Origin of the sequence: Paenibacillus sp. FSL H3-0333 (genome assembly GCF_038002805.1) — a bacterium.
In the GTDB taxonomy this organism is placed as follows: Bacteria; Bacillota; Bacilli; order Paenibacillales; family Paenibacillaceae; genus Paenibacillus_AQ; species Paenibacillus_AQ silagei.
The window spans coordinates 5696550-5754220 of record NZ_JBBODG010000001.1; the positions used below are offsets into that span (position 1 = coordinate 5696550).

General features: G+C 53.3%; 41 protein-coding genes and 1 tRNA gene (2 of these 42 cut by a window edge). 4 read left to right on the forward strand and 38 right to left on the reverse strand.

The window, feature by feature from the left end:
* From MHH78_RS25280 to MHH78_RS25360, 17 genes are all read right to left on the reverse strand, one after another.
* Nucleotides 1-1207, reverse strand: the 5' portion of a protein-coding gene (locus MHH78_RS25280; protein ID WP_341169204.1) for a discoidin domain-containing protein. It extends 284 nt beyond the left edge of the window; the window shows 1207 of its 1491 coding nt (coding positions 1-1207); its start codon is at nucleotides 1205-1207; its stop codon lies beyond the left edge, outside the window.
* Entirely contained in the window at nucleotides 1201-1455 is a 255-nt protein-coding gene (locus MHH78_RS25285; protein ID WP_341169205.1) for an acyl carrier protein, read from the reverse strand. The genes MHH78_RS25280 and MHH78_RS25285 overlap by 7 nt, the downstream gene beginning before the upstream one ends.
* Nucleotides 1445-2503, reverse strand: coding sequence for a Gfo/Idh/MocA family protein (locus tag MHH78_RS25290; RefSeq protein WP_341169206.1), 1059 nt, complete (start codon nucleotides 2501-2503; stop codon nucleotides 1445-1447). The genes MHH78_RS25285 and MHH78_RS25290 overlap by 11 nt, the downstream gene beginning before the upstream one ends.
* 27 nt (nucleotides 2504-2530) lie before the next feature.
* Nucleotides 2531-3265 carry an ABC transporter permease gene (locus tag MHH78_RS25295; RefSeq protein WP_341169207.1) on the reverse strand — a complete coding sequence of 245 codons (735 nt, stop codon included), beginning with the start codon at nucleotides 3263-3265 and terminating at the stop codon, nucleotides 2531-2533.
* A 78-nt stretch (nucleotides 3266-3343) separates the two neighbouring features.
* Entirely contained in the window at nucleotides 3344-4147 is an 804-nt protein-coding gene (locus MHH78_RS25300; protein ID WP_341169208.1) for an ABC transporter permease, read from the reverse strand.
* Nucleotides 4144-5127, reverse strand: a complete 984-nt coding sequence (locus tag MHH78_RS25305; protein ID WP_341169209.1) for an ABC transporter ATP-binding protein — start codon at nucleotides 5125-5127, stop codon at nucleotides 4144-4146. Before MHH78_RS25305 ends, MHH78_RS25300 begins: the two co-directional genes overlap by 4 nt.
* Before the next feature lie 10 nt (nucleotides 5128-5137).
* The gene (locus tag MHH78_RS25310; protein ID WP_341169210.1) at nucleotides 5138-6049 is read right to left on the reverse strand and encodes an FkbM family methyltransferase; all 912 of its coding nucleotides are present in this window, start codon (nucleotides 6047-6049) and stop codon (nucleotides 5138-5140) included.
* Nucleotides 6046-6930, reverse strand: a complete 885-nt coding sequence (locus tag MHH78_RS25315) for a hypothetical protein (RefSeq protein WP_341169211.1) — start codon at nucleotides 6928-6930, stop codon at nucleotides 6046-6048. The genes MHH78_RS25310 and MHH78_RS25315 overlap by 4 nt, the downstream gene beginning before the upstream one ends.
* A 2-nt stretch (nucleotides 6931-6932) precedes the next feature.
* Nucleotides 6933-8111, reverse strand: a complete 1179-nt coding sequence (locus MHH78_RS25320; protein ID WP_341169212.1) for a radical SAM protein — start codon at nucleotides 8109-8111, stop codon at nucleotides 6933-6935.
* Nucleotides 8065-9174 carry a hypothetical protein gene (locus MHH78_RS25325; protein WP_341169213.1) on the reverse strand — a complete coding sequence of 370 codons (1110 nt, stop codon included), beginning with the start codon at nucleotides 9172-9174 and terminating at the stop codon, nucleotides 8065-8067. Before MHH78_RS25325 ends, MHH78_RS25320 begins: the two co-directional genes overlap by 47 nt.
* Nucleotides 9175-9207: 33 nt before the next feature.
* Nucleotides 9208-10536 carry a hypothetical protein gene (locus tag MHH78_RS25330; RefSeq protein ID WP_341169214.1) on the reverse strand — a complete coding sequence of 443 codons (1329 nt, stop codon included), beginning with the start codon at nucleotides 10534-10536 and terminating at the stop codon, nucleotides 9208-9210.
* Between the two features lie 12 nt (nucleotides 10537-10548).
* Nucleotides 10549-10794 (reverse strand): acyl carrier protein, encoded by a 246-nt coding sequence (locus tag MHH78_RS25335; RefSeq protein WP_076078321.1) that lies wholly within the window; start codon nucleotides 10792-10794, stop codon nucleotides 10549-10551.
* 437 nt (nucleotides 10795-11231) lie between these two features.
* Nucleotides 11232-11315, reverse strand: a tRNA-Leu gene (locus MHH78_RS25340).
* A gap of 103 nt (nucleotides 11316-11418) precedes the next feature.
* Nucleotides 11419-13029: a helix-turn-helix domain-containing protein gene (locus MHH78_RS25345; protein ID WP_341169215.1), complete on the reverse strand. Its 1611-nt coding sequence runs from the start codon at nucleotides 13027-13029 to the stop codon at nucleotides 11419-11421.
* A 124-nt stretch (nucleotides 13030-13153) separates the two neighbouring features.
* Nucleotides 13154-14161, reverse strand: a complete 1008-nt coding sequence (locus tag MHH78_RS25350) for an ABC transporter substrate-binding protein (RefSeq protein ID WP_341169216.1) — start codon at nucleotides 14159-14161, stop codon at nucleotides 13154-13156.
* Nucleotides 14162-14318: 157 nt separating this feature from the next.
* A complete protein-coding gene (locus MHH78_RS25355; protein ID WP_341169217.1) occupies nucleotides 14319-15548 on the reverse strand; it encodes a CynX/NimT family MFS transporter in 1230 nt (409 codons plus the stop codon).
* 192 nt (nucleotides 15549-15740) lie between these two features.
* On the reverse strand, nucleotides 15741-15845 hold the full coding sequence (locus MHH78_RS25360; protein WP_209874443.1) for a YjcZ family sporulation protein: 105 nt from the start codon (nucleotides 15843-15845) through the stop codon (nucleotides 15741-15743).
* A gap of 219 nt (nucleotides 15846-16064) precedes the next feature.
* Here MHH78_RS25360 and MHH78_RS25365 point away from each other — a divergent pair, with 219 nt between their 5' ends.
* Complete coding sequence (locus MHH78_RS25365) at nucleotides 16065-17780, forward strand: ABC transporter ATP-binding protein (protein ID WP_341169218.1); 1716 nt, start codon at nucleotides 16065-16067, stop codon at nucleotides 17778-17780.
* 205 nt (nucleotides 17781-17985) lie between these two features.
* Nucleotides 17986-18690, forward strand: a complete 705-nt coding sequence (locus MHH78_RS25370) for a hypothetical protein (protein ID WP_341169219.1) — start codon at nucleotides 17986-17988, stop codon at nucleotides 18688-18690.
* A gap of 64 nt (nucleotides 18691-18754) precedes the next feature.
* On the opposite strand, the gene MHH78_RS25375 is transcribed toward MHH78_RS25370, so the two are convergent.
* Together MHH78_RS25375 and MHH78_RS25380 are read right to left on the reverse strand one after the other, a co-directional pair.
* Nucleotides 18755-20206: a DEAD/DEAH box helicase gene (locus MHH78_RS25375; RefSeq protein WP_076078309.1), complete on the reverse strand. Its 1452-nt coding sequence runs from the start codon at nucleotides 20204-20206 to the stop codon at nucleotides 18755-18757.
* Between the two features lie 91 nt (nucleotides 20207-20297).
* A complete protein-coding gene (locus MHH78_RS25380; protein ID WP_076078307.1) occupies nucleotides 20298-20951 on the reverse strand; it encodes an HD domain-containing protein in 654 nt (217 codons plus the stop codon).
* Between the two features lie 285 nt (nucleotides 20952-21236).
* Here MHH78_RS25380 and MHH78_RS25385 point away from each other — a divergent pair, with 285 nt between their 5' ends.
* Entirely contained in the window at nucleotides 21237-22517 is a 1281-nt protein-coding gene (locus MHH78_RS25385) for a histidine--tRNA ligase (protein ID WP_341169220.1), read from the forward strand.
* 154 nt (nucleotides 22518-22671) lie between these two features.
* Here the strand turns inward: MHH78_RS25385 and MHH78_RS25390 are convergent, their stop codons facing one another.
* The 9 genes from MHH78_RS25390 to MHH78_RS25430 form a co-directional block, all read right to left on the reverse strand.
* On the reverse strand, nucleotides 22672-24318 hold the full coding sequence (locus MHH78_RS25390; protein ID WP_341169221.1) for a response regulator: 1647 nt from the start codon (nucleotides 24316-24318) through the stop codon (nucleotides 22672-22674).
* Complete coding sequence (locus tag MHH78_RS25395) at nucleotides 24311-26122, reverse strand: cache domain-containing sensor histidine kinase (protein ID WP_341169222.1); 1812 nt, start codon at nucleotides 26120-26122, stop codon at nucleotides 24311-24313. Before MHH78_RS25395 ends, MHH78_RS25390 begins: the two co-directional genes overlap by 8 nt.
* Before the next feature lie 28 nt (nucleotides 26123-26150).
* On the reverse strand, nucleotides 26151-27464 hold the full coding sequence (locus MHH78_RS25400) for an ABC transporter substrate-binding protein (RefSeq protein WP_341169223.1): 1314 nt from the start codon (nucleotides 27462-27464) through the stop codon (nucleotides 26151-26153).
* Nucleotides 27465-27508: 44 nt separating this feature from the next.
* Nucleotides 27509-29287 (reverse strand): family 43 glycosylhydrolase, encoded by a 1779-nt coding sequence (locus MHH78_RS25405; protein ID WP_341169224.1) that lies wholly within the window; start codon nucleotides 29285-29287, stop codon nucleotides 27509-27511.
* 22 nt (nucleotides 29288-29309) lie between these two features.
* Nucleotides 29310-30143: a carbohydrate ABC transporter permease gene (locus MHH78_RS25410; protein WP_341169225.1), complete on the reverse strand. Its 834-nt coding sequence runs from the start codon at nucleotides 30141-30143 to the stop codon at nucleotides 29310-29312.
* Complete coding sequence (locus MHH78_RS25415; protein ID WP_341169226.1) at nucleotides 30144-31037, reverse strand: carbohydrate ABC transporter permease; 894 nt, start codon at nucleotides 31035-31037, stop codon at nucleotides 30144-30146.
* Nucleotides 31038-31123: 86 nt separating this feature from the next.
* Complete coding sequence (locus MHH78_RS25420; RefSeq protein ID WP_341169227.1) at nucleotides 31124-32419, reverse strand: ABC transporter substrate-binding protein; 1296 nt, start codon at nucleotides 32417-32419, stop codon at nucleotides 31124-31126.
* Nucleotides 32420-32548: 129 nt separating this feature from the next.
* Nucleotides 32549-33550, reverse strand: a complete 1002-nt coding sequence (locus tag MHH78_RS25425; protein WP_341169228.1) for a phosphotransferase enzyme family protein — start codon at nucleotides 33548-33550, stop codon at nucleotides 32549-32551.
* 504 nt (nucleotides 33551-34054) lie between these two features.
* Nucleotides 34055-34330 carry a CD3324 family protein gene (locus tag MHH78_RS25430; protein WP_036725355.1) on the reverse strand — a complete coding sequence of 92 codons (276 nt, stop codon included), beginning with the start codon at nucleotides 34328-34330 and terminating at the stop codon, nucleotides 34055-34057.
* Nucleotides 34331-34696: 366 nt separating this feature from the next.
* Between MHH78_RS25430 and MHH78_RS25435 the strand changes: the two genes are divergently transcribed.
* Nucleotides 34697-35290: an ankyrin repeat domain-containing protein gene (locus MHH78_RS25435; protein ID WP_341169229.1), complete on the forward strand. Its 594-nt coding sequence runs from the start codon at nucleotides 34697-34699 to the stop codon at nucleotides 35288-35290.
* A 134-nt stretch (nucleotides 35291-35424) separates the two neighbouring features.
* On the opposite strand, the gene MHH78_RS25440 is transcribed toward MHH78_RS25435, so the two are convergent.
* From MHH78_RS25440 to MHH78_RS25485, 10 genes are all read right to left on the reverse strand, one after another.
* Nucleotides 35425-37458 carry a methyl-accepting chemotaxis protein gene (locus tag MHH78_RS25440; protein WP_341169230.1) on the reverse strand — a complete coding sequence of 678 codons (2034 nt, stop codon included), beginning with the start codon at nucleotides 37456-37458 and terminating at the stop codon, nucleotides 35425-35427.
* A 267-nt stretch (nucleotides 37459-37725) separates the two neighbouring features.
* Complete coding sequence (locus MHH78_RS25445; protein WP_341169231.1) at nucleotides 37726-38751, reverse strand: bile acid:sodium symporter family protein; 1026 nt, start codon at nucleotides 38749-38751, stop codon at nucleotides 37726-37728.
* Nucleotides 38752-38827: 76 nt separating this feature from the next.
* Entirely contained in the window at nucleotides 38828-39781 is a 954-nt protein-coding gene (locus MHH78_RS25450) for a radical SAM protein (RefSeq protein ID WP_341169232.1), read from the reverse strand.
* A 169-nt stretch (nucleotides 39782-39950) separates the two neighbouring features.
* Nucleotides 39951-41201 (reverse strand): stalk domain-containing protein, encoded by a 1251-nt coding sequence (locus tag MHH78_RS25455; RefSeq protein ID WP_341169233.1) that lies wholly within the window; start codon nucleotides 41199-41201, stop codon nucleotides 39951-39953.
* A gap of 141 nt (nucleotides 41202-41342) precedes the next feature.
* Nucleotides 41343-42299, reverse strand: coding sequence for a nucleoside hydrolase (locus MHH78_RS25460; RefSeq protein ID WP_341169234.1), 957 nt, complete (start codon nucleotides 42297-42299; stop codon nucleotides 41343-41345).
* Between the two features lie 148 nt (nucleotides 42300-42447).
* Complete coding sequence (locus MHH78_RS25465; protein WP_341169235.1) at nucleotides 42448-43629, reverse strand: MalY/PatB family protein; 1182 nt, start codon at nucleotides 43627-43629, stop codon at nucleotides 42448-42450.
* A gap of 87 nt (nucleotides 43630-43716) precedes the next feature.
* Nucleotides 43717-44079: a LytR/AlgR family response regulator transcription factor gene (locus MHH78_RS25470; RefSeq protein ID WP_341169236.1), complete on the reverse strand. Its 363-nt coding sequence runs from the start codon at nucleotides 44077-44079 to the stop codon at nucleotides 43717-43719.
* Nucleotides 44080-44343: 264 nt separating this feature from the next.
* Complete coding sequence (locus MHH78_RS25475) at nucleotides 44344-45033, reverse strand: S1 family peptidase (RefSeq protein WP_076078273.1); 690 nt, start codon at nucleotides 45031-45033, stop codon at nucleotides 44344-44346.
* Nucleotides 45034-45063: 30 nt separating this feature from the next.
* A complete protein-coding gene (locus MHH78_RS25480; protein ID WP_341169237.1) occupies nucleotides 45064-53796 on the reverse strand; it encodes a chitobiase/beta-hexosaminidase C-terminal domain-containing protein in 8733 nt (2910 codons plus the stop codon).
* Nucleotides 53797-53883: 87 nt separating this feature from the next.
* Nucleotides 53884-57671: the final stretch of an S-layer homology domain-containing protein gene (locus tag MHH78_RS25485; protein ID WP_341169238.1), read on the reverse strand. Its footprint extends 3991 nt past the window's final position; 3788 of the gene's 7779 nt are visible here — the last part of the coding sequence; the start codon falls outside the window, past its right edge; its stop codon occupies nucleotides 53884-53886.

Here is a 57671-nt window from a genome sequence, read left to right on the forward strand (position 1 = left end):
GGACGGGCTGGGCGGTGTCCGAATGCCAGGAATCCGTGACCCAATTCTCCCATCTGCCATTCACCGCCTGGCTGGCTTGACAGACGGTCGCCGGGTCAAGGCTATACTCACTATCCGCCGACACCGCAGCACAAGCCGCATAATTCGTCCAAGCGTGTGCGGCATTGTGAGCCTCTTGCTCCTTATGGTGATATGCGAGCAGCTTGCCCAGCAGAGAGAACAGCTCCGTATCCAGTTGTCTAATCTCCTCTGTAAGCTGAAGAATTCTATCCGGCGGCATCAGCTTCCGTCTCAGCGTATCCGCGTGCCAGCTGGAGATCAGATGGTATCTGAATTTGATATATTGATCCCGGAACCCGCCGAATATCTGCCCCCATTCTTCATGAGAGGATAACCAGGGCAGCGCCTTCTCGAAGATATCGAACATGATGATCGCCGAGCCGTGATAACTCCTGCGCATGGTTTCAAATTCAACCGCAATGGCATTTGCGTCATTAAGCCCCTCCATAAGAGAGACATTGTCATTGAACCGTTCCACGGCTTCGATCAAATGACTGGAACGATTTTTATTGGACTCCACGAAATCCTCAACCAGCTCCAGATAGCTGTGAACCTCCGGTTTGCCTATTTTCGCTACGCTGAACAGCTTGTTATAACAATAATTCCTGATTTCCTTAAAAGAAGCATTGGATTTATTCCAGATATCCGCTATCAATTCCTCGGTCAGCTGCAGCTTGAAGAAAGGCTCCCCCTTCATCACATTCAAGGTGACCTCCTTGTTCAGCTGATTCTCCCGGATCACGAACAGCCTTCTGGCAGAATCATATTCCGTGATTAGAAAGGCATGATCATCAACGACCGTCCTGTATTGGCTCAAAAAAAACAGATCGTTGTAGTTGGCAATCATCACGACCGGGCACTGCTGATCAATGTTCATGCGAATCGCCGGCAGAAGCTCAGCAGCATCCGAGACCTCAGTTACCTTAAGGGTTAGTCCCAGCTTGTTAAGAATAGTGCGCCTGGAGGCCACCCAGTCTCCGCCCGCTGCCTCTCCCCAATTCATCATCACTGCATACAAAAAGGTATAGTAGAAGTAATTCTCATACTGATGAAAGCCCGCGGCACCCGCCATAGGCAAATCCACACAATTGGAGTGCATGGTCCGGTAGCCCTCGCTGTAATAGTCCATCTCCAGGGCTACTAACATACGAGATCCTGTGAATCAATATATTCTCTCCACTTCTGAAGACTGTATAGTTTATCTATATCAAGAAATTCCGGGCTCACCTCTATTGAGAAATACTCTTCCAGGACCACCGCAAAATGAATAAACAGCAAAGAATCCATGCCATAACCTCGCAAATCCGCGTCCATACCTGCATTCTTCAGGCGGGGAGAACCGCCGGGCAATTGAGCGAGCAGCTTACGCAGCTCCTGTTCTCGGTCATCCAACATTCACAGCCTCCCCGTCCGGTCTATCTTCCAGGGGAGGCTGCCCGGCATGCTTCTTCCTGGCAAGCTCATAGATGGCGTTCATGGTTGCCACCCGTTCATAGGATTCAGATAAGGGAATGTTCTCTCTTGTGCCCCCAAGCACCTCAGCCAAAAACTTAAGCTGGTTCATATAGTAATTCTGCGGAGAGTATACAAGCTTGTCTGTTGTTCCCGCTTCCGTATGTTCAACCTGAATAATGATCTTATAATCCCCATAGCAAGGCTTAAAAAAGCCGCTGATCCTTACCTTGGCCCGCTCAAACTCCAGCCAGTGGGTGGCATTGTTCGGCATTTCGAAGGAACCCAGGAATTCCACCTCGACGCCCCCCTCATATTGCAGCGCCGCATGAAAGGTCCAATCACATTGATTGATACCGGAGAAGGTCGAGAATCCGTCCAGTGTCTGCGGCTTCAAGCCGATGACCTTTTGGATAAACTGCAGCCAGTACGAGCATTCGTCGATGAAGCAGCCGCCACCGTACTCCGGCTTGAACCGGTAATTATCCGCGCTGTAGTTGCTTTGCAGAATTTCAAAGGAGATCCGGGTTTTGATTTTTTTCAGTTTGCCGTAGGTTTCAGCAGTGATCATGTCTGTTATATCCTGCTGCCACGAATGATGCTGGACCATTAGCGCTTCAAGGACATGCACACCCTGTTCCCTGGCCCGTTCATTGATGAACAGAACCTCATCGGCATGCAAGGCTATCGGTTTTTCAATCAAGACATGCTTGCCAGCCTCAATCGCCCTCAGCGTCCATTCCTTATGCAGGAAATTGGATAACGGAATATAGACCACATCAATGTCCGCCGACGCCAGCAGCTTATCGTAGCTTTCGTACACATGCGGAATCTGATGCTTCAGCGCATAGGCTGTAGACCGGTCCAAATCACGCGAAGCTACACCATACGTTACAAATTGATCAAGCTCCCTGACCGGATTAATGATCGAGAATGGAGCGATTGTGGAGCAGCCCAAAATTCCAATCCGATATGGCTTCTGAGTATTCATATCCTTACCTCCTGTGATTCCGGATATCTAGCCGCCTGAGCTGTTGTAATTACGAATCGCTTTGGACCAGATCCATCTCGTGATTCCCAGCAGCAGGATGGGAGACAGAATGGCCCAGAGGAAGAGGCCCGGATGTAACCGGTCCAGCACGAATAAGGGTGAGAAGTTAGTAATCAATAGAACTGGGATAACAAATATCCCTATTCGCTGTATCCATTTGGAGTAAATCATCATTGGCATGTTATTCAGCTCAAACAGGCCGTTGGAGATGTCATTGACAGCAGCAATCTGAATAAACCAAAACGATAATAATTGCGGGATCAGGAACAAGGTGTAGGTCACGAACAGCCCCAGCACAAGGAAGCAGATGAACCCGCCTATTGAAGCGGCATCGGCCGGAAGCCCCAGTCTTCTCCAGCCCACCACAATCATGGTCACTCCGCCCAGCACATTCGGAATCGCCAGACCAAAGTCCACATTCCGTAAAGTCATCATAAATTGCAGGGAAATCGGCTTGGTTAGCAAAATATCAAGTGACCCGGTTCTTACATGCTCCGGGATCTGCACGAAGTTGATGGCAAACAGTCCCCAATATAACCCCGTCATCAAGGTATAGGTGCCAATAAACAGCAATATCGCGTCAATGGGTACGCCATCCAGCGTTAATCCCGCCTCATAGACAATAATCACATACAGGAATTTGGCGAACAGATAGGAGGTCTCCACCAGCAGGCCCATCAGAAAATTAACTCTATATTCCATTTGGGACATCAGGGAATTTTTGATGAACAAGCTGTATATGAAACCGTACTTCCGGAGTGATCTGAGCATCGGGTTCCCTTAACCCCCTACGGCAATATATTTCTTGATCGCCACTTTCCAGATATAGCGCGTAAGCAACAGAAGGAGTCCAATCCATAACAGTTGAAGCTCTATCACATGCAGCGTCTGAAGCAGGGTCAGCTTGCCGTTGATTACATTCACCGGCATGTAGATCGTATACTTGAACGGCAGGTAATCGAAGACAGCCAGCCATGTCGCCCCAAAAATATCGAGCGGGAAAATCCCGCCGCTAAAGATCTGAATCAATAACGCTGTAACATGAAAAAAATAAGAGACATCGTTTAACCAGAACGCAATCGCACTGACCGAGAATGAGATCATGAAATTAAGCACAACCGCCAGTATAAGCACGATACCAAAAACCAGTATACGTGATACGCTGATTGGCGCTTTGAAGTAATACACCATGAACTGCACCACGCCCAGCAGCATGATTAACGTAATGGCAAACGAGAGGACCTTCCCGCCAAGGTAGACACATATTTTATAAGGAAAATAACCGATCGGCCGCACCAGATATTTATTGAGCCCCCCGCTCTTGATATCATGGTTAATGTCATATTCCAGACCCGTAGCCACCAGCCGCGAGATCAGGGCAGCTACGATGGTATAGACGATCATCTGCTGGTAGGTATAGCCATATAAGTTCATATTGGAGGCATGGCTGTATACCGCCTTCCACAGGAAGAGCTGGATGAAGATAGGGAAGAAGAGACTGGCAAAACCCATAAAAAAGTTAAAGCGGTATTCCATGGAGTTCTGGATTCCCAGCGAAAAGCTGACGGCAAATTTATTGTTCATCCGCGCGGCTCCGGCTGTTCATATAAACGTGCAATGGCTTCTTCCAGCGGAATGTCCTCCAGATTCAGATCAATGACGGGAAAGTGATCCATGGCCATTCTGGAATACTCCTTAAACTTCGCACGCTCCACTTCGAGAATGACCTCATAGCCGCTATATTCTTTAATAGAACCCATAACGGCCAGATCCTTCCGCTCAACGATGGCCGAGAAGGTCAGCTTCATCCGTTTCTTCTCATTCATAACCTCATTGATTTTGCGGATCTCCCCGTCATACACCAGCTTGCCCTGATTGATCACGATGGTCCGCTTACACAGGTCTTCAATATCCTTCATGTAGTGGCTTGTGAGCAGCAGCGTCGTGCGGAATTCATGATTGTAAGCCTTGAGGAACTCGCGGATGTTCTTCTGTGACACCAGATCCAGGCCAATCGTCGGCTCATCCAGAAAAATAATCCGGGGCCGGTGCAGCAAAGCAGCGATCAGCTCCATCTTCATCCGTTCACCCAGGGACAGTCTTCTTACCTGCACATGCAGCAGGTGTCTGACATCCATCAGCGTCACTAACTCGTCAAGGGTATCCTTATACTTCTGATCGCTGATTTCATAAATACATTTGTTTAGATACAGGGAATCACTTGCCGGCAGATCCAGCCACAGCTGGTTTTTTTGGCCCATGACAATGGAAAATTGCTTCTTGAAGTCATTTTTCCGTTCCCAAGGCGTGTAGCCCAGCACCTCCGCACTGCCATCAGTCGGATAAAGAATACCGGAGAGCATTTTCAAAGTGGTGGTTTTGCCTGCTCCGTTCGGACCCAGAAACGCAACCATCTCGCCTTCGTTAATATCAAACGAGACCTTGTTCACGGCATCCTTGGTTAATTTCTCCCTGTGGAACAGATTTTTGACGGAGTTTCTGATTCCCGTTTCTTTTTTGTAGTAGTCAAAGGACTTGCTTAACTGATCCACATGAATGACCATACCGGCATCCCTACTTTGCAATGGTTATCAATCTTAGGAACGGGCTGTACCTCTTGATATGCTCCGGCTGCAGACAAAAGATATTCTGCGCCGTAAGCTCCGCAGCGTTATCCAGCTCCACAAGCTCCTCTGCGGACAGTTGAAAGAGCTGATACTGATACTGCTTCAAAAACCGGAATACATCACTTATCGAATTCCCGAACCGTAAAGCCAAAACTTCCGTCGCTTCTAGCATGAGCATGGGCTTCTCATGATGCTGTAAATACTGTTCCATTCCCTGTAATGCTTTTAATTCGCCGCCTTCAATATCCATTTTGATCAGGTCAATATGGCTGATATGCTGCTGCTGAATGTACGTATCCAGAGTCTGCACCCGGCAACGGTAGGTTTCATGCTGCAAGGCCGGGTCAATAATTAACGCAGCATCCTCTGATCCGCTTTTTACAGGCAGATAGATCTCCGCTTCCCCGTTATAGTCAGACAACGCAAGCTGATTTAGAACTACGTTCTGCAGCTTGTTTAAGTGGATGTTTCTTGCCAGTTCAGAGAAGGTGGGGCTTACCGGCTCAAAGCTATGAACTCTGCCCTTATGCCCCACCGCTTGTGCGAATAACGTCGAATACCATCCATAATTCGCCCCGATATCAAACACTTCAAATCCTTCACGGATCAGTATGGACAACAACCGGCTCTCCTCGCGCTCCACAAATCCATCCCGCATGAGAAAACCTAGATTGTTCAAGTGCCCGAGATCCCAATGAAACCCTCTTCCGTCTGTAAGCCTGATCCGGGTCTCATCCTTATGAATCTCAATCTGCTCCACCTGCTCTTTCAGCGCCCGTCTAAGCAATTGGACAGCCTCGACCCTCTTCTTCCAGAACATCCGCTGGATCTGCTCGTACCTGGTTTCTTCCGGCATCATCGGCCTCCTGTTGCATAGGAATGTAAATAAGCCAGCTCATCCTCCGCAAGCTGCTTCAGCTGCTTCACGGTAGCCGTTACCCCTCTGTCCACGCTTATCGTCATCTTCATAAAGCTCACTTCAAGCTTCCTCCAGGCTGAGCCGAGGTGAGCAACATCCATGGTGCTGCAGGTGCCGAAATGCCTGAACCGCGATAGAGCAATCGTACGGATGCAGCCAAACCGTTGTTTGAACACTGGGTTATCCATTAAATTCTCCGTCCCCCTATAAGCTCCAATATCCATGATCCGTTCCGAAATTCGGGCAAAGGCGCGGGGGAGCAGCTCTTCATAGGGCTGTGCAGTTAAGTAAGGCCGGATAGCGTTCAGGTCAGGATTTAGGCTGAGGGGCGGGCTAATTTCCATAACCGGTTCACTGAAGGTGCGCCAGGCCTGCTCCACGCAAGTTCTGTCTGCCAATAGGCTTGTTGCGAAATAAGGATCTGTAATTCTTAGGCTCTGATCGTCTGCCGCCTCAGCCAGCACATAATGCAGCATATGGCCTTTCCCGTAAAATTCCTTCATGTAAGGCACATAATAGGCGTCCACCGGCAGCAGATACATCTCTCCGCAATCCACCGAGTCTAAATGGCAAGGCTTCCCTTCAACCCCATAAGCGCGCCGGATGAAGCTAAACAGCTCATTCACCGGCACCGTACTGTCGAACCAGTCATAGCCTGCATAATAATTAATGGAGAAATTATACCTGTACAGCGGATTCGGATCGGCATGATGAACAGACAGCCATAATGTAATCGCATTCAACAAACAATCATAAGGGCCAAAGGGAACTGTCCAATCCGTCAGTTTGCGGCTCACAGTGGAATTCGTTATAGCCTCCATGCTTATTTTCCGTGAAGATACAGCAGAATGCATTTGGAGCATACCGGCATCAGGCCGCATTGCAGGGTTTCCCGGACCCTTTCAAAATTGTCGCCATCCCATATCTCTTTGAGATCCTGATCGGCCAGATTCCCCAGGGAGAACTCCGGAAATAATTTGCAGGCACTGACTTCACCGTCAGCCAGCACATCCAGTCTGGTGCGGATCGACAAGCATTGCGTCTTATTCTGGGCAGGCTTCTCTGAACCGAGTACAAAGTCCCGTACTTCATCCAGTTCGAGCGCGGGCTGATACCGTGTTCTTAAATTCCAGGTTCGCTGGTTAATCCTCTCCATCTGTGCAAGCAGCGAATCAATTCTGTCGGGCGAAATTTTATATTTAAACGAATGCCAGCTGTTGCGGTGCCCTTCCTCCAAATCATCCGCCAGCCACTTGAAATGCTCGTTGAAATAACGGTCCATATTATTCGATACTTCATCCGGCAAATACCACGGGAAGGTAATATACACCGAGTCAATCCCCTTATTCTCAAAAAACTCCACAAAATCATACAGCTTATCAATCATGACATCGCTGATCGTCAGATGGATGGAGATCTTCCCCTGGTAGATGCCCTCCTTCTCCAGCTCCAGCAGCTTATCAATGCCCGCCATCACCTTCTTGAAGGTGCCCTTTCCCCGGATCGCATCATTCTCCGCTTCGAAGCCTTCCAGACTGATCAGACAGACCAGACTTTTGGACATTTTGAGGATGGAATCCAGCTTCTCTATAATTTGAATGCCGTTGGTGCATAACACCGTCCATCTGGGGTCCTGCTCAAGCAGGTCGGCCAGTTCATTGAACCGGCTGTAGTACAGAGGCTCGCCTCCCCAAAGGAACATATTAGCGTTCGTTTCTTTGGTTTGCCGGAATACTTTCTCAATCACAGCGAAATCCAGTTCTTCTCTCTGCTCGGCTCTGCCTAGATCCCGGTGATACCCCTCAGCGTTCCATTCAAAGCAATGCTTGCAGCGCAGATTGCAGCCATTGGTTAATTTAAGCCCGACCTCGACCGGAAGATTCGTAGAATACGTAGGGTTAAGGTGAACCTGCTTGTGCGTGACCGACATATGCTTAATGGTTTTCTTTAACCGTTCAAAGGAATCCCGGTCGAGCACTACCGATGTTTGCGGCTGTCTCATGAAAGCACCTCCCATAATTTAACACCTGAGTTTTATAGCTTTTTATGTTCTCACTACATGCCTCCAAAATCTCAAGCGGACAGCCCATACTCATCCAGTGCTCATACCTTATGCCAAAACCCAGCCGCTCCCATAGCTCGGCGTTGCAGGCTTCATGCTCACCCAGCGGCTCCAGGAAAATAACCGGAGTGAAGGATTCCAGCGAATCCAGCAGGGTTCCTCCGCCCGGCTTGCTGATAATAGCCTTCGAGTTACAGATCAGCTGATAGAAGCTATGCTTCACCCCGGTATCCTCGTTAAAGCGCTGATGGATCACTTCACCGAACGGCGGCAGGGTATATTCATTCTCTTCGTTCTTCATCCAGGGCGACCAGCCCGGCTTCACCATATAGTAACGGTGGCCGGCTCCATAGGCCTGATCATCCGCCAGCTCATGAATGACGATGTTCAAATCCAAGGAGTGATTCAGCTCTGCTGCCGTCTCCTTGTAGGTCCCCATTCCCCAGCCACCGCCATGGATGACGAGCCGGTTGTCACGTTCCTTATAGTCCTTAGGGGCAGCATGACCCATGGAAATAGTGTAATTCACCCGCCCAGCCGCCCCGTCAAAAAGCCAGACATCGTTCACCGTAAACAGATCATTCCGGATATTGTTGGAATACAGCTTCCACGAAGGGGATATGACCGCATCCATATGAATCAGCTCCACATGGACATCCTTGCGGTAACTCTTCGCGTACTCTTCCAGAATGGGCATCCAAAACCCCGAGAAAACCATAAATACCCTCCGGTTCTCTTCAGCCCACTTGCCTAGAAGCCGGGTTACCAGCTGCGGGTCCAGATTCGGTGTGATATCCCTGATCATTCTGTGACCCAGCTTGGCTACATCAAACCTCGTAGAGAAAACCTTCTTGTTCTCGGTTAATTTCAGTCTGGTCCCGGGCGGATACAGGCTTTCCAGCACTTCCAGATCGGCCTCATAGTACCCGCTTAGCTCCTCACGTAACAGGACCGCAGGCGTATATACCCCCAAAGCGACAGATGAGCATAAAAGGGTAATCATTGGTCAGCTCCCTCTTTTCACAATAAAGACGGGTCAGTTATAAATCTTAATCGCCAGAGACTTCAAGACGTCCTTCACCTGGTGGATTAGCGTGAATGCTTCACTCACATCAAAGGTATAGGGAGCAGCTACATAAAGCTTCCCCTTCCGCCATTCAGACTCCCCCTCAGCGAATGCTGTATTACCTGAGCCGAACAGCGTGTTTGCCCCCAGCGGAATGATTCCTTGCCTGTTCTCTTGCGTAAACAACAATTTGTTGGCACCTAGAGCCTCGAGAATATGCAGCATGGTAACTTCCGTAGAGCAGCCTGCCGAGATAAAGGTCAAAAAGCTGAACATGGAATACTGCCGGACATATAGATTGACATGATGATTAATCAGCCCCATGGACTTTCTGGCGTTAATCTCAACGATGGGCACCAGCTCACCGCTTGCCAGCAGCATGGAATCTATACACACATCTCCGTGATAGCCTGTCTTAAATAAATCCTTGCAGGCTTCTTCCATGATGCTGAAATAATGGTTGTTCCAGAGCGCCTCGATAAACCCGGCATCGGCAGGATAGGAGCCTGAATAAGAGAAGGCGTCGTTTACCATCTTTTGAACAGAGATGTACTGCACATCCCCCTGCACTGTAATGAACAGCTGACAGGAGAAATCCTCCGTTTTATCAAACAGGGGTTCGATAATGAACTGTGTTTGTTTGCCTCGATTCTCTTGCTCTTGCAGATAGGCCGCAATTCTCTTCAGCATTCGCTCGCCCGAAATTAACATATTGCCTTTGCCTGAGACACCCAGCGGGTCCTTCACCAGCACTTGTCCGGTCTGTAGCAGCTGAAGCCCATAGGTGAGCAGTTCCTCAGAACTATCAGCTATAAAGGAACTATTGCGAATGCCCAATCGTTGTCTTAGTTCATGAGAATAAATCTTTGAATTCACTGCCCGAACTGTATCTAAGGAGGGAAACTGATTACCGAAATTGAACCTGCGCACTAACTCACTGGTATCGGACAGTATAGAATAGGGAGAGATCAGAGCCTCTTGCGGGAGTAGCTGCTGGTAGTAGCTTGCATCAGCCATTAGAAGATCGAACACATGCATTCTGTAGTCATCTGCATGAACGGGATTTCTGCAATGAACATGGGTGAAGGTATAGCCGAGCTGCGATAAATAGCTTCTAAGCTGCTCGTCCATGGGCTGCCGGGTGAACAGAATGTCCTGCTCCTTGCATAACGGAAACAACAATTCATCCATGCCCATCGTCACAGCTTGGCTGCTGCTCATAGAAGGAAGCATAGATCTATTCGGACTCCGCCACCACGCCTCGGAATCAAAGGTGCCTAGAACCACGGTTGGCTTCATAATGAAGCCCCCTTAAGAAGCAGTTTGCGTGGCTGTGATGAACCCCATGAAATCCCCGATCGACTGGAAATCCTCATAGGCAAAATGATCAAAATCAAACTCAATTTCAAATTCGTCTTCAATCCGGAGAATGAAATTAATCATCTGCAGGGAATCCAGACCTACCTCATTCACAATATCGGTGGCTTCAGTGGCCGTGAGCAACAGCTCTGGATTGTTCTTAATTTCACTCAAGATCCGCACAATGGTATCCTGCATATCACCGTTCTCCTCGCATCATGAATTTTAAATAAACGAATTGCTTACTAGTTATGATACAGCCTCAGGGTTCCGGCATCTAACTCACATTTTTATGATATGTATAGGATTTTTATTGGAATGATTACAGTGGGAAAAGAACTATATAGATTAAACTTGTAGTTTTACTAGTATGGGATTGCCGTGACTCCAGAGAATGTTTGGCCCTCCGGCCGCTGTTGTCTGCAGATTTCTTGATTGTATACCGCTGTTCGCGGTGGAAATCCGCAGACAAAGGCGGACGCTATCGCTCCTACAGTTCCAAAATTCCCCTCCGCCACTTTTCCCTGTCTTTCTATTTTCAAGTTCAACCTAAAAAGGATCTTAAAAAATAGACAAACAAAAACAGGTCCCTGCCGGCATAAATGCCAAGCAAGAACCTGTATTGTAAGCTATGATGCGGTCAAGAGGACTCGAACCTCCACGATATTGCTATCACTGGCACCTGAAGCCAGCGCGTCTGCCAATTCCGCCATGACCGCATATTATGTATTGCAGTGATTCAATCACCGTAATTAAGAATATACTCTCTTTGGCCGGGAATTGCAAGCTTTTTTTGTGTGTATTTCTGTAGGAAGGTGTGCCTTAAGCCAATACCTTCATCACATCCGCGATCTTCCGCTGATGCGACAGGACACCGTAATTCATCCAGGCCATGAAATCCACCTCGTACACGCAGTGGTTGCGTACAGCAGGCAGGCTTCTCCAGAGCTGTGTCTCCAGCAGCTCCCGGCTCTCCCCTTCCTGAAGGTCAAACGTGATGAACAAATGATCTGCGGTCAAGCCTGACAGCTCTTCATTGGTCAGATTGACACGCTTCTGTCCCCGGGTAAGACGCTGAACGGCAGGATGCCGCTGCAGTCCCAGATCTTCATGCAGAACATGGGCTGAGTACCCCAGATTCTCACTGCCATACAGGGCAATGCCATGGGCAAAAATACGCAGCAGCGCCACTGTCTGCCCCCGGACGCTGCGGCTGAGCAGCCGCCTGGCCTGACGGGCTTGCTGTTCATATTCGCTGATGACCTCCTGCACCCGACCCGTTCTCCCGAAGACTGCACCTGCGCTGCGGAGCGTGGCCCTCCAGTCTTCCTGATGGAACGGGAGCCGGAACAGCGGGGCGACATGGCTGCATTCCCCCAGCTGCCAGCGCTGGAAGCCGTCATCCAGCATAATCAGCTCAGGACTGTAACGGATGAGTCCTTGCCAGTCTCCGCTGGAGATATCGAACGCCGGAACCTGATCCAGCCCGAGGTATTCCTGCTTGCCCCACTTGGCATGGCAATACTGCACGACCGGAGTAATGCCGAGTGCCAGCAGATAATCCTCCAGAAAAGGGGCAAATACCCGAACGCCCTCCTGATGGAGGCTTCTGTATTGTCCGGGAGTCACCCCTACTGTTCTTTTGAAGCGCCGGTTGAAATAATACTCATTGCTGTAGCCTGCAGCCAGGGCCACCTCATGCAGCCGGTCCCGGGTCAGCAGAAGCTGCTGCTGTGCCCGTTCAATACGCAGCCCGTTCAGGTGCTCCAAGGGCATCCGGCCCGTAATTTCTTTGAACATCTGCGTATAACGCGCACGCCCGATCCCTGCAATCTCAGCCAGCTGATCAACAGATAACGGTTCACTGCAATGCTCTTCCATATAGCGGATCGAGGCTTCCACGGCCTCACGGTCATCCTTAGCCTTCAGTACCGGAGTATTCGCCCGCATAATCAACAGCAGCAGCTCCTGGAACCGGGTCTGAGCAGCGAACCATTCGATATTCTCCGGACGCCGAGAGCTATAATAGATGGAATCCAGCAGCAGAGCACACTGTGAGAACGGCCGGCAGTCCAGATATCCCGGGCTGAGCAAATATTCTGCATGTTCCTCCTGCCCCTTATCTCCGGTGCCAAGCTTGACGTGCCCTGCGGGAATCAGCGCGAACTCCATTCGGTACCAGCTGATCCCCTGCTCGCCGGCCTGAATCCGGTTCAGTGATCCGGCTTCGATCAGGAACCCGGCCCCTTTGTCCAAAAAGTATCTTCTGTCCTCTGCCTTCAGCCACCCCTGCCCTTCGGACACAATGATTAGAGTATGCTCCTGATAGACTTCGGTCTGATCCTTCCCAGACGGGGAGCGTGTAACCGCTTCTATATTTATCAGGCTGTGGAGCAGCCTTCTCCTGGTGTGTTCCTGCAACTGTTCGGTCATTCTGCCGCCCCTCCTGACTGAGAATCATTATCATAGACTCCAGTGTAAAACAAAAAAGAAGATCTATCAACCTTGCGGATAGACCTTCTTCTCACTCATAGACTCACGGCCTCTTAACGCTGAATTACTTCACCATTGCCTTAAGCAGATCATCCAGCTTCATCTGGTTGGCGGTAATCCCCCCGGATTGCCAGTGGGAACGCTCCATCCGGTAGATATTGCCGTTCTTGACCGCAGGCAGGTTCTTCCAGAGGGGTCCATCCAGCATCTTGATGGCTTCTTGATTGGCTTCACTGTCCCATCCGCCGTTGTCAGGGAAGATAATGATATGGTCCGCCCCAAGCTCCGGGATCACTTCCTCGGAGATGATCGACTGGAATTCCGTCATCTCAGCGGCCATAGGAACAGGTGTCAGACCGAATTGATTATAGAGCACACCGGTAAAACGATTTTTGACTCCAAAAAGAGCAACGGTTTTGTCTGCCACATTAAGCCGGATCACAGCCACCTTCTCCTGTCCCAGTGCCTGCTGCAACGCGGCTTTGCCAGCTGCCACCTTCTGGTCATATTCTGCCAGTACAGCCTTCCCCTTCTCAGGAATACCGAGCGCGTCTGCGACCGTTGTAAGGATTAGCCTTGAATCCTGCAATACGCTCTCCGGCAGGCGGAAGGTTGGAGCTACCAGGGCATACTGCTCAACCTTAGCGGCATCTACACCACCATCGGTAATAATCAGATCCGGATTCTTATCGAGCAGCGCTTCTATGCTGCCGCTGATATCAAATTCAGGCACATCCAGATTCAGATAATCCTGCTTGCCCCAGCTTGGATGGTACCACTGCACCACCGGGGTGACGCCCAGTGCCTTCAAATAGTCTTCCAGATAGATCGCTGCCACCCGCTGGGGGTTCACGGGAATTTCGACCTCTCCGAATTCCCCGGCAATCGTGCGGGTTGCTCCTTCTGAGGATGGCTTGTTCCCAGTCTCCGCAGGAGCTGCGCTGGCAGCTGCCGCATTCCCTGTCTGGACATCCTTGCTGTCCGCAGCCTTATTATTTCCGCACGCCGCGATAGCGGACATTGCCAGCATAAGTACAGCGGTCCAAATGATTTTCCGGCCCCAATTGTTCATGTCTCTCTTCACTCCTGTGTCTAATTTCATTGATAATCATTCTCAGATGATCTTAAACACAATAGTAGCATGCCGTGATCAGCTTACAATGCACTTTCTCAGCGAAAATCTTATACAAACTTATAGTTTGACCCCGCCAAGCTGACGGGCCCATCGTTTATAACCGGTCTCCCACATATCTGTCGCGTCCGGCCCCCATACCGGCTGCGAACAGCAGTACGCTTGCTAAGACAAGCAGCGCAAGCGGTACATTCCAGCTCCCCGCAGCATCATGCAGCAGGCCAAACAGTGCAGGTCCCGCCGCCGCCAGCAAATATCCGGCAGACTGAGCCATCCCTGACAGCTCGCTGGCCTCCTGCGCTGTCCGGGTGCGCAGGCTGAAGAACATCATCGCCAGACCGAAGGCGAAGCCCCCGGCAATCCCTATGCAGATAGCCCATAATGCCATCAGTGCGGTACTGCCCAGCCAGACGCCAAGGATGCCAGTGATAAACAGAACCGAAGTGATCACCACCGGCAGCCGCTGGCTCTTCATCCTTCCCACCCAGAGCGGCACGAAGAAGGTGAACGGCAGCTGGGCCAGCTGCATCAGCGAGAGAATCCAGCCGGCATGGCCGGCAGACATCCCTCGCTCACCTAGGATCACCGAGAACCAGGCGATCAGCACATAATAGAGCAGGGATTGCAGCCCCATGAACAGCGTCACCTGCCAGGCGAGCGGGGAGCGCCAGATCCGCACGGCCGAAGAGCGGACGGCGCCTGCACTACTCTGGCCGAGACTCTTCATCTGCGGAATCCAGAAGAGGGTTGCCAGAGCAGCGATCACAAACCAAAGGGCCAGGGTTCCCCTCCACCCAAGCCCGGCCGAGGTTGCCAAGGGAACACTCAGCCCCGAAGCCGCCGCACATATGTTCATGGACACGGTATAGATTCCGGTCATCAGACCGATGCGGTGCGGAAATTTCCCCTTGATCAATCCCGGCAGCAGCACATTACAGACGGCAATCGACAGACCGATCATCGCCGTACCTGCGAAGAAGGTTACTGTACCGGAAGCCGAACGAACCAGAATTCCCATGGACAGCGTGAGCATGGCCAGCACCAGGATATTGGGCAGTCCCAGCTTGCGGGCAAGCCGGGGCGCAAACGGTGACAGCAGGGCAAAAGCCAGTAAAGGCAAAGTTGTAATCGCTCCCGCCAGAGTATTAGACAACCCCAGGTCATCCCGGATCATCTCCAGCAGAGGTCCGACGGAAGTGAATGGGGCGCGCAGGGCAGCGGCCACACAGATGATTCCGGTGACGAGCATCCATCTGCTGCGGATATCCGCAGCAGATGAGGACAAGGCCGGGCTTGTCCTCTTGTTATTTTCACGGCCGAGCTTCATGTTGTACCTCCAGGTCGCAGCAAAGCACCCGTCAAGCCCGGGGCTTGTCAGGGAATACAGCCGCTATATGTATTACACCCTTCAACCAAGGCGCATTATTTCATTATACCATATCGCTTGATGGAGCAGCCTCCTAGGCAGAAGAAAACCGCCGGTCTCAGGGCCGGCGGCAGGGCAACAGGTGAAACAGAATTAGAGACAGAAGGATTTAGTGATGATGACGAGCAGGATGAACAGAACCAGAATCGCTCCAGTCGAAGTGAAAACTCCGCCGTATCCCCCAATATTTTCGCTCATGTTAACTCCTCCTTTATGCCTGTATACTGTTAAAATATGTATAAAATCGCCTTTCGGTATGGGTTAAACGGCAATGAATTCCGCAGTATATTTCTAATTTAAATGTTCTCACCGTTGACAAAACGTGTAACCCGCTTTAGTATCCTAAACATAGGTTCAGTTGAGAATCAATCTCAATAACCAGATACATAACATATTACAGAAAAGAGTGAACAAGAGATGCTGCGTCGTTTTTTCTCCTATTACCGTCCTTACAAGAAGCTGTTTATCCTTGATTTCACCTGTGCGGTGGGTGCCGGTCTGCTGGAGCTTGCTTTTCCGGTGGCTGTCAATAAATTCATTGATGATCTGCTGCCGGGTCAGGATTGGCCGCTGATTCTGATTGCCTGCGTTGCCCTGCTCGGGATCTATGCGCTCAATACGGCGATGAATTATGTCGTTACCTATTGGGGGCATATGCTGGGCATTAATATTGAAACCAATATGCGCAAAAAAATGTTCGATCATATCCAGAAGCTCAGCTTCCGGTTCTTCGACAACAATAAAACAGGTCACCTGCTCGGCAGAATAACCAATGACCTGAACGATATCGGGGAAGTCGCGCATCACGGGCCGGAGGATGTGTTCATTGCCGTTATGACGCTGGTCGGCGCATTTGTGCTGATGGCCGATATCAATCTTCAGCTGGCCGTGATCACGTTCATCATCGTGCCGATTATGGCCTGGGTCATTATCCACTTCGGACGCAGTATGACCGAGACTTATCACCGTCTATTCGGCAACGTAGGGAACTTCAATGCCCGGATTGAAGATAATGTCGGCGGAATCCGCGTGGTCCAGTCTTTTGCCAATGAAGAATTCGAGAAAGAGCTGTTCGCTGTGGACAACCAGAAGTTCCGTGAGACCAAGCTGATGGCGTACAAGCTCATGGCCAAAAGCTCGTCGGTCAGCTATATGATGACCCGTCTGATCACCATTGTAGTGATGGTCTGCGGGGCGTGGTTCTTCATTCAGGGAGAGCTGGAAATCGGGGAATTCGTCGCTTTCATTCTGCTGTCCAACGTCTTCTTCCGGCCGATTGAGAAGATTAATGCTGTAATCGAGAGTTATCCGAAGGGGATTGCCGGCTTCAAACGTTATCTGGAAGTCATTGATACCGAGCCGGATATCGCTGACAAACCGGATGCAGTAGTGGTTGGCCCGCTTCGCGGGGATATCAGCTTCAGCAATGTCAGCTTCGGCTATGAAGACGACCGCAAGGTGCTGGAGGATATTAGCCTGAGCGTTAACGCCGGTGAGACGATTGCCTTCGTCGGACCCTCCGGTGCGGGGAAAACAACCATCTGCAGCCTGCTCCCCCGGTTCTACGATGTGACCGGCGGCGCGATCTCCATCGACGGGATCGACATCCGGGATATGAAGCTCAGTTCGCTGCGCAAGCAGATCGGAATCGTACAGCAGGACGTGTTCCTCTTCTCCGGCACGATCCGTGAGAATATTGCCTACGGCAAGCTTGATGCAGGGCTGCAGGAAATCTGGCAGGCTGCCCGTCAGGCCCGCCTGGAGGAGCTGATTAACAGCCTGCCGAATGGCATGGACACTGTGATCGGCGAACGCGGTGTCAAGCTGTCCGGCGGACAGAAGCAGCGCCTGGCCATTGCCCGGATGTTCCTGAAGAATCCGCCGATTCTGATCCTGGATGAAGCGACCTCTGCGCTCGATACCGAGACAGAAGCAGCGATCCAGCAGTCACTGGCCGACCTGTCGGTGGGCCGCACCACGCTGGTCATTGCCCACCGCCTGACGACGATCAAGAACGCTGACCGGATCGTTGTTGTCAGCGAGGACGGCATCTCCGAGGAAGGCCGCCACGAGGAGCTGGTGAACGCCGGAGGCACTTACAGCCGCCTGTACCAGGCGCAGTATAATGCTTAGGAAATTCTGTTGATGCCGGAACAGTATTAATTAAGACGTTGCACATGAATACCCTTGCGGGATACAGCCATTGGCTGTATTTCGCAAGGGTATTTTGCATTATTGTGCTTGGTTTGCTGCAACCTCCGATGAATATTTTCGTCTAAGAATACAATTACTGGATTTCCTTCATCTATTATGATTCTGAAGAAAGCGGGGCCATGCTATGAGAATTAAAATGCTCATCGTGTTAACGGTTGTTGTACTCTTGTCCGGCTGCTCGAAAGGGGATCGGATAAAGGGAAGCTCTGAAATTGATTGGGTAGATTTTGTTAAAATAAATGGAGTTTCATACTCCGGATCTTGGGACCGCGTCATTAAGAATCCAAGTCAGGTCACTACTGAGATTGTTGGTAAGGTGGATTTTAAAGTCGCGGATGTTGTCACTAATCCGGATTACCGGATAAAGGATGGGGATGCTGCCTTTTTGGAGAAGGGAACCCCGTTATACCGTGTTGAAGGCTTTAAGATCAATGAAGTCATTGCTGCTATGGATGAAGCAAGCATTGGGGGCTACCGCATCTATGTAGAGGATGATTTCACTAAAAACGTACGGCAATCTTATAAAGACATAAATAAAGACAAAATAGAACGAATTGAATTATTCCATCTGGAGGATGTTAAGCCTTACAGGACTTTATCCGGCAGTGAAGCCAAACGGTTCGTTCACCTGCTGGAAAGCGGGAAAGACACACCCGACTATACCCCGCAAAATAAAGAAAAAGATCCGGAATACTATAAAGTAGTCTTCTACACCGATCAGCCGTTTGCCTACGCTTTTTCTCTTGCCGATGATGGGGTCGAAGTATATTTCTTCCCCTGGGACACCCGAATAGTAGATAAGGACCTCCGGACACTCATTCAGCCGTAGACAATCCGTCATACTGTCAAAAAAGCTGCCGCAATGGCATAATCACCAGTGGGGCAGCTCCGTCTTATTTTTTAGCAATATGGCACTTCAGCAGCTTGCCCTTCACGGTAGTCTCTTTCATCGCCTGCAATACAAGCGAGCCCTTGCCGTTCAGAATATCGACGTAGGTGACGTTATCCTGAATCGTGATGATCCCGATGTCCTCAGCCGAAATGCCCTCAAGCTTCGCAATGGTGCCAACGAAATCGACCGCGCGAAGCTTCTTTTTCTTCCCGCCGTTAAAGTACAGCTTCATGATGTCCTGGTTCATAACCTCGGTTTTGCCGGCTTTGCGGACTTGCTGCTTGCCCAGCTTCTGGTCGAAGGCTGGTTTGGCATAGGCCACAGCATCATCCGAAGGAGCCTTCATCTCCGGCAGGCTGAAGCCGATATAGCCTTCGATTTCCCTGACCCATTTGTGTTCATTCGGCGTCACGAAGGTGATGGCTTTGCCGCTTTTGCCTGCGCGGGCAGTCCGGCCGGTGCGGTGGACGTAGCTCTCTTTTTCGAGCGGGATATCGTAATTGATGACATGGGTAATGTTCTCGATATCAATCCCTCTGGCTGCAACGTCGGTGGCGATCAGATAACGGAACTGGCCCCGCTTAAAAGCATTCATCACCTCAAACCGCTCGTCCTGCTCCATGCCGCCGTGAATCTTGTCCACCGGATATTCGAGGTCGGCCATCCCGCGGAAGAGGGCATTCACCTGCTCCTGGGTCCGGCAAAAAATAATACAGCTATCCGGGTTCTCCACCGTCAGCAGGTCGCTAAGCAGTCCGAACTTGGCAGCTTGTACAACCTCAATCAAGGCATGTTCAATCGATGCTGTCGTAATTCCGCTGGCTTCAATCTCAATATCCACCGGGTCCGTCATATACTTCCGGCACAGATTCTTGATCACTTCCGGCAGTGTCGCCGAGAACAGCATCGTTACACGTTCCTTGGGCAGCTGCTTAATGATCTTCTCGATCTGCTCGATGAAGCCCATGCTGAGCATTTCGTCCGCTTCGTCAATCACCAGATATTGTATCCGGCTCAGGTTCAGCGTACCGCGCTCAATATGGTCGAATACACGGCCCGGCGTGCCTACAACGACATGCGTCTTCTGGGTCAGCTCCAGCTTCTGCGGGGCAAAAGGCTGCTTGCCGAACAAGGCTACCGCCTTGATCCGCTTGAAGCGCCCGATGTTCGTAATATCCTCTCTCACCTGCTGGGCCAGCTCCCGGGTAGGGGTCAGCACCAGCGCCTGGGGTTTGTTCTCCGCCCAGTCGGCCAGCTCGCAGAGCGGGATGGCGAAGGCTGCGGTTTTGCCGCTGCCGGTCTGAGACTTGACGATCAAATCCTGCCTCTTCAGCGCTACCGGAATCACCTTCCGCTGCACCTCGGTGGGGTCCACATACTTCAGAACCTCAAGCGCGCGGATAATCTCCTCATTCAGACCATAATCACTAAACTGTACTTGTTCTTCACTCATATTATATTCTACCTCTTCTATGCTGATTGTTCCGGTTCAGGCGGGGCCAGCCCGCGTTCCATCCATCTTGCGCATTATTCCATTATAACACCTACTCCGCCCCCTGATTCCATTCCTTATCGAATTGCTCCAGAAAAATCAGCATGAACCGGTGCCGCTCCTCCGCCAATTGCTTGCCGTACGGGGTGTTCATGAGGTCCTTCAGCTTCAGCAGCTTCTCATAAAAATGATTGACCGCCGTACCCTTGGAATAATCGCGGTATTCCTTCTTCAGCGATTCGTCACGCGGGGGAATCTCCGGATCATAGACCGGACGGCCCTTCGCACCGGAGAAAACCATCGTCCGCGTGATGCCGATCGCCCCGAGCGCATCCAGACGGTCCGCATCCTGGACCACCTGCCCTTCCAGCGTTGACATGGGCTCCCCCCCGCCGCCGCTGAACGACATTGTCCCGATGATCTCCATAATATGCCTGCACGCAGCTTCATCCGGCAGATGTGCGGTGAGCCATGTTTGTACTTTGAGCAGCCCCGCCTCCTTGGAGGGGTTCAGCTTCTCGTCTGCTACATCATGCAGCAGGGCGGCTATCGTGCAGATCACCACATTGGCCCCTTCAATCCCGGCAATCAGCGCAGCCGTATTCCGCACCCGGTTCGTATGGAACCAGTCATGGCCGGTGGTATCCTGGCCGAGTTGCTCCTTCGCGAAGTTCTCTGCTGCTGTAATCAGCTCTGTATGGTTCATTATGATTGCTCCTTTATGGAAAATAATGCAGGTCTTGCGCGGTTGCTCCTGATCCGCTATAATGTGCTGTAATCCAGCCGGAAGGGAATTGATTCGCATGAACCGCTTGTCCATCATAACGAATCAACTTCATCATCACAAGCAGCGTTAGCACACCTGAATTCATTCAGGGAGGGCTAACGCATTTCGCGTTTGACCTCCCTGCGGCATAGATAAGCGCGCGGGACCACGGGGTCCGGCGCGTTTTTTATTTACACGGAATTCACTTACAAAGGAGAGCTAATCATGCAGAATATTAAAGGAACTTATGATTATTTCGGTCGGGAGCAGGCCATTCGCCAGAAGGTGCGGACTACGCTTCAGGAGCTGTTCGAGCTGTACGGCTTCGAGCCGATGGATACAACCCTGCTGAATGAGCTGGAGCTGCTGACCTCCAAATACGCCGGGGGCGATGAGATTCTGCGCGAAATGTACCAGCTGGCCGATCAGGGCGGGCGCAGGCTGGGGCTGCGTTACGATCTGACGATCCCTTTTGCCAAGGTGATTGCTTTAAATCCGGGAATTGAATTCCCCTACCGGCGGTATGAGATCGGGAAGGTGTTCCGGGATGGTCCGGTCAAAAAAGGCCGCCTGCGCGAATTCCTGCAATGTGACGCCGATGTCGTCGGTATTGCCGGCCCCCAGGCGGAAGCGGAGCTGATGCAGCTCGCCGCAGAGGCGTTTCGCCGCCTTGCGATTCCGGTTGTGCTGAAGTGGAACAACCGCCGCTTCCTGGGCGAGATCCTGGGGGCGGTTGGTGTGACGGAGCAGGAGCAGCTCTCGGTCATGCTGACCCTCGACAAGCTGGCTAAGATCGGCAGCGGCGGGGTGCTGGCAGAGCTGACAGACAAGCAGCTAACCGCTCAGACGGTTACACTGATCTCGGAGCTCATGGAGCTGAAGAACCCGGGATTCAAGGAACTGGTGGAGCGGTATAAGCTTGAAGGTCTGCCGGGGACACTCGAAGTGCAGGCCTTGCAGCAGCTGATTGATGCGGTTGGACTTGCGGACATGTGCGTCTTCGATCCATTTCTGTCACGCGGGCTGTCATTCTACACGGGGACAGTCTATGAAATCTTCGATGCTTCAGGCAGCTATCCCTCAAGCCTGGGCGGCGGGGGCAGATATGACGCGATCATCGGCAAGCTCGTGGGGCGCGACGATATAGAGTATCCTACAGTCGGCATCTCCTTCGGGATGGAGTCGATCATGGCCCTGCTCGGCGAACGCCGGGAGCAGGCAGCGGCGGAGCGTTCCGGCGTGCTGATCATTCCCATTGGCGGTTATTTGCCTCAGGCTCTGGTTGCTGCCGCAGCTCTGCGGGCCGCTGGTATCCGGACCACGGTGGACACGGGCACGCGCAAGCTCAAAAAAACACTGGCCGCAGCCAGCGCCAAAGGCATCCGGTATGTCATTATGGTCGGTGAGAGCGAGGCGGCGGAGGGTAAGCTGCGGCTGAAGGATATGGAGCTGGGGAGCGAGCAGCTGGTTACATTGGAGGCGGCGGTTCGCTTGACTTCGCAATGATGGTTGTTAAGTAAATTGGAGTATCTCCCCTCGCCTGTTTGGCTATCAGTATAGGATCAGTTTCAGATTACGCGTGGCGACAACATATTGTTGCACTTTTAGCAGGATTTCGTATCGCTCCACAGTTAAAAAGTAAAGAAGCTGCAAGCAGTCTCTATGATCCGTCCTTATGATCCATAGAAACTGTCTGTACCCTGCGCGAGCTGTCCCTGTACGCTTTGGGCGATAGACCGCTGCAATTCTTGAACACACGGTTGAAGTGGCGCACGTTGCCGAAGCCCGTCTCCTCGGCGATTCTGCTGATCTTCTCCCCGGTGAAGGCCAGCTTCCGGCGGGCCTCCTCCATGCGGATGTGCGTGACAAATTCGCTAAAGGTGACGCCGGTCCTCTGCTTGAACAGATTGCTGAAATACACCGGGTTCAAATATACCTTATCCGCTACCTCCTTGAGGCTCAGCGGATGATGATAATGCTGTGAAATGTAGCGCTGGGCCACAGTGACCGGATCGATATCCTTCATCTCTCTGGACTCCGCAATGCAGCCAGTCAGTGTGAGCAGCAGCCCCCGGCATTTCTCAGCCAGCTCCTGCCGCGAGGAGAGGCTGCAGACATCGAACAGCACCTTGCGGATATCCTTCGACCCCAGCCACGCTTCGGTCACCTCAAGCTCCTCGGACAACTCGTAGTAGTACAGCAGCAGCTTGCAGATTTGCTGGTGAATGCTCTCAGGTGATTCCGCTGTGCTGCACAGCTCTTCGATCATATGCTCCACAATCGGGCCGATGCCGGCTCCTCTTCCGCCGGTAATCGACTTCTCCAGGATCTCCCAGGACCACTTCAGGGGGCCGCTGCCTTCGTTGGGGCGCTGCTTCATTTTGGCATAATCCATCAGCTTGTCACCACCTTCAATCAACCTGTACAGGAGGGCAATTCCGGCCTCGTTGTAGGCTCTGGGGATTCCCGGCAGCCCTTCTGCCGGATTGCTGACCCCGATCGTCACCGTCAGATTGGACAAGGAACGGATCTGCCTGCGGATCAGGTCCCCCAGTGCCCCAGGCGCTGACAGGGAATGCTGCGGATCTGCTGTATTCAGCAGGGCAACCACCTCAGTATCCGACTGCACGAAGCTTATCCCTACGGCCTGACGATCGATCATCTCCTGGACGACCTGCTGGATATACAGGAGGAACAACGACGCATCTCCCCGCTGATAACGCTCCTTCTCCACGGAATGCTTATCCAGCTTGATGACCATGCAGATGAAATAGGGATGACCGAAGGCGAAGCCCAGCTCACGCAGCAGCCGCAAGTCGCTGTCCGCCGTCTTGCCTTTCAGCAGACTGTCCGCCAGATGACCGGCCACATGCCGTTTCAGCACAGGCTGCACCTGCCACGGCTGATCGCTTCGCGCAGACTGCTTGTGACGCTCGGCCAGCTCCTGCCGCAGCCGCTCCAGCACGCGGCCCAGCTCCTGGCGTTCCACCGGCTTCATCAGGTAATCCTTCGCCCCCTGGCGCATGGACTGCTGCACATAAGCGAATTCATCATAACCGCTGACCACGATGGTCATCAGATCCTTGAAGCGACCCGCAGCCAATTGCTGCAGCTGGATACCGTCCATCCGCGGCATGCGGATATCGGTGAGCAGCACCTCCGGAGACAGCTCGGCCAGCTTGTCGAGTGCATCATAACCGTCGCTGGCTTCACCGACCACCTCCCAGTTGCTGTCCAGGCTGGTGATCATTTTGCGCAGTCCTTTGCGGAAGACCGATTCATCGTCCACAATCAATATTTTAGGCAACCCCGTCATCCTCCCTTGCAATGCCCTGATGATGAATGACCGGCAGCTTGAGCACGGCCTTGAAGCCCTGATACGGCATACTCTCCAGTGAGAGGCCGTATTCCTCCCCGTAATGCAGCACGATCCGGCGGTGGACATTCAGCAGCCCGTTGCCGGAGCGCCCGCCGAGCTCCTCCGTATTCCGCAGATGCTGCCGGAGCGCCTCCAGCGCCTCCGCATTCATACCGATGCCGTCATCCTCGACCGTAATTGTAAGCACCTGATTGCTGCTGCCTGTGGTCAATGTAATCACGCCCCGGCCCGCCCCCTGGTCCAGCGCATGATTGATCGCATTCTCGACCAGCGGCTGGATCATCAGCGGAATGACCTCGCAGTCCAGCAGGGATGGTTCAATATTCATCGTGAATTGAATCCGTTCCTCATAGCGCATCTGCTGGATGGCCATATAGCCGCCTACATGATCCAGCTCATCCTGAAGCGTCACATGCTCCTTGCGCCCGCTGAGACTGTAACGCAGCAGCTTGCTCAGATTATTGGACATGGTTATAATCTCCGGGCTGCCCTCAAGCTCGGCGTACATGCTGATCGAGCCCAGTGTATTGTATAGAAAATGCGGATTGATCTTGCTCTGCAGCGCGGCAATCTGCGCATCCTTCTCGCGGATTTCCGTCTCATAGAGCAGATAACCCAGCTCGCTGAGCTTGGCAATCATGCCGTTAAACGAATGGCCCAGCAGCCCCACCTCATCCGTCCCGCTCACCGGAAAGGCCTGACTCAGATCGCCGCGCTCCACACTGCGCATGAGCCGGCTCAGCTTGCGCAGCGGCTGCGTGATCCGGTAGGCAATGAACACATAGAGCAGCAGGGCCAGTCCTACGCAGATAATGCCCGTAAGAATAATATACGTGCGCAGAACCTCGGTCTCCTTCATTAGACTGGCTACCGGCACCACGCCCACCGTTGTCCAGCCAGTAATTTCAGAGGTTACATGAGCCACCAGCAGCCCTTCCCCCTCCGACTTCACATGGCTGACCCCTTCGCCCGTTCTGCCGAAGGAACCATCAGCTACTCCCTGCGGAATTCCGTGATCCTTGCCGGTAACCAGGTTGCCGGAATCATCCGTAATGTACAGCAGCTCCTGGGGGTCCAGCGTTACCTTCGACAGAATCTCACGGATGAACTTGGGGTCCACATCAATGACAATGTACCCGAGCGTGACGCCGTCATCGAAGCTGCGCAGCTCCCTTACGATGGAGAAAGCCTGATATACATTTCCGCCGCTGGACCTTAAATCATGCGTGGCCACATAGACTGGCTGTCCATAATGCCCCTTGAACTTATTCAGCCAGCTTACATTCTCATCCAGCTTGTAAGTCGTGACATACTGGCTCTCCGGCATGACCACATAGGAAGCTCCGCCCGTACCGTACAGGGATACGCCCAGAATATCGACCCGGCCGTTCAGAAACACCTGGGTGACGAAGCTGTTGAGTCCGCTGATCTCATCCAGCGTCAGGGGTTCGCCGGGAGCACGCTTCGTGGCCAGATAATCGGTCACCTTGGGATATTGATAGGGCATCACGGTCAGCCGGTTCAGCTCATTCATATAGGTATCGATATTCAGGGTAAGCTGCTTCAGCGTCTGAAGCTGGTAATCGCCTACCTTGCGCTCCGTCGTTTCGGTGAAACGGGCAAAGGCGAAATAGCCCATCAGTCCCAGCGGAAGCACAATGAATACGACATTGATAAGAATAAGCTTGCGCGCAAGCGCCAGGTTCCTGAACCAGCCGCGAAAGGATTTCAACCGCATTCCCCCCCTTGCTCCCTTACAGTCATTTCTTCAGTTGAAGGTTGATGCTGTCCACCGCCTGCTGCAGCGCCTGCGCCGGACTTTGCTCCTTGTAGATCATCCGCTCAAACTGCCGGATAATCTCTTCATTAATACTCCACTGCCTCATATTTCGCGGCCAGTAGACTACGGAGTTGGCGGTATTCGCATAGTCACTGCGGAATTTCAGCGCGGAATACGCCCCGCTCTCCACGACCTTCCGGGAGCTCGGGACATGGCCCGCCTCCGCCCACATCACCCCGTGCTCCACGGCCCAGCGGGCAAAAACCATCGCCGCCCTCCGTTTCTCCGCACTCATCTCACTTTGAGCCGGAATCGCCAGCGTATGCGAGTCTCCCCAGACTGCCGGATGATCATATATGACCGGAACCGGCACAACCCCCAGCTCCAGCTTCTCAGCCTTCTCAAAAGCGCCCGTGCCCCATACCCCGGTAATCAGCACCGCCGCCTCCCCGTCATAGAACAGCTTGAAGGCATCATTGATCCCTGGCGGAATCAGCTCCCGCTGGTACAGACTGTTGACGAACTCCAGCGCCTGTAACGATGCCTTATTATTGAAGACCGCCTGTGTGCCGTCCGGATTGTAAAAGACACCACCGCCCTCGATCTGATTATACAGGCTCCACCATAACCACACGGAATCAATCCGCGTGCTGGGCAGAGCCAACGGCGCGACACCGGGCGGAACGGATTGCTTCAGCTTTTGCAGAAAAGCGGTAAAGCCTTGCTCTCCCCGGCCGATCACCGGTTTATCCGCTGTGTCCAGCAGCCCGGCCGCTCTTAAATATTTCTTGTTATAGTAGAGCACCAGAGTATGCGTATCCAGAGGCACCGCATAATGAGCGCCTCCGTAGACGGTGGATTCGGCAATTTTGGTGCTGAACTGGCCCCAGTCCAGGCCCGTCTCCGCAGCCACTCCGTCAAGGGGCTCAATATAACCGTTCTGCACGAACTGCGGGAGATTGGTGGCATGGATCACCGCCAGATCCGGCGCATTGCCGGACAGAATGGCTGTCCGTAGCCGGGAATAGTAATCATCCAGCCGGGAGTTGATCTGATCGACCCGGATATCCTGATGTTCCTTGTTGAACTGCTCCACCAGCCCGGTCATGAAGATATTGTCTCCCCCGCTGAATGGGGTCCAGTATTCGAGAATTACCGGCTGGACAGCAGGTGCCGGCGGCGTCTCCTCCCTCTCTGCACCACACCCGCCCGGCAGCAGCAGTACAATCAGCAGAATTGAAAGCGTAATCAGTTTATTCCGTCTGTATCCGGTCTTGCAGCTCGTATCTCTCATATGAGTAAGCCCCCGTCTTGCTTCCCGTCTATGAATCTGCCTGCTCATTCACTCTTCTGCCATATATCCATATAATCTATACTGAAGCTGCCTTGTCTGTCAAAAAGAATGATCTCGTTCTCTCCCCTCTGTAATTTCAGCTCTAGTTGCCACAGGGAAGGCTGATTGCGTTCCTGCGGGAGGGGGGAATAGACCGTCTTCGCACCTCCGTTCACCGACAGCTCCAGCTCCGCGTCCGGCGAAGCATTCATCACCGCCGCCAGAACCGTGTAGGTTCCGCTGTGCGGGACCTGAAGATTGCTGAACTTCAGCGAAGCTCCGCGGCCGCTTAAGACAGCCGCAGCCCCGCCTGAGGCATAGAGATTATCCTCTGCCGCAGCGTTCCCCTCCATAGCCTGGGCCTCGCCTTCATATCGCGGAATTTCAATCGCTTTCACCTCCGTCACAGCACCCTCGGGCAGCTCTATGGCTACTGTATTCTTCCCTGCTGTGAACGGCAGGCTCACATAAGCATAACCGGTCTGGCCCTCACCGGATGGCGGCAGTGGAAGCGCTGCCGCCGGCCCGCCATTCACCGAGACTGCCGCCCCGGCCGGTTCTCCACCCGGATTCACATAATGCACCAGCAGCGGGAGCATGCTGTCCACCGTGGACGGCAGCGACGGGAATTCCAGCTTGTTCCCGCTGCGCTGGGCGGCTTCCGCCTGGAGCACGCCCATGCCTGCGGGAACCGGGATGGCCTCACTCAGCGGCAGCAGCTTCCCGAAGACCGGCAGGCCGTCAGCGTCCCAGCTAACCGGCTGGGCCCGTGCCTTGCGGTTATTCCAGCCGTCATCCGCCCCTGTCGTGGCATGATAGACGATCCACTGCTCACTTCCGTCCGGCGAGACCGTGAATGAATTATGCCCCGGACCGTAGACTCCGGCGGCTTCATCCATGGCCAGCAGCGGCTGTTCCGCCTTGGTCCAGTCTGCCGCCTCCAGCGGGTTGCCCCCGGTCTTCAGCGCAAGCAGTCCCAGGCTGTAGTACGGAGTCCAGCTTCCCGCACCGGAATAGACAATGAAGACACGGCCGTTATGATGAAGGACGGACTGGCCCTCATTAATATAAGGCGGGCCTCCGGCCTGCTCCCAGGGAAGCAGCGGCTCGCTCAGCAGCACCCGCGGTCCGCTGATCGTCAGCGGGTCACTCATCGGAGCAATATAGGTATTCTGAGCAGCGTTTTCCTCCCCTTCCCAGCCGGACCAGACGAAATACAGCTCCCCGTCCACCTCCATCGCCAGCCCGTCGATCGCCCATTTATTACTGCTGTCAGTTACCTGGCCCTTGAAGGTATAACTGCCCAGCGGATCACCGCTGTCCGCTTGCAGCACATACATCCGGTGGTTCTCGTTCTGTCCGTCATCTGCGGCAAAATAGATATACCAGCTTCCACGAATATACTGCAGCTCGGGGGCCCAGAGATTCGCCGAGTAGGCCGTCTCCGCCGGCGGGTACCATAGGACCTTCCGCTCCGCCTGGCGGAAATCCAGGGTGAGCGACTTCATCACCATAATATCCGTTCCGTTATGGGTGAAGGTCATATAATAATATCCATCCTTGTAGATCACACTCGGATCAGGCGTATCGATCTCAGCCAGCGTGTTCTTGAATGTTCCCCCATGCCCCTTATAGACTTCATCCTTAACGCCGTTATTGGGCTTCAGCAACAAGTATGCACCTCCAGCGAGTATAAGGAACAGAAGCGCCGCAAGGGAGTAGATTATTCTACGTGAATGTTTGCCTGCCCATGCCTTCTGCGATATTTCTGATTTCGTGCTCATCTGCTTCCCTCCCCGTCTCCCGCTATTTCACTCCCGAGCTGGTAATCGCTCTGACGAACGACTTCTGGCCGGCAATGAACAGGATCAGCACCGGCAGCGCCGCAATGGTGGTCATGGCCATTAATTTACCATAGCTCTGGGTATAACTGCCGGTGGCCATCATGGCAATCCCTGCGGTGATCGTCCGCATCTCCGGAGAGGTGGTCGCGTACAACGGCCAGACAAAATCATTATAAATCCCCATAAAGGTGAAAATCCCCAGTGTCGTCATGATCGAAACCGCTGAAGGCAGCAGAATTCTCCGATACAGATTCCATTTGTTCACCCCGTCGATCCGGGCCGCTTCCTCGATCTCCTTCGGGAAGGAGACAAAGAACTGGTACAGCAGGAATACCCCGAATGCCCCGGCGGTAGCCGGGAGGATCAGCGCCTGATAGGTATTGATCAGACCGAGTGTATTGAATTCGATGTACATCGGCAGAAAAGTCAGTACGCCTGGAATCATCAGCGAAGCAATGAACATCGCCAGCAGCGTGCGGCGCAGCGGCAGATCCGGCAGACGGGCCAGGGCAAACGCCGCCATGGAATCGATCAGCAGTACGATCGCTGTGCCCGCAATCCCCACCGACAGGGAATTGACAATCCAGCGCAGAATCGGGGTATTCATCAGCTCCCCGCTCAGCCCCTGGACGAAATTATCAAGCGTCGGCTTCTTCGGCAGGAAGTTCATCCGCCCGGAGAGGGCTTCAAAATCATTTTTGAACGCCGTCGACAGCATCCAGACCAGCGGCAGCAGCACGAGCAGCGCAATCAGGATGGCCAGCAGCAGCAGGCCTGTTCTTTTGGCTTTTCCCATCTATACCTTCTCCTTCCGGTTCGTAAGACGGAACTGTACGATAGACACCAGCATGATCAGCAGCGCCATCAGAATTGCCATCGCCGAAGCCGAACCGATATCCTTGCGCACGAACGCCTGGTCCAGCACATTGATCAGCAGCACCCGGGTGGTATCTCCCGGCCCCCCGCGCGTCAGCAGGAACGGCTGGGCGTAAATATTGAAGGAGGCAATGGTTGAGGTGATCATCACGAACAGCATAACCGGCCGGATCGAAGGCAAAGTAATCGACACGAACCGCTTCCAGGCATTCGCCCCGTCCATGGAAGCCGCCTCATAGTAGTCCTCAGGCACCTCATTGAGCGCATTGACAAAAATAATCATATTGAAGCCGATTGTCCACCAGAGTGTCGTAAGCACCAGCGCAATCCAGGCCCAAGGCGTAGCGGTCAGCCAGGGGATACCGGTTAAGCCCAGCTTTTGCAGCAGACTGTTAATGAACCCGGCATTGGTATCGAACATCATCAGCCAGATAACAGCCATCACGGAAGCTGACAGCGCGTAGGGCAGGAAATAGAAGGTCCGGAACAGACCCCGGAGCTTCGCCGGCAGCGCATTGACCAGCATCGCTATCCCCAGCCCCGTAACGATCAGCAGCGGAACCGAGTACAGGACAAACTGGAGGGTGGTCCACAGACCGCGGAAGAAAATACTGTTCTCATAGGTCCCCGGGGTGAAAATGGTCATGTAATTACGCAGCCCCACAAAGGGGTGGGCGGCAGACAGCAGCTCGAAGTCCTGCAGGCTGATGACAAAGCCATACAGAATCGGGAAAAGCAGAAACAGCGCGAAGGCAGCCAGATAGGGCAGCACGAACAGAAATGAGGTCAAGCGTGAAGTCCATAGGGTTTTCAAAAGTGATTCCTCCTTAGCATAAGGATAAGGAAAAGCGGGAAGCTCCCGCTCCCCGCCATACCAACCGAAAGATCCGCTCCACGGAGCTATTTCATCGCCTGACGGGATTTGGCTACAGCATCATCCATCGCCTGCTGCGGTGATTTTTTGCCAAGAAGGGCACTGCTCAGCTCTCCCCATACCGGCTCGATAATGGTCCCCCAATTCAGCACATTCGGTGCGAACTGTACGGAGGAGAAGCTCTGCGATACCGTACTCTGGAACTCCATCGCCTTGAATTCGGCGCTGTCCATTATGGTCTTGGAAGCTACCGCCTGCCCGGATTCCGCCCAGTCCAGCGAGTTGCCGGAGACATATTTCAGGAAATCGCCGATCCCGGCCAGCTTGGTGCTATCTGTCACGGACTTGGGAACGACGAAGCCATGCGAGCCTGCATAAATCGCCTGCTTCGCCTTGCCGATCTGCGGCATGACGGCGACGCCATAATTAAGTCCGGCTTCATCGAACTGGGATTTCATCCACGGTCCGTTGAACTGAATGGCGTTCTTGCCCTGCAAGAACAGGGTATTCTCACCATCCTGCTGCACATTGGCCGGGGAGACTCCCTTGTCTACCATATCGCGCAGCCACTGCACCATCTCCACCGCTTCAGGAGAATTGTAGGCTACATCCGTCCCGTTCCAGAGCTCCCCGCCATTCTGCCAGACGAGGGACGGGAAGATGAACTGCTGCGGCCAGAGGGTCGGCACTACGTATCCGTAGACCCCCTTGGATTTGTCCGTCAGCTTCAGCACAGCGGCATCGAATTCGGCGCGGTTCGCTGGAGGCGCAGTGATGCCCGCCTTCTCGAACAGATCCTTGTTGTAATACATAACGACCGGATGAATGTCCAGCGGGATCGTATACAGCTTGTTGTCGATCGTGGCATATTTCACCGGAGCTTCGGCAAAATCAGCCGGGTTGATCCCGGCCGCAGCCGCCAGCTCATCCACAGGCTGCAGTTGCTCCTTGCTCTGGTACGTCGGCACCTGATCGACATGCATAATCATCAGGTCCGGCTGTTCCTTGCCGGTACTGAGCGCTACATCAAGCTGTTTGTAATATTCGCCATTCGGCTGGATCACGAAATTCACTTTGTATTGATCCTGGGAGCTGTTGTATTTATCAATAATTTTCTTCATGAACGGGCCATCCGAGCCGGAGAAGGGTGACCAGAACAGAAGCTCTGTCTTTTTGCCGCTGCCGCTGTCCGCCCCCTGCGTGGCCTCTCCGCCGTTCGCGCCTTTATTCTTCGCATTGTTACCGCCGCAAGCGGTTACAACCAGTGCCAGCATCATAACCATCAGTAATAGTGATGCTCCCTTTTGCATAGATCGCTTCATCTGTATACTCCCCTTTGACCGGTGATTCAAAGCTGACTGCTCTTTGATGTCTTTATGTTACCGCCGCAGGGGAGGGCAATAAATGTCCTCAGGCTAGGTTCAGTGGACATATTTACAGATTGCACAGCTTCATTCTACTTGCACAGGTTCGATTCTCTTGAACAAAAAGCGGGAGTCCGCCAGATATTCCTTTAGATAGGCCAGCGCATACGGCTGTTCTTCACGCAAGCTGGGCAGTTCATCGGGATTAGAGATGTGGTGGCTATAGTTCCCGATCATGATCTTGACAAAGAAGCATTCCAGCTTCCGTTCATAATCCGGCTCCAGCGCACGGACACTGCTGTAGCCTCGAATTAGGCTCCTGCGTTGCTCCGTGGACAGCTCCAGCAGAGCGGCGGCCAGATCATACAGGTAGAAGCCGTAGCCGCAGAGGCCGAAATCAATCGCCCGGGGCTGGCCGTCAGCGAACACCACATTCCCAAAGTGCAGGTCACCATGGATCAGGCCATAACTGCCGGGGTCTGGCGTCATGGCCTCGAGTTCACCCGGGATTCTGGCGGCGGCAGCCTGATAGAGCTTCCACCCCGGTTCCGGCACCAGAGCCTCATGATGCTCCTCCAGCTTATCCCATCCCTTGCGGAAGCTGTCCGCTCCCCAAGCCGGACGGATGAACTCCGCCGATGGTACAAACTGTTCGCCCGCTTCATGCATCCTGGCCAGCATCACGCCTACAGCGTGGAGCTGCTCATCTGTCAGATTGCCCGCTGAATGCTCGCCTTCGACCCAGCGCATCAGGGTAACATAGTTAAGCTGCTGTGCTCCACCGTAAGGTTCATTGCCAGCTTCATTTCCAGCCTCAAGGATATATCTGCCGCTTGAATTGGGCAGCCCCACGGGGACAACCAGCTCCGCTGTCTGACTGAGATGGCTGAGCCACTCCAGCTCCGACAGAATCTCCTCCCGGCTGCACCGTTCGCCATGAATCCGCAGCAGCAGCTTGCCCGCAGTTTCCGTCTCTAGCTTGAAGGTGACGCTATCGGATTTTCCAATATATTCGATCTTCGTCCAATCTAATTCGTACGCCTTGAGCGCCCGCAGTACTCTATCCCTTGTTGCCGGTTCTATCTTCATCTTCCTGCCCCCTCATATGGATGTCTGCATTCATTATAGGGTTGGCGGAGGCAGCGGACATAGATAATAGACAGGTATAACCTGACTTTTGCACAAAACAAAGAGGCTGCTCCAAGAGTCATAATGCGACTTCTTGGAACAGCCCTACTGTTCAGGGTGAATCAGGTTGAGTGCTAGGCGTGAGCGGTTGTGTATGGGCGCTTGTGTGTGGATGCTCTTGAGTTGGCGCTTGTGTGTTAGCACGTGTGTGTGGACGCTGCGATTGTATTTTCTGCAATAGATTATGATTTCATTGGTCCAAAAACTCATTCTGCTGTATTTCATACACTAGATTTCTGCATATATGCTCCAAAAGGCCGCCAACGCAAAATTCTACTGTACAGAGTGCAGCAGATGCTATTTTTCGGGAGGTTTTGAAGGAATCTAGTGTATATAGTGCAATCGAAGCCAGCTCGTGGCTGAATCTCACAAGCAGAAATAGCTGCGTCACGCGGCCTTAGACCTCTACTTTCTCTGCTTGCTTCCATACACAATCTTCTTGATGCTGTCGGCTGACAGGCAGAATTGCTCCGCCAGCTCAGTTACGCTCAATCCGCTGGCATAATGCTCACGAATGGACTGGTTCCGGGCGCTTAAGTAGGATCTGCCGCCTGAATTCTCACCCCACCGCTTGTGCTGTCCCTCAGGCTTCGGGATATACAGCATCCCGCCCTGCATGTATTTCTGAATCTCCTGCAGCAGCTGCTGCGGCAATACCACATCTGCATTTACATATTTCATTACTTGCTCCGCTCCTCTTAAGTTATTTCAACTTATCAAGGCAGCAGAGTCTATCGGACAGGTGTTCACAGAGGAACTGGTGAATCGTTACAGCGGAGTATTGCTATCCGCTCTGCACATTAACCGCTGTGTGTGGGTCCATAGACTCTGCGCAGAGCTGAGCATTAATCTGCTCATGAAGTTTCCTCCCTCCAGTATAATACTTACATATAGCATACCGGACGCCACGGCCTTTGCGCAAATGCTGTTTACTCGTGACTTTTGACATTTCATCATAGATTTGTCCATAATACCAATAAATAAGGCAGAACCAATTGCCATTGTTAGTATTCTAGATGAGGCGACAGGGGAGATGAGGTCATAATCATGGATAAACAATTAATCGCAGCGGCGGAGCGCGGGGATACCGCTGAGGTGTTGCGGCTGCTGGAGGCCGGAGCGGATATTCAGGCGCAGGACGAAAGCGGCCGAACGGCGGTGGTCGCCGCGGCCTATGGCAACCATGCCGGGACGGTCGAGGCGCTTATTGCCCAAGGTGCCGATATCAACATTCGCGACAGTATGCTTAATAATGTGCTGCTATATGCCGGAGCATCCGGATATCTGAACATTGTGAAAATGGCGGTTGAGGCGGGAGCGGATACGACGCTGACCAACCGCTATGGCGGGACTGCGCTGATCCCCGCCGCAGATCGAGGGCATGTCGAGGTCGTCAAGTATCTGCTGGAGCATTCGGATGTCGACATCGACCATATCAACAATCTGGGGTGGACCGCGTTGCTGGAGGCCGTCATCCTCGGCGACGGCGGGGAGCGGCATCAGACAATCGTCAAGCTGCTGCTGACGCACGGAGCCGATCCAGCCATCGCCGACCGCGAGGGTGTCACACCGCTGGCGCATGCCCAGTCGCAGGGCTATACAGAAATGACCGCTATGCTGGAGACGGCAAGCCGCTCTTAAACAGCTGGAATAAAAAAGGGACCCCGCCAGCGTCCGGCGGGGCCAAAAGTTATATTAAAGGGGGGTATGTGAGTACTATACCCCCCTAAGCTTAAAATAAGATGAAGGGCAGGTAAAGATCTGCTGAAACCGGCCTAGATTTTGAATTTCTCTACCAGCTGCTGCATCTCTTTGGCGCTCTGCGTATTCTCATCGGCCATGGCGGCTTCATGAAGAGTCTTCTCCACAATCTCCGCCGTCTTCTCGGCGATATCCTGCACCCCGACCGCTCCCTCGTTCACGGTAGCCGCTACTTCATTGACAGCGATGGCGATGCTGGAGACGGTCTCGTTCAGGTGATCGGCTGCCGTCTCGAACTGATTCATCAGCTCATTAATCGTAACAGCATCATCGTTGTACTGCTGGCTGACCTCGGTCAGGCGCTCATAATCGCCCAGCACATTGCGGTCAATGAAGGTCAGCACGGCCTCGGAATGCCGGGTCATCTGCTCCACGGAGGCATAGACATTTTTGACCACCTCTTGAATGCCTGACGCCGTCTCGGAGGACTTCTCCGCGAGCTTGCGGATCTCCCCGGCCACTACGGCGAAGCCCCGGCCCGCCTCGCCGGCCCGCGCAGCTTCAATCGCCGCATTCAGCGCCAGAAGGTTGGTCTGGCTTGTAATGGAGAGGATCGTATCGGCCAATATATTGATCTCGTGGATCGCTCCTGACTCTTCAATAGCCTTCTGCATCTCACTGCGGACCGAGCTGTAGATCTGCTTCGCATTCCCGGTGGATGTCACTGCATCATGCTGAAGCTCCAGGGCCCGTTGCGTAATCTGGCCCGATACATCCGCGCCTTCTTTTACCTTAGCACTGATCATTCTGACATTGCTCAGGGTCTCGTGTATAGCCGCCGTCATCTCCTCGGTAGAAGCCGCCGTCTCCTCCATCCCAGCGGACAGCTCCTCTGTCGTGGCTGAATTATCATGCGCATTCTCTCTGACCTCGTTCGACAGCTTCTCCAGCGTCTCGGCATTATCCAGCACCTTGGAGGAGATCGCAATCAGACTGCCCGCCATCTCACGCAGCGCCGCGCGGGTACTGAACATGGCCTTGGCAATGGTTCCTGTCTCGTCTGTATTCTTAGTCAAATATTCATATTGATGATCATACTTGAGATCAAGCTCTGCCGTGCGGTTCACCAGCTCCGTGAGCTTGATGATCGGCGAGGAGATCCGGGTTGCCACCGTAGTCCCGATCAGCAGAGTAAGCAGCAGGCTTCCCAGGCCCAGCAGCAGAATGAAGTTCGTCATTTCGCTCACTGGCTGCAGTACCTCGTCCACATCTCCGGCCAGCACCAAGGTCCACTTCGTCTCCGGGAGCACGGTGAAAGCCGCTTTTTTCTTGGCTCCGTTGAAAGTGTATTCTACATTCCCGTCCGGTACCGTCTGCCCCGCCTTCACCTGCTCGACCACGGCTTTGATGGATTCGTTCTCCACTAGTGAACCTATCTTCTTCTCGTCGGGATGGTACAGCGTATTCCCCGTTTCATCCACCAGATAGGCATACGAGGAAGGGGCACCCGCCACCTTGGCATCGGCCAGATAGGTCACCAGACTGTCCGCCCTAACCGCCGAAGCGACGAACCCAATCATCTTCTCTCCGCTAATCACCGGATGGACAAAAGCCAGAATATAAGCCCCTGTTGACTTGGATTTCAGCGTCTCGCTGATTACAGGCACCCCGGTCTTCAAGACATTCTTCGTATAATTTCTATCGCTGAAGTTGGCGCCGACCAGCTTGGTATCGCTATCCGCCACCGCCGTTCCCTTCAGATCAACCACGAACATATGCTCCAGGTTGCCTGCATCCTTCACCAGCCTCTGAAGCTTCACATTCACTTGATTCTGCAGGGGATTCCCGCCGCTCCATCCGTTTTTACCAGCCTGCGCCAAAAGCTGCACAATCTCGTTGTCCCCGGCAACCAGCTGCATACTCCGCTTCTCTTTATCGATCATGGCAGCAATGGTCTGCGCTTTGTTGCTGCCCACCTGCGCCATGGAAGATTCGGTCAGATTCATGATGGTGCCCGTGGATTTGGTGTACGTAAAAATCCCCATTAATGCTGTAGAAATAAGTGTAACGACAATCATCATAACCGATAGCTTCATACGAATCTTCATCTTCTTCTACTTCCTTCCGCCCCGTTGTCTTTCCTTAGCCTTTAAACAACCAAAAAGATTGCTTTATTACAATAATTATCGGATTTTCCTCAAACGTAATGAATAATGGAATGTTGGATTTTCAGAAAAAATATCGATTTTTGTCGAAAGATAACATAATATATCTATTTTCTTACATAGTAAAAAAAACGCCCTCCTTAACAACCGCACTCAGCGGATGAGTAAGGAAAAGCGGGTTCGCATTCCGCCTATGAAGTTGGTATTCTACTACATGCCCGGGCTGTCCGGCGAAGCTGAGGCACCCGGCAGCACTGCTGCCGAACGGGCCTGCTGCAGGCGTCTGGCCCTGCTGCGGAGGAACATGCCGGAGCAGGCAGCCAGAATCTGCTGGAATAGCATCCCGGAGATTACAGGCAGGGCCACTGCCGGCGGAAAATACCGCACCGCCAGCACCGCTCCCGCACTGAGATTGCGCATACCGGAGTTGAACTGAACGGCTACAGCATTCGCATGATCATAGTGCAGGCGGCGCGAGACTACGGCTCCAATAACATAGCCGAGGGCAACAGTAACGAAGGTTACGGCAATGATCAGAGCAAGCTGGCCGTCCGGATGCTTCAGATACCGGGCAATGCTGGCCCCATTAATGGAGACCACGGTGAACAAGCCCACCTTGACAAACGGGGCCAGCGGAGGCCCGCAGACAGTGCTGATCTTGCCTTTAGTGAATTGATTCAGCAGCATCCCCGTTACGGAAGGCAGGACGACCATCCAGAGCAGGCCCCGCATCATCTCGCCGGCGTCCATCTGCACGCTTGCCCCCATCAGGAGATACAGCGTAGCTGGTACAATCAATGGCGACAGCAGCGTATCGATCAGGATCAGCGCCAGAGTCAGGGCGATATTCCCGCCATGCATCGATACCCAGACTACACTGACCACTCCGGTCGGAATGGCGAAGAGCAGCACATAACCGGTAACCGTATAAGGATCGCCTGGAAAAAACAGCATCGCTGCCAGCCAGCCGATCAGCGGCATTACTACATGCAGGATCAACAGCAGAAGAATCAGCTTCTGCGGCTTGACCAGCACGGCAAGCAGATCCCGGAAATTGGATTTCAGACTGCCGATCAGCGTCATACCCGCAAAAATCCAGGGCACCAGCCACGTTAACGGAAGCAGGGACGCCTCATTGACCACGCCAACTACGATGGCTGCGGGTGTTAGCAGCGGCATGATCCGCTCCAGCACCGTATTGGAAGATACTAATCCGCGTCTTACTGCACCAAGCATGTATTTCATCCCCCTATGTGAATGCCATTATACTCTGCTGCACTGAATATCTCTGCTGCAAGGTCCGGTAAGGGAGCTATACTCCTTGCGGGAACAAGGCGTCCAGCGCCGGGCAAGGCCGTTTCTCCAGATAGTCCGACAGCGGTGCCGGCATATTGCTGTACAAGTCCTTCAGTGACGTTCCGTTATAGATATTGCCGATAATGACCGGGTGGCACAGCTCGGAGATCAGAATGTCGCCGTTGCCGTGCAGATGAAGCTGCTTCATGCCTTCAATGCAGTGCGGGAAGTAGACACCCGGCTGCTCCTCGAAGCCCATCGCGTCCATGAACCGGTCCATACAAGTGAAGTAGAGAGTGGTATCCTCCGGCTTCCGTGCAATCAGCTCATTGACGGCATTCTTCAACTGCTCGCGGGCGGCAATCGCCTTCCAGCCGGTATGTCCCATGATAATACTGTTCTGGATTTCATGCGTTCTTACACCCATCGAATAGACATGCTCGCTGATTTCCTGCATATGGTCCTGCGTCTCATTGAACAGCAGTGTCTCCAGCACCACATTGACATTGGTTTTGGCGAACGTGGTGATGTTCTCTCTGATTTTGTGATAGACACTCGGATGAATATTATAATACCGAGAGAAGCCTTCAGCGGTGGTGAAATTAAAAGAAATATGAATCGTCGTCAGACCTGCGTCCACCAGCTGCCCGATCCGCTGCTCATTCAGCAGACTGCCGTTCGAGTTCAACTGGGTCTGAATGCCGCGCGAAGAGCAGTATGCCACAATCTCCACGCAATCCTGAAACTTCAGTGTAACCTCTCCGCCCGACAGGCGCACCCGCTTAAGATTAGGCAGCTCCTCCAAAATGCGGATGACCTCCTTACCGTCAAGGGTCTGGCCATCATTTCTATTATAAGCGCAGCAGTAATCACAGCGGAAATTACAGTTCGAGGTCACGCCGACTTCCAGCCCTTCCAGCTCATACGTCATCGGCTTATCCAGTTCCAGTGCTTTATATTTCGTACTCATCTTCTATAGTCCTCCTTGGATGTGCAAACATTCGCAATAAGTTAACTATAGAATTATACAGGTAAGCCCGCGAGGTTAATGTGACATTTGATATTTGATCTTTGCAAAAAGACTGCTGCACGGTTATAGGCTCACCATACAGCAGTCTTCATTAAGATAGATGTACCTGCTACAGCTCGATAGCTTCTCCCATCCGGTTCAGCACCGGCTGGCCGATGATCCCCAGACGCCAGATCGCAATCCCCTTCAGGCCGTACCGCTTAGCCAGGCCGATTTTGGCATTGACGGAGGCTTCGTTCTCACTGTAGACCGAAATCCCGAGAATCAGCTTCTCCTTGCTGACCTGATCAAGCGCCAGCCGGATGCTCTCATCGACCTTATTCATGGGCTCCGGCCCGGTCTCTCCTTCATAGGCGTAAGCCATAATGACCAGATCATCCGCAAGTGTCCCCAGCGTCTTGTAATCATACCCCTTGTAGGAGCTGTTCAGCGGATGCAGAATGACGGTCAGCTTGAGGCTGGCGGCGCGGGCGGCTGTGGAGAGCTTTTGGACAAAAGCGTTATATTGGCTCTGCACCAGCGCCTTATCCCCCGTCAGTCCCAGGCCTTCAAGATCCAGTCCGATGCCCTTGAAGCCCTTCTGCGAGGCCAATTCAACAATACTGGCGATCGTCTGCTGCTGAAGCTGCGGGTCCTCCAGATTCTTGCTCAGCTCCAGTGACGAGTCACTGGAATAGATCATCAGGTAGGGAGCGGTCCCTCCCGCCGCCGCATTCTGCACAATCGATTCCGGCGTAACCTCGCCTGCCGCCTCCGGCCACCAGAAATCCTTGCCGGTGGTGGTGAACTGGCCGTCTTTGTCAATCCGCGCCCAGCCAAAAGCAACCGCATCGAAGCTTGGAATAAGCGAGACCTCACTGTAGGCCTTCTGTGCGTAGAAGCCCAAGGTGTACATGTCCCGTTTCGGGGAGGTAATGGATACGGTCTTGGATGCCTGATCCCAGGAGGCTGCCGCTCCGAACTGCTGGCTGAAGAATTTGAGCGGCAGCATTGTCGTTCCGCGGATATCCTGCGGCGCTGCCGCAAGCTTCACTACCGTCCCGTTCACGACGGCATTTTTGCTGCCGAGGGTCAGGACCACTACGGTTGGAGCGGTGCCAGCTGCGTCCTTCCGGGTGGCCGTGATTTTGCGGGCCTTCTGATTCCATTCCACCTGAATTCCCAGGGCTTCAGAGATGGCGCGGAAGGGCACCATGGTCGTTCCGTTCATCATCACCGGCTCCACCGGGAACGGCAGCGGATATCCGTCCAGCATGATACTGACACCCGCAGGTGCAGCATGGACCTCGCTTGCCGGAAGTGCCGAGAGGCTGCCGAGTGAGATCGCTGCGCATAATACTATTTTGGCTAAATGCTTCATATAAGTAAGTTCCCCATTCTCTTAAATAGATTGTGAATCTCTCAACCTTACATCCCCTACTATTCTAGCAAACTAGATAAATATAGCAAATGAAGAGATTGTAACCATTGCAGATTCACCCGTCCGGGGTTCCCTTAACACCTATATGAACACGCTCAAAAAGACACCAACCGCCCGTTCAGCATCCACCTCTACAGCCACTTCGATGAATTCGCCTTCTTTGGGCTGTGCCCGCAAGTCTGCTACGACCATACCGGAGGTGAACGCCCCCTGATGCTCTACACGGACCTTCATCCGGCGGCAGGTTACCAGATCCGGCTGCAAGGCAGCCATCAGGGCCAGCGGATCATGCAGCGGAGCGCTGTTAATCAGATAGTTCGCCTCGCGGTAAAATTTAAAATAATACGCAAGCGACTCTTCCATAAACTCGATGACCGCCTTATTCTCTTCCCGTCCATGCCGCTTCAGCAGCTCCACATGCTCAGAAGTGATCCGCGTCTGCAGCGTCACATCCAGCCCGATCATCATTACAGGCAGCCCTGAGGTGAATACACGGTCAGCCGCTTCCGGGTCGCCCCACAGATTGGCCTCAGCCACCGGTGTGACATTACCCGGCTTATATACCGTACCGCCCATAACCACTACCTTCTTCAGCTTGGAGGTCAGCTGCGGGTCCAGATCCAGTGCCAGCGACAGGTTCGTCAGCAGTCCGAGCGTCACCAATACCAGCTCTCCCGGATTCGTATCCGCCATCCGCACGATGAACTCTGCTGCCGTCTCTTGAACCGGCAACTGCCGGGAGGGAGGCAGCTGGACGCCGCCAATGCCGTTCTCCCCGTGAACATGGGTGGAGAAGCCGGTTAGCTCGCGTACCAGCGCCCGGGAAGCGCCCAGCGCTACCGGGATTTCATAGCCCGGAGCCGCAAGCTCAAGCAGCCGCAGCGTGTTATCCGCCGCCTGCTGCACATCAATGTTGCCGAACACCGTCGTAATACCCTCAACCACAACATCCGGTGCCCGGAGCGCATACAATATGGCCAGTGCGTCGTCTATTCCTGTGTCACAATCGATGATGATTCTAGTTGTGCTGGTGCTCATCTCTATCTCTCCCACTCTCTATATTTACTTTGCTCTCTCGGCTTAGTCGCACTGCCCATCTTAACATGGGGTTAGCTGCTGCTCAATATGGTTTCCACACAACAAAGAATCCGCCAGCTTCATAAGCCAACGGATTCTTTATTAAGCCTTAATTCTTCACGTAAGCCGCCGCAGCCTTGACGAACCGCTCCAGCGCTTCAGCCAGCAGGGAGCGCGGGCAGGCGAGATTGATCCGCAGATGACCCTGGCCTTCCGCACCGAACACAGACCCTTCGTTGAACGCTACCTTAGCCTCGCGGTACATCAGCTGCTTGAGCCCGTCCGCATCGAGTCCGAGCGCCTGGCAGTCGATCCACAGCAGATAGGTGGCTTCCGGGTTCATAGGCTTCACCTGCGGAAGATGCTCGGCAAGGTAAGAGATGGCGTAGTCAGCATTGCCGCTAATATGCAGGATCACCTCATCCAGCCATTCTCCGCCCTCGTTATACGCCGCTTCCACAGCCTCCGGCGAGAAGAACGCCGACATATGCAGGCTGAGCGTCTTAATCTTATAGTCGAACTTCCGTTTCAGCTCCGGGTTGGAGGTGACGATGTAGGAGGTCTGCAGCCCCGGCAGATTGAAGGTTTTGGTAGCCGCCAGTGTGGTCAGCGTGATGTCTGACAGCTCTGGGGACAGGGAAGCGAACGGGATATACTTGTGCCCGGGCATGATCATGTCGCAGTGGATATCGTCCGAGATCACCGTTACCCCGTACCGCAGGCATAGGTCGCCCAGACGCAGCAATTCCTCCCGTTCCCACACTCTGCCGCCCGGATTATGCGGGTTGCACAGCAGCAGCAGCTTGGCGCCGCCGGCCATCAGCTCTTCCAGCTGGGCGTAATCCATGACATAACGGCCTGCTTCCAGCTTCAGCGGATTTACCGCCACCTTGCGGTCATTCATCCGGATCACATCATAGAAAGGATAGTAGACCGGCGATTGCAGAATCACCTGATCTCCCGGCTGGCTGAACAGCTCCACAGAGAGGCTGAGTGAGGTTACAATTCCCGGAGAATCCGAGATCCACTCCTCCTGAATCTCCCAGTCATGGCGTCTGCGGTACCAGCCGGCAATCGCCTTTTTGTAAGAGTCGCCCGTCACGCTATAGCCGTATATTCCAGCCTGCACGCGGCGCAGAATCGCTTCCTGTACCGCAGGAGGGCTTGCAAAGTCCATATCTGCTACCCACAGCGGAAGAATCTCCTTGTCTCCGAACAGCTTCTCGGACTGGTCCCATTTGTAGGAACGGGTATTGCGGCGGTCAATGATACGGTTAAAATCATACTTCAACTAAAATCACCCATCCTTTCTGCTTGTCCGTACATTGTACCATGGGCAGAGGAGATCCGGCATCCTGATTCCATCCGCCAGCCTGCTTCAGCTTCCCTGGCGCAGCCGCTCCAGAGACTGGCTCAGCCGGACCTCCTCAAGCGGCTTCAGCACATAATCCACAATATCCTGGTCGAAGGCCCACAGGGCATGCTGCTTCGTTTCTGTGACCACCACAATCTGAATATCCGGCAGCTTTTTCTTCACCAGCTCAGCTACGACGACTCCTTGGTGGCGGGGCAGCTGAAGATCCAGAAACAGTACATCGGGCTGCAGCAGAACAATCCGGTCCACAACATTCTCGTGATAAGCAGACATGCCGATCACATTCACCTTGCCTGTATGCTGAAGCATCGATGACAGCTTATAGAGATCCTTCTGATTCACATCCAGCAAATAGGCCTTAATCACCCGGGTTCCTCCTCCTTCCATACGGTGAATTGCGGTTATAGAGCAGCCCATACATTCTATATTCAAGTGGAAACGGCTTTGCCGTCCTTGTAAAGGACGGTACCGTTTCAGCGAGAAATAGAAGGATAAATTATTGTGTGAAACATATAATTTCTTATATTTTTAAAAAAATTGCTGTCCCCGCGTTTTCAACGAAACGCCTGAGGACAGCCATAGTCGGTATTATATTGCAGCCATAAGTATAAGCTGCTTCTGGTAATGCTTCTAGTTAAAGGAAGCCGGCAACAGGCTGCGCAGATCCTCCGTATTCACAATCAAATGAATGTTAGTCATCGTCCGCAGGGAACCGGAGATGATACCGGCCAGCTCGCCGTGCGTATCGAGCAGAGGACCCCCGGACATTCCGCTTGCCACCTGGGCCGAGGTTAGAATCCGGCTTCTGCCGTTAATGTCGGCTGCCGGAGTGTTGACAATCCCCTCCGTGATGATCGCTGTATTCTTGAGCGGATAGCCCAGAGCATACACCGCTTCACCATGTCTCAGCTTGTCCCCCCGCAACGGCAGAAAAGCATAGGCATTATCCTTTTGCTTCATCGCAGCGGGACTTGGCAGTTCAAGAATGGCCACATCCTTCAGCTCGTCGGACTTCGTTACTTTAATCGGACTGATCACCGTTCCGTCCGCCATGATCCCTTCGATGCGCTGTGCGTTTTTGACCACATGATACGCCGTTGCTGCAGTACCGGCCGGAGACAGGATCACTCCTGTTCCGGTGGAGCTTGCAGTACCGTCGCTTTTCAGCACCCGCAGATAAAAGATCGCCTTACTCGCTATTCCATAGCTTTGTTCAGCGTTGTAAGCCTCAGGTGTATCCGCACTGGTGGTGCCCGAATAGAAGAGTATCGCCGAGATCAATGAGAGGATCAGGCTTACGGCAAGCAGCTTTGTTTTCATCCGCCGATCTCCTTCACTTATGAATTTCTGTTATTTCACAACCGACATGATGTCTTTATAAGCCCAGTGGGTAGCCGGAAGATCCTTGAATTGTACAGCCGTTACCGTCAGCTTCTTCGTGCCGGCAATCCGGTTAATCAGCACTACGGCCTGCGCACGGGTAATCGGTGTTCCCGGCTTGAAGGTTCCGTCAGGGAAGCCTTGCACATAACCTGCCTGCGATAGGGCATTGACATATTTTTCTGCCCAGTGTCCCTTCAGATCCTTCTGCTTCGTTACGCCTGTCTCAGTTACATCAAGCTTCAGCACAGTTGTCATGATTTTGGAGAACTCGGCTCTGGTTAAGCTCTTCGTTCCGCCGAATCCGCCATCTGGGAAGCCCTCAATAATGCCGGCCGATGCGAAGAATCCAGTCAGTCTTTCATTCTCGGCATTGACATCATTGAACAGATTGCCTACATTCACTTCTTCCATGTCAAGCAGCGGTGCAAGAGACTGGATCAGCTCATACCGGGTGATGGCTGCGTTCGGCATGAACAGACCGTTCGGATAGGCTGCCATATACTTGATCTCACCGCTGTTACTCTTCAGGTTGTACTTCGCATTCTCCACCGCATACTCGATGGTAATGACTTTATCGTCTTTGTCCGTAATCGCTTTGACCGTCATGCTCTTGGTAATCAGCAGCTCACCGGTGTACTTCGTGCTCTTGGCAGTCGGAATACTGCCGTCCGTTGTGTAATAGATCGTCTGCCCTTCTGGAGCCTTCAGCTCCAGCTTGCTGTTCTTAGCGATCTTGACCGGAGCTTCACTGTCGCCATTTACCGTTGTTGTGCCAGCCACCGCTGTGATCGACGGAGCTGCCGGTGCTGGTGTCGGGCTTGGAAGCGGAGCTATTGGACCGCCACCACCACCGCCTCCGCCGCCATTGCCCGTACCAGGGTTTGGATTAGGGCTCGGATTAGGGACTACAAGCGTCCAGGTCCAGGCTGCAACCGGGCTGTACTCTTTGCCGGGTACAATCGTAATGGCTCTAACCGTTGTTGTGCTCTTAAAATCGATAGGTCCGCTGTACACCTGGGAGGTCTCTGTAGGTGTTGTACCGTCCAGTGTATAGTAGATGCTTCCTCCCTGCTCGCCTGTTGCCAGCTCCACCTTCACTTCAGTAGTGAAATTCTTATCTGCAGGAGTTGCAGTTGGTGCAACTGCTGCGCTCGGGTACTGGAATGCAGCTGTATTAATAGCAATACTTCTGCTCTGTCCTCCAGCGGTTGCCTTCAGCACTGCACTGCCACCTGATATCAGGCTGCCGGTTGTACCGTTCACTACAGCCTTGGACGGATCAGCGCTCCAGGAGAGTGCTCCGCCGCTGCTCATGTGGAATGCCGAACCCACGCGGTTAATCAGATCCTGCGGGTTCAGGATAACAGCGGCTGAAGCCAGAGTCCCTTCATTTGTTCCGTTAAAGGCCTGAGGCAGCGGATAGAATGTGTTCTGGGCTGTCCAGATTCCGGCATCCAGGCCTGCCGGCAGATTCGCGCCAGTAAGCTCTGCACCCGGCAGCCCCATGGCACTGCTGGTATTGCCGGACACTGCCTGGCCATTCAGATTGTAGTACGCAATATTATTCTTCAGCATTTGTCTGTTGAACAAGGAGCCGCTGATCGTGGCCTTGTCCGATTTCTGTCCGGCAATCCCGCCGAAGAAGGCTTGCAGCGGTTGAATCTTGCCCTTCACTCCAGCCTTCACTTCTCCGGTGTTCAGGGAAGTAATAATCGATCCGCTCTCTGCCAGACCGGCAATACCGCCAGCCCATGCAGTAGACATGCCTTCGGCGAGGACCGTGGCGGCAGAGTAGCTGTTCTTGATCTCTCCCGCATTCAGACCGCTGATCCCGCCGGCGATCGCCTGAGCTGAAGCTACACGGATATCGCCATAGGCCATTGACTCAGTGATCGTGCCTTCCGCACTGTTCTCACCGGCAATTCCGCCTGCGGCCAGTACAGATGATACATCAATGTTGCCCTTCGATACAGCCTGGTGAATCACACCAGCGTTGCTTCCGGCAATGCCGCCAATCCGGCCTGCTCCGGCAAGCTTCACTCCTTCATTCGTGACCTTCTCCAGAGTGCCCTGATTCACACCAGCTGCCCCGCCTGCGGCAGCACTGGCAGCCACGGAACCGCTGACCTTCACATTCTGGATGACTGCACCCTTATGGTTGATCCCGGCAGCAATACCTGCATTCACTGCACCGGAGAGTTCTGCTCCGGTAAAGTTCACATTCAGGAGCTGTCCACGGTTATCCTTGATGAATCCGGCTGTCTGCTGGCCGGAGGCTTTCAGTGAAAGTCCGCTTAACGTATGGCCTTGACCGTCGAACACGCCGGTGAAGCTGTCGAATGCCGTCCAGTAGCGTCCGGCAAGATCGATATCCGCTCCAAGCAGGATCGTTGCCAGCTCCGGCTTGTTCTCAGCCGTTCTATTGAACAGCTTGTAATAATTCAGTCCTGTCTCGTTATAGAACATGACTGCCCCTGCGAGCTGCAGCGGAGTCTGCACTGTAATGGCCCCATCCATCAGGTCGTTCAGGAAGGTAGTATCATAGTCGATACTCCAGAGTCCTGAAGTCAGCGGATCAACTGCTGCTGTACTTACGGCAGCTGCGGCTGCACCCGAATTACGGCCTACAGCATCCAGTGTGCCTGTATAGGATGAGCTAAGAATTTTGCCGTCCCGGAAGTTGTAGCCGACCAGTGCGCCTTTGGAGACATTGTCCCCTGCAACTGTAACGCTAATCTGCGGCACATTCGCGTACACACTAGTAAGCGTTCCATCATTATATCCGGCGAAGCCGCCATTATAGGAACGGGTCGAGGACTTCACCCCGACAGTAGAAATCTTGCTCTGTAAAGCGTAAGACTTGCTGATGCTGCCGCTTCTCTCCACGGATGCGGCGAAGCCGCCGCTGCGTGTGTCGAAGCCGGTATTGCTGATGTCTCCGGAGGCATAGGAATCCGTGATCGAATAATGATCTACAGAGCCGGCGAATCCGCCGACATAGGAGCCTAATCTGCCGCTGACATTCAGCTTGCCTGTGGCATAGGAATTCTTGATTGCTCCCGCAGTAGTACCGTTCTCACCCAAGAGTCCGGCAAAACCGCCTGCATACATCGTATTATCCTGATTGGTATCTGTAATCACTACCGGAATATCCGTATGGGTATTCGTAATCAGGACATGATCAGCCATACCGATCACTCCGCCAACGCGTGTATTCGGTACTGATTCACCCAGAGTAACTGCTGATCCGACGTTGATGGACTGTCCTGAGCCGGAGATGACTTTACTGTAATGAATCTCTCCGCCGTCTCCCCAGCCGACAAGTCCGCCGGCATTGATTACTCTGCTGTTATCCGTGTTCACACCGCTTCTGACAATGGTATCTACAATGATACCGTTGCTGTATCCGGCTACTCCGCCTGCACTCACGGTATTACCGCCGGTTACCTTGAGACCGGAGGCAACTTCGGAGCTATAGATGGAGGCATCCGTATTCTTGCCGGTCAGACCGCCCGCATAGAGATCTGCACGATGATCTGTTCCGGTGACTGTGATCTGGCCATCATGAACCTTCGCAATGTAAATCCCCTTATACAGCGGATATGCCTTGCCAAAGTCAAAGCCTTGATCGATATCGTCCGCTGAGATCGTTCCGGCGATTCCGCCGACCGCGACCTCACCGCTCTTCGCCGCCGCCTGAAGCTCAGGTGACGAATCTGCATTATAGATGATGGAGTTATCACTCTCTCCCACAATACCTCCGGCAGTGATCACTTCACCGGCTGCCTGCAACGAAGCCTTGAACTTGGCGTCATTGATCGCCGTCCGGGAAGCCGATCCGGCAATCCCGCCGAGCACAGCCTTCAAGCTGTCGCCTGTTGTAGCCAGCTTCACGCCTGATACTGCTGCATGTTCAATATCGAAGCTGCTGCCGTTATCCAACGAACGGGCCAGCATTCCGCCGAGTCTGCCTTCCTTCACGCCCACAACACCGCCAGCCGTACCATTAGCTGTCAGCTGTATGCCGCTTCCGGAGCCGGTTACGATTACATTGCGGATGCTGTTCCCTTGATCGGATTGACCGATCATACCGCCAAGGATGGAGCCAAGCCCCCGCGCTTCCAGGGTTCCGTCTGCAAAGCTCACGGTCAGCCCTTCAGCTTGACCCGTCTGGTAATGTCCAACCAGTCCGCCAACCGTGGCTTCCATTCCTGTTGAAGAGATCCGGTATCTTGGGTTCACTTCAAGGGCCAGGCCTGTCACATTACCATTCTGAACCCCGATAACTCCGCCGATAACGGCATGGTCAGCAGCGCTGCCGATGCTGCCGTCCTTATCGTGAATAACATAAGTGTCAGCTGTAATATCCGCTGTGTTGTCGCCGATCAGACCGCCGGCGATACCGCCTTCAGCTACCGTCTCAATCCGGCTTCCGCCGTCCAGCGTAAGCTGCAGACCGGCAACACTGCCTGAGTTCTGGCCGATGATGCCGCCAACAATACTGCCGCTGACCTTCACGCCGCCAAGCAGCTTAAGGTCGACATTCTTGACTGTACCCAGATTCGTCCCGGCCAGTACGCCGGTGTAGCCGTTGCCGCCAACCGCGATCGGCTCAAGGTTCATGTTCTGCACTGTAGCATTCGCTCCAATGATTCCGAACAGCCCGGAATGCGTGTATACCGGCTGCAGGGTCAGGCCGTCGATTAGCAGGCTTTTCCCGTCGAACATTCCTTCAAACGGACTAGCCTCCTTGTCGCCGATAGGCACCCACTGCTTGGATTGGATATGGATCGGATTCATCACGGTCACGGTTCTGTCCTTAAAGCCGAATTGCTCCACACCGGCAATCGTGCCATTGACAATTCCCGCAAGACCGGCAAGCTCAGCCTCCGAGGTGATCTCGAAGCCGATTGCATCCTTATCCTTCGTGTACCAGTTGATATTGGCATTCACGTTGTTGCCGTCGTCTCCGCCGCCGCTATTGGCAGTGCGGTTGACTTCAGGATAGCGGTATGCCGCGCTGAGCGAGCCGTATTTCCAGGCTCCCTCGAAATCCCAGCCCGACAAGCCCGGGAATACCGTTCTGTCCTTCAGTGTCTCCGACAGAATGGTGGTCAGCCGGACATGCACATTCAGCCAGCGGTGATTGCCCTCTGCGAAATCAGGCAGATCGCGGTTGATATTCAGTCCTTCATCTTTAATATAGTAGGATTTATAGAGCAGTTCTTTACTTGCATTATCGTAACGTCCGGCGAAGCCGCCGGCATAAGCGGTCTTTTTCTCCGCTACATTAACCTCTGCTGCTGAGTAGACGTTGCTTATTTTACCGTTTGTAATTCTGCCAACGAAGCCGCCGGCGTAAGAATTGTCGTTCGCAGCGTTAACACTTTTCGCTACATAGGAATTCTTGACCGTTCCGCCGGACAGCTCTCCGATCAGACCGCCGACAATAGTATAGACTTTGTTCGCTGTAACCTTGGAAGCGGAGTAGGATTGCTCCACCGTACCGGCTGTATTTCTGCCGATCAGTCCGCCCAGGTAGACCGAACCGCTTGATGTTCCTTGGGCATTGCCCGTCACATCAATATCTACATAAGAGCCAATGACTGCACCGGCATTGCTTCCTACTAATCCTCCGGCATGTGTGCCTGTCCCTTCAATGGTCAGGTTCGCATTGGAATACGTGTAGTAGAGTGTTCCTGATGCCGTATTCACACCGGCCAGACCGCCGATGATGGAGGAATTGCCTCTTGAGATCACCGAGATTTTATCGGTAATACTGTTGTTGGCAATCAACGAGCGGTTCTCACCGACCATACCGCCCACAATGGCATTTGAGGAGGTAGCTGAGACCGTACCCAGTGTACGGGTATTCTGAATCGTGCTGACCGAGGTTGCAGGACTCAGCACCGGATCAATACTCTGGGCCGCATTGAGGCCCACAATGCCCCCGACATATGAGGACACTGCACCGTCGTTAGCCTTCAGATTCAGACCGCTGATGTAAGTGCCCGTAATAATGCCCGAAGCGCTGCCGTGATTATATCCGGCCACCCCGCCTGCAGTAGCGCGTGGCGCGTTAAGCGTCAGACTAATCGCTGATCCTACCAGACGGTCCAGCCTGGAGGACTCATTGTAGCCTACAATCCCGCCAACATAGGCATCCGTAGCCGCTGGTCCTGCCAGAATGAGCATATTCTCTACATTGACGACTTTGCTGTCACTGCTGATGGTACTGTTCGTAAGGGTACCTGCCAGGCCGCCGACTGAAGGCTTCGCAGCCTGCGCCTGGATGAGCATCAAGGCGCCATCTTCAGCGTTCACTTCCGGCGTTGTAATATCTGTTGTTGTAGCTGCTCCAACGATCGCCCCCGCTTTGGCATCCGCCGCTGTCAGCGTAATCATCGGTTCAGCACCGGGAACATTCAGCACCGCGGATGTAATTCCTGCACGTGCTTCAGGAGTCTCTGTCCCCGCCGAATATCCGGTGATCCCGCCAGCTACAGCGCGTACACCTTTTGCTTGAATAGACAACTGAGTCACTGTAGCGTTAACCAGCTGTCCGGCATTGAAGCCGGTATTCCCGCCGAGCTGGTTATCCGCACCGCTTGCAGTGATAACTACATTCTCCGCATGATTGAACGGAGCGGCTGCGGCCGAATGGTTCTCGCCGAACATACCGCCGGCTTTTACCGAAGCGCCTGTAGCCTTAATCTCAATCCGATTCGTGTGCCCGTTGAACTGGGCAGCCGAGTTATGCCCTGCGCCGCCGCCGAAGCTTACCTTGTCGGCCTTCAGCTCTGTAACAATATCCTGAACATCCACAGGCACAGCAGCAGACCCGACTACCGCATCAGCGTTCAGCTTACCTGCTGCGCCGCCGATGATATACCCGCTTCTTCCCGCTTCATTCAGGAAGCTGATCCGCGAGGCCTTACTGCCGGTCAGCGTCAGCGGCTTGGTGTTCACGCCCACGAGTCCGCCGAACGTGATATTGTCCTGCCCGTCTGCCGCATCCGCTACCACAGCTTGAAGCACCAAAGTGCTGTAGTCTGCCGATTCAGCATCTCCGGCAGTAACTCCATTAACCGTTCCTTGTGCGTTACCAGCGATCCCACCGGCAACTCCGCCAGCGGAAGTCACCTGAAGCGTTGCATATTTAATAGAAGAATTACTCAAGGTTCCTTCCAGATAGCCAACGATTCCGCCGATGGTACCATCGGAAGTGATAGCCAGATGCTCTCCCTCCGTCTTACCGGTTACCGACGATGCAATGGTTCCGCCGATTTCGTAACCCACGATACCGCCGGTATATACATCCGCCGTACCTTTAACCTTCAGTTCGCCTGAGGAAGAAGTCTGGGTGATATTCCCGCCTACATCGTAACCGGCAATTCCGCCTGTGTAGACTCCTTTACCGCCGTTAACTGAGATCAGCTTTCTATTCTCGAATACTCCTGCCGTAGCGTTGCTGGTAACCAAGCCGCCTGCGGCATATCCGACGAATCCGCCGGTAGCTACATTCTCTGCGCCTGTTGCTGTAATCTGCTGAGTATTCGCATAAGGATGCGTCCAGGTGAATTTGCTGCCGGTATATCCGGCAATCCCGCCTGTATATACGTTCTTGCCGCCGTTATTGGTAACCGGCGCTGTATTTACAAAGGTAATGGAAGCCGCTTCGCTTGCTACCGTACCTGTTGCACCTACCAGCGCCCCGGCTGCCGAATTCACTGCCGCTGCTGCATTCACGGTAATTGCACCATTATTGGTAGTCATGTTGGAGAAGACGACGGTGTTGTCTACTTTACCGGCAATCCCGCCTGCTGCAACCTGATTCCCTCCGGCGATGGTAACCGCCGCCGTATTGATGATTGGAGTATCTTCATCATTTAGACGAAGCGGTCCTGTAGTATGACCTGCGATTCCGCCTGCGGTAAGCACGGAACTATCCGTCCCTTGGGCAAGAATGGCTCCATTGTTGACTACTTTTTTGATGATAATGCCTCTGGAATCGCCATAGCCCATAATTCCGCCAACATCGGCTGAACCATACGCTGTAACCGTCCCGTTATTGATAGAGTTCGAGATCATCCCTTCGCCAATCCCTACAATGCCGCCCGTGTAAGAGTGGTAAGGAGAAGCGTCCGAAGTGATATTGATCTGGTTAGTAATGTCAAATACAATGCTGCTGCCGCTCATTTTACCTACAGCGGAGCCAGCATACACATCATAGGTTACTCCGGTAACAGAGATGGTGCCTGTTTCAAAAATCAGGCCGCCTACTGTACCGCCTGCCATGTTCCCTACCAGACCCTGATAAGAACGGTTTGCTACTACATTCAACCCGTTAATCTTCTTCATTAACCCGTTCTCGGTAATCAAGGTTCCCCGGAATGGATGCTCAGCGGTACCGATGGGCACCCACTGGTAAGCAGAGAGATTCAGGTTGTCCGTAATCTCCAGAATTTTACCGCTTAGACCGTTTACGGTGCCTTCATTGACGAGCTTGGCAACACCTGCCAGCTCTTCAGCATTCTTAATTTTGAAGGTATCATTCGTTGGCACATACCACCTGGTATCGGCCGCGCTGTCCCAGGTCTGCGGATCAGCCTTGGCCATGATGCCTCCGGCAACTGCGGCAACGACTACTACCGCCAGTGCTAATAGATAACCTATCCATGATCTTCGCTTCAAAGCCATATTGACACCACCTGAATAGTATTGTGATTTGAGGATTTCCCAGCAGAGCGTGCCCGCCCGCTTGCGAGCGGAACGGGCACATTCTTGTTATTGCTTGGCTGTAATGAACTGATCCAGACGGATGGCAATGGCTGCCGCCTGCTCACGCGTAAGCGGAGTGGACGGGTTCACCTTGTTGCCTTCCCCGAGAATAATGCCGTTCTTGATGCTCATTGCCACTGCTTGTCTTGCCCATGCCGGAACCTTACCCTTGTCAGTGAAACCGCTGAGGATCGAAGTGACTTCAGCCTCGCTAAGTTCACTGCCCGGATTCACCTGATTCAGCAATCTTCCGAGCATCGTCATCGCTTCAACTCTTGTCAGCGTATCCTTAGGCGCATACTTTCCGCCTTCGAGTCCGGTAACAATACCCATTTCAGCGGCAATGGAGACACTGCGGTTATACCAGCTGCTGCCGCTGACATCACTGAAGCCTGCCGAAGCTGCCTGCTTGTTCATGAGACCTGCAACGCGCAGCAGAATGGTTGGATATTCTGCCCGGGTCACTTTGCCTGCCGGATCGAACAGTTCCGCAGATTTCCCTAGCACGAACAGCTTAGCGGATGCAGCCGCAATGCCTTCCTTGCCCCAGCCTGAAGGCATATCCTTGAAGGCCTTCTGGTTGCGGATGAAGAAGAGGCTGCCTTCACCGGTCAGTTGTACATTCACTGCCGTACCGCTGCTGTCCAGCTTCCACGGTACCGTTGTCCAGTTGCCGTCTTTGTCCTTAAGCACCATAGCTGTAATTTCCTTGGCCGCAAGCGGCGCAGGAATGGCAATCTTGGCTGCAAGCGCCGGCATCCAGCTGCTCTTCGGCAGATTAACGTTAACCGTTACACCTTGGCCTGCCGCCATCAGTGTGAAGCCTTGCTGATCGGCAATAGCCTTCATAGCCTGCTGATCGGCAGCACTGTTGGCACCAATACCGATAGTAAGTCCGGCAGTTACACCTGCAAGATTCTCAGGAGCAATCACCAGTTGTCCCATAGGAACTTCAATCACAATCTTCTTCTTCGCGCTCAGCTGCTGCTGAACCACACTCTGGTCTACACGGATACTGAATGCTTTGGCATTCGGATCGGCGGAGCTTACTGTGAGGTCACTGCCTGCTACAGCTTCTTTATCCGTAATCCGGACGATAGCTGTAAGTCCATCCCACTCTGCTGTCACGGCCTGGCCGTTGACGGTAATCCGGGCTGCCTGCTCCGGTGCTTGTTCTTCAACAACTCCCGGTACGGCACCACCGCCACCGCCACCGCCTCCGCCAGCACCGCCGCCTCCGCCTGAACCGCTGCTGGTCCAGACCGATGCAGGAACACTGCCGGATGCCCTTACGAGCTTGTCCAGGGAGGTACGCTTAGCCAGCACAACGATAGCACCTGGATGGGCTGTAACGATACCATCGAGCGGAAGCAGACTCCATGAGCTTACATTGTCATCCCTTTTCAGTTCCACCGGATTGGACGAGAAGACCTTGTAAGCGATCTGCTGTCCAGTCATATCTCCGGCGGAAGTCACCGTAATCTTCGTATGGTTGCTGTCTCCGTTAATCGGAGAGGATACAGCTTGCACAGTACCCAAATCATTCGATTCAGGGACAGCTACAGTCGTCACAGCCATGCCTTTGAGCGTAACACCCTCAGACACTTTATACTCGGCTTCAATCAGACTGGAGCCTGTAGCCAGTGCAGTAACATTGCCTTGTGCCGACAGGGATACCGAATCGCCTACGGCCACTTCATAAGTCAGATTAGCCAGATTTTTACCGGTAACCGGCTCTTCCTTGAATTTCGGCTTGCCATTGTCATCCTTGCCATCCGAAACCTTGAGATAAGCCTGGATTTGGCCTGCCGCACCCGGCGTCAGCGTCTCCGCCCCCTTGAGAACCAGGGCAACCGGTACTTTGAATCCGGCATTCGTAATATCCACAATGGCTGTGTTCTGATTAGTAGCACCGTCAGTTGCGACAATGCTTAGCGCCACTGAAGGCTCCTCAGAATTCACTTCCACCATTCCATTGAAATCTCCCGTCTTCGGATCTACCGTAAGCTCCTTGGAGATGACCTTGTCTTTGTATTTCCCGTCAGACTGCAACTGACTCACGGTGTAAACTGCACTCAGCTTCGTTCCTGTAGTTGTCGTTCCAGCTACACGAATGGCGCCCTGTGCGGTACGTTCGCCCGTTACCGGCTCCGTCAGATACAGCACCGGTGCGATCGTATCTACAGTCAGATACAGCATGGTCACTGAGATATCCTTGGTCACCGTATTTCTGGCCCTGAGTTCAATTGCATACGGCCCGTCCGTCTGGAACTGGTCGAGATTCAGTATGCCTTCGCTTGTGCCATCTGCCTTGTTCTTCAGAGCTACTGTCGCAATGGATTTGTCAGCATAGAATGCTTCCACTGTCACATTGGACTGGCCTGAAGAGAGCGTCAGCTTCTGCTTCGTTTCGTTCGTCAACAGGTTCACGTAGTTACCCGAGGTGGCATCTACCGTCCCCGATGAACTCAATACCGTCAGATCCGGCAGATTCGGAACCGGCAGCAAGGTGCTGCTGCTCTCACGCCGCTCGGCATAATGATAGTTCTGATGCTTGTCGGCATCCTCGGTTGGAACCGTTGCGGCACTGACGCCGATGACGTAATTCTTCTTCACTTCCAGGCCGACATATTTCACCTTGCTCAGATCAATCACTGAGCCTTCAAGGCTGCCCTTATAGACTTCATCTGTTGTAGATACAGCCTTCCAGCCGCCAATCAACAGACCTTCGTATTTGCCTGTGGAGGCATTCCAATAAGGCTTAAGCTCCTGTTCGGTATACAAAAGCTCTCCAAACGGAGCATATTCACCCAGTTTGCTTCCATCATCCAGCTTCGCATCGACCACATAGCTGTGCTCGTAGGCGCTGTGTCCCGGTTTCTTCGCTCCCGGCTTGAAGGAGAGTGAGAACAATCCGTTGCCGGCAGGCTCAACAATGACATCACTGACACTCTGTGGTGCAAGCGGATCAATGATCTCAAAGCGCTGCGGCGATGTCTTCGTCCCGAAGTTCGAGCTGGATTTCAGCTCGGCCCGCAGGTAATAGTTGCCCTGCCTGAGCAGCCCGCGGATATCTTCCGGGTTCCCCATCAAGGTTACATTGGTTACATCGATCACTTTGCTGCCGCTCGTGATTCCGCCGCTGACCGAGCCGCCTGCGCCGACCGGTACATCTTTGGCGATCAGCATACCCGGGTCACCCGTCTGCAGAATCTCCTGGCCATTGAGCATTTCCTTGCGGTTTGTCACCGCATCCTCAGCCAGATACAGGTTCACGGTATCGCCTTCGGCTGCGTTGGCCACTTTCCAGGAGGCTGTGAACTTATTCGCACTCAAGCTGTCCTTCGCCAGGTTAACTTCACCCAGAGTAGGTAGGGTAGGAACGTTCAACAGCTTGGTGTCAACCGCCGAGACCGCTGTCAGCTTCCAAGTGCCGCCCTTTGTGGCTTCATTCTCAGGAATAATGATATATGCTCTGCGAATGTCCACTTCACTGCTGAGTTTGGACCCGTTATCCGTTTTATAGCTTGCAGGAATATATTGTGTAAAAGCATTTGCCGTAGGATCAGTGTTCGTGTTATCGAATTTCACCGGATACAATTTGCCTGATGCATCCTGCAGCTTGAATTCCGGCATTTCCTTGCTGCTGTACTCCATTTCAATGATGGCATTGCCGGCTACGCCGTCCATCGGAATCTCATGGATTCTGCCGCCGTTCTTGACCGTAATGCCGCCTACGCCGACATTGATCGAGCCGTTCTCGACATATTTAACGCCTTCTTCTACCTCACGGT

Excerpts from the sequence above, each read along its gene's own strand:
- MHH78_RS25460 (WP_341169234.1), bottom strand. The coding sequence starts at position 42,299 with ATGAGCACCAGCACAACTAGAATCATCATCGATTGTGACACAGGAATA.
- MHH78_RS25320 (WP_341169212.1), bottom strand. The coding sequence starts at position 8,111 with ATGAGACAGCCGCAAACATCGGTAGTGCTCGACCGGGATTCCTTTGAA.
- MHH78_RS25305 (WP_341169209.1), bottom strand. The coding sequence starts at position 5,127 with ATGGTCATTCATGTGGATCAGTTAAGCAAGTCCTTTGACTACTACAAA.
- MHH78_RS25475 (WP_076078273.1), bottom strand. The coding sequence starts at position 45,033 with ATGAAAACAAAGCTGCTTGCCGTAAGCCTGATCCTCTCATTGATCTCG.
- MHH78_RS25285 (WP_341169205.1), bottom strand. The coding sequence starts at position 1,455 with ATGTTGGATGACCGAGAACAGGAGCTGCGTAAGCTGCTCGCTCAATTG.
- MHH78_RS25410 (WP_341169225.1), bottom strand. The coding sequence starts at position 30,143 with ATGGGAAAAGCCAAAAGAACAGGCCTGCTGCTGCTGGCCATCCTGATT.
- MHH78_RS25385 (WP_341169220.1), top strand. The coding sequence starts at position 21,237 with ATGCAGAATATTAAAGGAACTTATGATTATTTCGGTCGGGAGCAGGCC.
- MHH78_RS25380 (WP_076078307.1), bottom strand. The coding sequence starts at position 20,951 with ATGAACCATACAGAGCTGATTACAGCAGCAGAGAACTTCGCGAAGGAG.
- MHH78_RS25315 (WP_341169211.1), bottom strand. The coding sequence starts at position 6,930 with ATGGAGGCTATAACGAATTCCACTGTGAGCCGCAAACTGACGGATTGG.
- MHH78_RS25435 (WP_341169229.1), top strand. The coding sequence starts at position 34,697 with ATGGATAAACAATTAATCGCAGCGGCGGAGCGCGGGGATACCGCTGAG.
- MHH78_RS25295 (WP_341169207.1), bottom strand. The coding sequence starts at position 3,265 with ATGGAATATAGAGTTAATTTTCTGATGGGCCTGCTGGTGGAGACCTCC.
- MHH78_RS25330 (WP_341169214.1), bottom strand. The coding sequence starts at position 10,536 with ATGAAGCCAACCGTGGTTCTAGGCACCTTTGATTCCGAGGCGTGGTGG.
- MHH78_RS25400 (WP_341169223.1), bottom strand. The coding sequence starts at position 27,464 with ATGAGAGATACGAGCTGCAAGACCGGATACAGACGGAATAAACTGATT.
- MHH78_RS25405 (WP_341169224.1), bottom strand. The coding sequence starts at position 29,287 with ATGAGCACGAAATCAGAAATATCGCAGAAGGCATGGGCAGGCAAACAT.
- MHH78_RS25450 (WP_341169232.1), bottom strand. The coding sequence starts at position 39,781 with ATGAGTACGAAATATAAAGCACTGGAACTGGATAAGCCGATGACGTAT.
- MHH78_RS25455 (WP_341169233.1), bottom strand. The coding sequence starts at position 41,201 with ATGAAGCATTTAGCCAAAATAGTATTATGCGCAGCGATCTCACTCGGC.
- MHH78_RS25440 (WP_341169230.1), bottom strand. The coding sequence starts at position 37,458 with ATGAAGATTCGTATGAAGCTATCGGTTATGATGATTGTCGTTACACTT.
- MHH78_RS25425 (WP_341169228.1), bottom strand. The coding sequence starts at position 33,550 with ATGAAGATAGAACCGGCAACAAGGGATAGAGTACTGCGGGCGCTCAAG.
- MHH78_RS25355 (WP_341169217.1), bottom strand. The coding sequence starts at position 15,548 with ATGAAGCTCGGCCGTGAAAATAACAAGAGGACAAGCCCGGCCTTGTCC.
- MHH78_RS25345 (WP_341169215.1), bottom strand. The coding sequence starts at position 13,029 with ATGACCGAACAGTTGCAGGAACACACCAGGAGAAGGCTGCTCCACAGC.
- MHH78_RS25480 (WP_341169237.1), bottom strand. The coding sequence starts at position 53,796 with ATGGCTTTGAAGCGAAGATCATGGATAGGTTATCTATTAGCACTGGCG.
- MHH78_RS25360 (WP_209874443.1), bottom strand. The coding sequence starts at position 15,845 with ATGAGCGAAAATATTGGGGGATACGGCGGAGTTTTCACTTCGACTGGA.
- MHH78_RS25445 (WP_341169231.1), bottom strand. The coding sequence starts at position 38,751 with ATGCTTGGTGCAGTAAGACGCGGATTAGTATCTTCCAATACGGTGCTG.
- MHH78_RS25375 (WP_076078309.1), bottom strand. The coding sequence starts at position 20,206 with ATGAGTGAAGAACAAGTACAGTTTAGTGATTATGGTCTGAATGAGGAG.
- MHH78_RS25325 (WP_341169213.1), bottom strand. The coding sequence starts at position 9,174 with ATGATTACCCTTTTATGCTCATCTGTCGCTTTGGGGGTATATACGCCT.
- MHH78_RS25300 (WP_341169208.1), bottom strand. The coding sequence starts at position 4,147 with ATGAACAATAAATTTGCCGTCAGCTTTTCGCTGGGAATCCAGAACTCC.
- MHH78_RS25365 (WP_341169218.1), top strand. The coding sequence starts at position 16,065 with ATGCTGCGTCGTTTTTTCTCCTATTACCGTCCTTACAAGAAGCTGTTT.
- MHH78_RS25290 (WP_341169206.1), bottom strand. The coding sequence starts at position 2,503 with ATGAATACTCAGAAGCCATATCGGATTGGAATTTTGGGCTGCTCCACA.
- MHH78_RS25430 (WP_036725355.1), bottom strand. The coding sequence starts at position 34,330 with ATGAAATATGTAAATGCAGATGTGGTATTGCCGCAGCAGCTGCTGCAG.
- MHH78_RS25310 (WP_341169210.1), bottom strand. The coding sequence starts at position 6,049 with ATGATGCCGGAAGAAACCAGGTACGAGCAGATCCAGCGGATGTTCTGG.
- MHH78_RS25420 (WP_341169227.1), bottom strand. The coding sequence starts at position 32,419 with ATGAAGCGATCTATGCAAAAGGGAGCATCACTATTACTGATGGTTATG.
- MHH78_RS25370 (WP_341169219.1), top strand. The coding sequence starts at position 17,986 with ATGAGAATTAAAATGCTCATCGTGTTAACGGTTGTTGTACTCTTGTCC.
- MHH78_RS25350 (WP_341169216.1), bottom strand. The coding sequence starts at position 14,161 with ATGAACAATTGGGGCCGGAAAATCATTTGGACCGCTGTACTTATGCTG.
- MHH78_RS25335 (WP_076078321.1), bottom strand. The coding sequence starts at position 10,794 with ATGCAGGATACCATTGTGCGGATCTTGAGTGAAATTAAGAACAATCCA.